This window comes from Haloarcula sp. DT43 (genome assembly GCF_037078405.1).
Taxonomy (GTDB): domain Archaea; phylum Halobacteriota; class Halobacteria; order Halobacteriales; family Haloarculaceae; genus Haloarcula; species Haloarcula brevis.
The window spans coordinates 1-57,671 of record NZ_JAYMGZ010000002.1 but is presented as its reverse complement, the minus strand read 5'-3'; the positions used below and the strand labels follow the sequence as shown (position 1 = coordinate 57,671).

Sequence of the window (57,671 nt, the reverse complement as noted above, 5' to 3'; positions counted from 1 at the left end):
TCCGTGTGTCCAGACGACGTGTGACCACCGGTTCTTCGAGACTGTGACGCCGGTGAGTCTATACTCGTTCGTGGTTTCGACGAGGAGTTCCCTGTCGTCAGAGCCGTTCCAGCCGCCGCCGAAGCCGAACTGGTAGCTGTCGTCACCGCGGGAGTTCCACTTGCTGAACAGTCGTGTGAGCCCTTTCTGTTTTTTCGGCGCTACCCAGACGGAAAGCGAAAACGCCCCGGTGAGGTCGAGTGTCGGGTCGTGGGGGACCCATACGACATCGTCACGGCGGAACTCGAACACGTCGCCCCGGTCCGGACGAGATTTCCGTTTCGTGAAGGTGTGATAGCCATTGTTCGCGGCCGGCCACGAGTCCGGGACGAAGATGTCGCCCGCGTCCTCGAAGTGCCACCACGACACTCGAGGGTCACGGCACTCAACGTCGACCGGCTGTCGCACTTCGATGCGGTGGCTGGGTCCGGTTGCGGTGATAGCGAGGTCGACAGTCGTGTCTACCGGCGAGTCACAGGCGAGCGTCGCCTCGATAGCGCCGCTCTCCCCGGGTCGGAGCCGGTTCGGTGCCTGGAGGTTCTCAAGCGGTGCATCGAACGGGGGGTCGACGCGAACCCTCGTGAGCGACTCGTCGAAGTTGTTCGTGAGCGTCGCCAGCGTCACCCGCTGGCCGTCGACCCCGACGACGGGGTCGGCACTGATGCCGAGCAACGCGTCGCCAGCGTCGTCGGCGGTGTCGAGGGTGCTGGACCGTTTCGCGTCGATGGTGGTGACGCCGGCGGTTTCGGCGGCGAGCAGCCCCGCACCGCTGGCGACGAACGCGAGCGCGCTACGTCGGGTCCACTTCCGGCTCATTCCGACAACTCCGGTGGCCTGTCGTCCGCACCGAGCCGGAGCCGTCGGGTCTCCATGACGTGGTACGCCGCAGAGACGAGAAACAGCAGCGTAATCACCGTCGGCCACACGAGCGACGGAACCGACGGCGGGAAGACGCCGACCCAGACGGCGACGACCAGCGCCAGGGAGACGGCGGCGAGCCCGAGGTAGTACTCGGCCCACGGAATCGAGTCCCCGGGAACGACGTCGAGATACACGTCAAGGCTGTCGGCGGTGTCCGTCAGCGTAATCGTGCCGTTGTCGTGCGTGATGACCCCCGCGCGTTCGAGCGTCGGGAGATGCGTCTGCTGCATCGACGTGTACACGCGGTGGCGCTCCGTGGACGTGATTTCCTGCACGCACTTGCCGTTTTCCCACGCAGCGACCTGCTCGGCGAGGTCGGCGAGTTCGGCGCACTCGTCCTCCTGTTTTATCGCGTGGAGAGCGTACCGACGCCGTTGGTTGCTGAGTATGTCGTACACGTCGTCACGCGATAGCGGTTGCTCCTCTGTTCGGCTAACCCCCACCTGTCCCATATTTATCCGTATTCTGTGCTACTTGATAGATTTTTTGCTTGTATACAGAGTTAAATGGTATGTAAGTGTAGTTCCGACCTCAGATAGTCGCAGTCACCGACGGCCGTCCGTCGACGGTAGAGTACAGTGGGACGGCAGCAGTCACCGGTTACGCCTCGGTGATGGTGATGGTGAGGTCTTCGGTTTCCTGTGCGCTGTCACCGGTTTCGAGGGTCGCGGAGAGGTCAGAAACCGTGCCGGCGGCGACGTCCTCGCTATAGGAGTCAGTGCTCCCGCCGATGTCGGAGAGAAGGCCGCTCCCGGTACTCAGGTCGACGTTGAACGCTGTCGCGTTGCCGTCGTCGTTGTTGACCAGTTTGAAGAATCCCTCGTCGTATCCGTACGTGCTGTTGGGCATCAGTCGTTCGTCGGCATCGTCGTCCTCGTAGCCGAAGACGATAGACACGTCGTTCGCGATGAGGCTCACGTACTCGGTCCCGACAGCCGAGCCGCTGTCCGGCGTGAGAGAGTCGGAACTCGACGGGAACAACCCCGAGGTATCGGTGACGAGGGAGTCTCCGTCCCGAACTGCAACCTCGTCGGCGGACGTGTCGACGAGCACGTCGGTGAACTGGGTCGCTATCTCGGCGCCGTTCCCCTCGGCGCCGACGACGTTGACTTCGACTTCGCGCGTTGCACTGACGGTGCTGAACGCACCGGAGCCAAACGCCGCCCCGGAACCGATGCCGACCGTCCCGATGAGACCGAGTACGCTTCTGCGGTTCAGTTTCATGTTCGACCTGCTTATCGAAAGGTTACCACTTACTATTTTGTTGCATTAGACCGTCTAAAGCAGTCATTGAAGCCGCTAACGCTGTTCAGTACTAAGAGACTACGTCGTGAATCGGGTAGTAATGAATCGGCGTGGGTTTCTCCTCGGTATCGGTGCGGCTAGCGTGGGGACGGGTGCGGTGTTTGGTTCCGGTGCGTTCACCTCTATCGAGGCGGACCGGAACGTCGACCTCAACGTCACCGGCGACGCGGGCTCGGCACAGGTCGGGTTTGACGCCGGAAGCGGTGCCACAGGTATCGTCGGAACGGATTCGAACGAGTCCGTCGACATCATCGAGTTCGAGGAGACCGACCTCAACGAGCGAGCGGAGACGACCTTCGAGAACGCCCTCGAAGTCGACAACAACAGTGCCTCGAAGGTCGCTCTCTACGTCGACGACAGCACCACCGGCATCGGGGACGACCCGACGAACAGCGAGGTGCTAGATTTCCGGGAAGGGGCCGCCGGCGTGTCCATCGTCGGGGCAGCGCAGGCTATCACGCTCGACCCCGACGGCGGTAGCTCAGACGACGGTTACAGCGACGCCGTAGAGATAGACATCGTCGTCGACCTCCGGGACGACGGCGTCGACGGGAGCACCCTCAGCAGTATCACCGACGTGACCTTCGTCGTCGAGGCGGTACAGGAGTAGACCCCTGGGCCAGTCGTCGACCGACAGAGGGAGACAGACACGAAGACCAACGCAGTCCACCGACAGATTATGAACCGTACCCTCGTCGCCGTCGTCGCAGCGGCCGTCCTCCTCGCGGGGACCGCTATGGCGACGGGGGCGTTCACCGACGGCGACGAAGTGGCTCCCGACCGGGACTCCGGTGTCTACCTGGCTCCGGCCGACACGGCAAACGGCGACCAGTACGTCGACTACGACGAGCGGGGGCGGCTACACATCCGTCTGTCGCCGGTGCTTCCGAACGGACAGACCCGCGTCGACAACCTGTTCGTCGTCGGCTTCGCGGGCTACGACGGGAACGATAGCGCCGTTGCCATCGAACTAGACAGCGAGCCGGAGACGCTTCGCATGTACCGGATGGACACTGGTGCGCAGGTCGCTGGCGACGCCGTCTCGTTGCAGCCCGGCGAGTCGGTCCGCTTCGGGCTGTCGGTGACGCCGGCGGAGCGCAACTTCACTGGAACGATATCGCTCACCGTGCCCGTTCCCGAGCAACAGTCGACCGAAGCGAGCGAGGACGGTGGGTCGACCGGCGGAGGCAGCGGGATACCGCCCGGGAGCGACACGCGAAATCGGGGCGATTCCGCGACGCCGACGCCAACACCGACGACTACCCCCGAAAGCGACGACCCGTCGGGTGGGGCCGCAGTCGGTCCCGGGAACGTGACCGAAGCGCCCCCTGGCGGAGGCGGTACCGCAGTCGGGACGGCGGCCGCCGAGCCGACGGAGCCGGCTACCGGCACCGAACCAGCGGCCGGCGGCGGGGCCGAACCCGTGGTGACGACGCCCGAGAACCAGCAGTCGGCCGAGCAGAGCGCGAACCCACTCGGCTTCCAGCCGCCGTTCGGCATCGGCTGGGGGCCGTGGGCGCTCGTCGTCGGCCTGCTCGCCGTCGCGACGAACTACCTCGTGCAGACGCGGTACCACGACGTTCTGCCGGTTCTCCGGACGCATCCGAACGCTCGAAGTCGTCGGGTTCGCAGCGTCGCCGTCCGCGAGGCGGCAGTCGGCCTCGCCGGTATCGCGCTCACAGTGTTCGTCGTGGCCGCGGTGTCGAGCACCGGGGCCGGCCCGGTCGCACAGTTGGCTACGGGACTCGGGGCCTCCACCCTGGTCGGTACGGTAACCGGGCACCAACTGGTCCCGAAACTCGATGGTGAAGGCGAGGTGTAAGCCGCTGACCGCAGAGTCGACGAGCGATAACCCGGTCAGCTCGGCGTCTCGGCGTCGCTGTGGACTTCCGCGGAGTCACCAGCACCGGGTTCCGGCGGCGGACGATACCGGTACAGTCGGTCCCCGGTGTAGACGATGAGTTCCGAGCCGTTCTCGGTCTCGATGATGCGTTCGTCGGTGTCGATTGCAATATCGACGAGTCCGACGAGGGAGTCGACAGTCGTCGCCCAGACGTCGTCGTCGACCGGGTCGGCCCGGCCGACGGTTATCCACTCGTCGAACTCCGCACGAGCGGACTCGTACGCGAGCCATCGGCGCTCCGTCTCGGTGAGTCCAAACCGGCCGGTCACGCGTCCGTAGACGAGAGCGACAGCACCGACGAGGCCACCGAACGAGAGCACTGGGCCGCCGGAGGTCCAGAGCGGTCCGTAAGTCCGTTCTACCCGCGTTTCGACGGTTCGGTCGTCGCTGTGGGTCACTGGGCCGGAGTTTCCGACGCGGTAGCTGCTCTGGCTCGGCGTAATCGGGAGCCGGTACGTGCGGGTCGTGTCGACCCGTTGCCCGTTGCGCGTCCCCGAGAGTTCGACCCGCGAAACGACCGCCACTTCGAGTCGGCCGGCCGTCCGACCGTGTTCCGAGTCGATACGTCGGACAGTTTCAGCAGCACGGCTGACGTTCACCGAGAACGGCGCTGTCAGACGCTCGCCCGCGGCCAGCGACTGCACACCGTTCCGAGTCAGTGACTGCTCGACCGCCCAGTATACGATATCACCGTTCTGAGTCGCCTCCACCGAGCGATACTGGACGGCCACGTCGGCAACAGCGGTGAGGTCGCCTTCGTCGCTGGCACTGTACGTGTACGTGAACGCGCCATCCAGCACAGGAGCGACCTGACGCAAGTACACGGACCGTTCGTCGAGCACTTCGCCCTCCCGGAACGCGGCGGTCCCGTTGCGTACTGTGGCATTGTGCGTGAACGACCCGGACGATTGCCACGACGACACCTGTCGCGTGGTCGTCTCTGTGCCGGGGGCAACGTGGCTCGTGTACGTGAGATAGCCGCCGACGGCGGCGACCGCGACCAGGCAAATCAGTAGCAGTCTGTAGTTGTCAGCGACTGTCCGTCGTGTCTCCCGCCCCAACAGCCCCATTGTAACCGTAATACCGGTGCCGACAGATAAGATTTGATACCAGGTTCGCAGCGGTCTGTATGACCGATTGCGTGTTCGGCTACTGCTCGATGAACACGTTGGTTGCGGTGCCCCCGCCCCGCTCACGTCAGAATGGGTAGTACCGATCGTTGAAGCGACGCAAAAAGCCAAGGGCCGGCTTTAACACTGAACGTTAAAGCCCTGCACTTCAAAGTAATAAATGAGGATGGGAACGAAAGACCAAATCGAGAACCTCAAACAAAGGGTCAAGAAACGTTCAAGTCTGTCTGACGAGGAGCCAGATGACGATGATCAAGATGACGACGATGTACCGTCTATCTCCGAGGACGATGCAGAGGCGCTCCTAGAGTTTAGTCGGCAGCTCAATCTACTCAATTCGAAGTACACGGACTACAGGCATCTCAAACTCCTCCGCCACTGCGTCATCATGGCGGAACAGGTTGGCGGACTCGCAGATGCACTCGAAAGCCGAGAGGCCGCCGAGGATGTCGTCGTGTGGATCAACCAGGAACGTGATACTCCGGAGTTCAGCGAGGAGACGAATCAGGACTACCGGGTTGCGCTTCGGGTGTTCGGGAAGCGAGTCCTCAAGATGGCTGACGACGAGGTGCCGGACTCGCTGGCCTGGGTTCCAACGGGGACGAGCAACTCCTACGACCCCTCACCCAGCCGGTCGGACATGCTGGACTGGGAAGAGGCCAAACGGATGGCCGTCGAAGGAACGACTAATCCACGGGACAAGGCGCTGATCGCCGTCTCCCACGAACTCGGACCACGTGGAGAAGAGAGCCACAACATCCTGATTGGGCAGGTAACCGATGCCGACCACGGGATTCAGATTAGCCTCGACGGGAAACAAGGGGAACACTCGGTCACACTAATTAACAGCGTTCCCTACCTACAACAATGGCTCAGGGAGCACCCTGCGCCCGACGATGACGAGGCGTACCTCTGGTGCAACCTCGACGACGCGTACGACAACGCGAGCTACCAGACGTTCCTCAAGCGGTTCAAAAAAGCGGGGCGGCGGGCTGACATCGACAAGCCCGTCACGCCAACGAACTTCCGGAAGTCGAACACGTACTGGCTCGCCAAACAAGGAGCGAATGAGTCGTTCATCAACGAGCGCCAAGGACGAACAGCGACCTCTGATCACGCGAGACGGTACATCGCAGCGTTTGGCCCCGAGAACGAGAACAACCAGTACGCGGAACTTCAAGGACTGGACGTCCAAACCGAGAAAACAGAAGACAGGACACCGCTCACGTGCCCTCGGTGTGATAAACAGACCCCGCGCGACGAGCCGTTCTGCGTCTGGTGTCACCAGGCCATGGAGCCCGATGCTGTCGACAAACTCGAAAAGGAGGAATCCCAGAAACGGCGAGAGTTACTCCGGCTTGCGAAAGAGAACCCGGAGCTCTTGGACGCAGTTGAGGAGATCGAACCCCTCATCGAGAGCTTGGGCGGCGACGCAAAGGTCATCGATACTGCTCGGAAGTTCGTCGAAGCTACCGAGTGATCGCAAATGCTGCCCTGCGCTTCAGAGCAGGTGAGTATAGTGTGTACCGTCTCTGGTTTCAGAAAACAGCTCTGTTGAAGTCCTCAGAGTTTGATAGATATGGCGTGCTGAATACAGATGATGAGTCCAGCAGTCAATGGGATGTAGACATCGCTCGTGAATGGATACGGCGAACTGAATCCGACGTAGTCCAGTTGCCGTACGTCGTCAACGGTGAGGGGTCAATCACTCGGTTACCCAGCTTCGGCCTAACACCAGATCTTTAAATATCGAATGCACTCGGGTTATAAGAACCTGCCATCGACGTCGCAGCGGATGACCCCAGCCTCGGCCACACCGAGACATCAAAACTAATCGATTCGCTTTCCTTCATCAGATCGTGGCCAGTGAGCGACCCGCTATTCGAGTATTTCGGCCTCATATTTCCTCATGATAACCTCGGACGACATCTCACCAGCCTCCGAGATAGTGATGGGAATCTCAAATTGCCCCACCCTCGTATATTCTTGCTCTACCGAAGGAGACGTGGGGTTGGCATCTACAGTTACTTCCAATATGTCGTCTTGGGCCCCACCAGTCCCAACTTTATCGAGATCAATGACGAGTTCGGTTTCGTCAAAACCCTCTCCCGGCCTTGCCATCTGAGGAGGAATGACCCAATTGTGATCATCTCCCCTGGCGGAGATCATTCCCGATTGGGACTGGACACCAATCCTAAAATCAACACTCATTGCTCTGTAATTTTTTATCAGGATGTGTAGGCCTGCATCTTTCACCTCCGCCCGCAAGCTCATACCCCGGCCCTCAATCTGATCGTCTCCCTGAGGTCTCGTGGAGATGTGCCAAACAACTGTTCGAGCTACGATTGAAAAGCTAACTAGTATGACCACTCCCCTCAATACAATCACGGCACCACCAATCAATATCGGGAACTCGGCACCTAAGATATCTGTAAAAAATAGGCCCGTAGAAATCAAATATAGTATAATTCCGGCAACCTCAAGGATATCTTTTGTATTGAGCAGTCTTCGTGCGTGACTCTCGGGTAGACAAATTACCGGACGGAGCCCTCTTCGTGCAACCCCCCACCGTCCAATCCGCCAAAGTTCATCATCTGTTATGATGCTGTCGGTCATAAGCCATTTCGATTGTTATGACGGGCAGATGAGATTGAGCTCCTGGATTTGGGACATCCTCTTAGATTTTTATATAGTGCCTAATAAATACTGCTTCGCACGGGGGATCGATAATATCGAAACCCACGAGCGACATCGACATCTATTCTCCATCTGATTTCTTAGTGATGACGCTCCCTCCAGCGATATCACCATGCTTGACGTCATTTCAGCTTCCGTAGTCTCCACCCGTGTGATAGACACAAATGGGGGTAGGATAGAATAGACCCCACACTACCGGTTCGAACACTGTGATGAATATGCGCGCTGTATTCAGCACGGCCTGAAAAAGCTATCAGCGGCTGAGGATCTCGACAGAGCGAAAAGCAAATCAGAAATCACTTCGCCAAAGCCGCAGCCAAAGACGATTTATGAGCGACCGGCATCACACCAGAGGCACGGTTGATGTCGTGGTCTCCACGCACCACAGTCCGAACACTGGATGGGTGGGCGCGGCTTGATGTCTTCGTCGGAACTGTTGTCTATGAACGATTCGATGTCCTCCATGCGCACGTGGCGTATCCATCCGAACCTCTCTCGAAGAATACGATTGTCCAAGGCGAGTTTGGCAGCCAGTTGTTTCGCTCGTGACTTTCGGAGCTTCTCCAGCGTGACTTCTGCCGTGACATTAGCGCGCTTGCGGGCTCGCTCCGTAATGCTCAGAAACTCGGCCGAGGAGAGGTAGTGGTTCCGTTCCGTTCCGGTCCAGACCAGCGTTCCTGGTGCGGCATCTTTTAGCGGTTCGGCATCGTCTGCGAGCAATTCGACGACCGGGTGTTCCGCTTGAATCCACTTTCTCAGGTAGGGTGCCGATCCGACGATCATGAGTTTTCGGTCACGTCCCTGCGGGCCGGTGAGTAGGATCGTCATGTGGTCGCCTTTGTCTTCCACGTCGCTGAAGCTCAGCTGTTGAACTTCAACTGGTCGTGGATGTGCTTCCCACCCGACTGCGACGAGGGCTTTGTCTCGAATGTGGATGGCTGGATGTTCTAGAATCGGTACGATGTGGTCTTCCCAGCGGAGTATCGTCCCTGGGTCGTCATTCGGTTCTTGCATGACGCAACCCATCGTTCGGCCGGAGGGGTAATCGCCGACTCGTGGGAGAAGTCACTTCACCAGCGGAATGTTTATACGACCGAACGGCTGGCCGTCCTCTTGGCTATAGCTGACAGCGCGTTGCCGAAGCAGACTATTCAGTCATCAGACTGTTTATTGGAACACGGACTCTGTGTGGCGTTTCTGGTATAAGTCAACGCTTGAGGTGTCCGTGTGGCTCCTGCTCTGGTGGGTTCTGGCCTTGATTTCGTTTATTTGAGATCGGGACAATTCCGAGGGGCGTAGTCGCCAGCGGATCTGGCCGTCATCAGTAAGATACTGATCCGCGATGCCTGCGTCCTTTGCCGCCGAAAGCAACGAGCTCAAGGAAGCAGGAGAGTACTCGCTTCCCTGAATCGTTTCTTTAGCACCACGTGAGTCATCTGTTGTAATCGCGTTGACTTCCTCTCGAAGCGCACTAAACGCACAACTGTAGCCGTCAGCCTCCAGTAATTCTTTCAGCACCACCTGTGCGTATTTCTGTTTGAGTAGTTGGTCGAACTCGTTCTCATTCATTACAAGGCGACTTCCCCGGTCCAGAGGTAAATATGATAGCCAGGGTAGAACTGTTAATTCCGAAGTTAATTCTGCCATTGTTCCCTGGTGGTGAGTCGCTCGACTTGCGTGTTTTCTAAGTTCGGATACCCAGTTAGGGCACGTCTCCGTGGCGTTCAGAATGAGCAGTTAATAGTTTTCGGCGGTGAAGTTACTTTATTCTCGGCACGTAGAGTACCATCCTTCTTCTAATTCAGGTATGGTCGGATACGACGATGACAGCCTTCCGCCGAGTGAGTACGTGCGGGAAAACAAGCAGCAGTTAGAGCGACTGATCAAACACAGTAACAACGACTTCGTTCGGGCCTTAGCGATTGCTGCCTTCGTTGAATATGGCGAAGACGCCTCTGTAGAATCAATCACAGATGATCTTGAACGGATCAAGGAACTGAAAGATACACAGTGAGACACGCGGCACGATTCTGACTCTCGAACGCTAGCTATTCGACTCAGCGCTTTCTCCCCGTTCCTGAATCGTCCAGAGACGGAATAGCCACGCAAAATATGATACTTCAAAGTATCGTACTCTGAAGTACGATAAGAGAAGGTATTATAAATCGAGGGAGAGTAGGAGTAGCTATGCCGGGCTTCGTAAACCGGAGTGAGGAACTCTCACGGCTCAGGGATCTCTACGAATCAGACGATGCCGAACTCGCGGTGATATACGGTCGACGGCGGCTCGGTAAGACCGCCCTCGTCAAGCAGTCCCTCAATCAATATGATGACGCCGTCGTTTATCAAGCGAAGCAGAAAACGAGTGCTCTCCAGCTCCAGCAGTTCATCGACGCGGCCGCGGACTCCTACCCAGGCGTGACTCGGATACGGGAAGACTGGGAAGAGATCCTCGGATATCTCGCCGAACAGGACGCGATTATCGTTCTCGACGAGTTCCTGTACCTCGTCGAACAGGATGAGAGCCTTCCCTCGGTGTTACAGGCAATGTTCGACCACGAGCTTGACGAGTCGGCTGCGACGTTCGTTCTCGTCGGGTCGTCAATCAGCATGATGGAAGAGGCAGCTCTCCTCGGCAACAGCCCCCTGTACGGCCGATCCTCACTCAAACTCGACATCAGACAACTACCATTCGAAGCCGCAATGGAGTTCTTCGACGATGCATACACTCCCGACGAGCAAGTCCTCACGTGGGGCGTCTTCGGCGGCGTCCCGTACTACCTCGAAGAGGTCTCACCCGACGCGACGCTCGCAGAGAACATCCAGCAGACGATACTCTCACGCCACGGAACTCTCCATAATGAACCGGACTACGTGCTCCGGATGGAACTGACAGAACCGACACGGTACTTTTCGATCATAGAGGCCATCGCCGGTGGAAGCACCAGCCGGAACGAGATTGCAGGGACGACGGGCATCGACTACAATCAGCTCTCGAAATACCTCAATCGACTCTCTCGACTCAGGCTCGTCGATCAGCACGTCCCGGTAACTGAGCAAAAAGAGCGGAGCAAACGCAGCAGATATCGGATTCGGGACCCATTCTTCCGCTTCTGGTTCCACTTCGTCTACGGGACCGGCGAACAGTACGACGAACTCGGGGAAGATGCGTACGAGGTGCTGATCCAACCAGAATTGGCTGACTTCGTGAGCCACTCGTTTGAGGACCTCTGCTGCTCGGCACTTCGGTCACTGTACCCGGAGTACACGATTACACAGACCGGGCAATGGTGGTACGGTGAACACGAAGTTGACGTCGTGGGACTCACCGCGGGAGGCACCCTGATCGTTGGCGAGTGTAAATTCCAGCAGTCGCCACTGGGGTATGACGCACTCTCGAAGCTGGAACGGCACGTCGAGGAGCTTCGATGGACACCCAAGGACGGTAGCAGTCGAGTCGAAAAGTACGCCCTATTCTCGCGGAGTGGGTTCAAACAGTCCGTAGAGGAAGCGGCTTCGGAGCGGGAAAATCTTCGGCTCTTCACAGTTGACGACGTCGTTACTACGTTGGGTACATAACCAGCTCAGACACTCATTCGCGTATCCTCATCAAGGGAAAGAGACTGAAAGGTGGGAGAACCGGCACTTGGCGTTTCCCAACCGTCAACAAAGACCTCCGGTATGGACTGCAGCTCTTGCCGCAGAGAATCAAAACGACCATCGCGTTATTCTTATAAAGAATCTGTACTCACAGCACGAATCTCCGACTCACAGTACGACCATTTTAGCAACATATCAGATTAATAGATTCACTTCGGGTTTCTCTCTCTGAAGAACAAACCCGAACCACAAATCAGGAAAATCAGCAGACTGCGACGGACTTCGGATTTTTTCTCTTTTCAGAACACGCCGTACGTGACGGGGGTGGTTACCCGAAGTTTACTACGTATTCAGCGTTTAGATGCTGATAGATCGAAATGAGGATGGAAGTATAATGAGATTGAAACCAATGGAAAAAGAAGTGCGGGTCTACCTAGCCCCGTACGAATACGAGACATTCCTCGACCACTGCGACCGCCGAGAGCGAATCGCATCTCGGATCATCGCTGAGTCCTCACCACGGATTGGAAAGACGGCAAACCTGGTCCGGAACGACTTCTTCGTTCCTGACGACCCACGCGTTGAGTTGGCGTTCGTAAGACTCCGAGAGACGAAAGACACTACTGAAGGCGAAAACACGCTCGGAGGAAAGGCGCGGGTTTCGTGGGTACCCTGGGATCTGTACGAGGAGGTACAGCAGTACTGTGATGACGAGGGTATAGAAGGGGACGACGAGATCTTCGACATCACGGCAAAATGGTTGGGTGATCAAATAAGAGAGACCGCTGAAGCAACCGCAATAGCGACGGGCAACAGCGACTACGAGCACGTTCGATCCCATGACTTGCGAGCTTACTACGCGACGAACATGGTCCGTCGTCTTGGCGTCGATATGGAAGTCGTGATGGAAATGGGGAGCTGGGATAGCAGGAAAGCCATCGAACCCTACCTTGCGAGTCCACTACCCCGCGACTTGCAAGACGAACTCGCACGCGCGGGAGTAGTGGAAAAAGACGTTCCGGCCCCGCCGCGGCAGGACGAGTTCGGCAAGATACTGGCACGGCTAGAACAGATCGAGCGCGCACTCGATCTCCGGGGAATCGTTGACGTGGCTGATCTAACGAAAAGCGATGTGCAAACCCTAAAGAAACGGTTAGATGCCGAAGAGACCGCAGCCGAAAAGGAAGAGTTCGAATCAACGAAGCCACTGAGTGACTTCTTGAACGCTGCGACGCCATCCACTGCAATCGCCCTAGGGACGATGGTCACAGTAAGAGAGTCCCTTACTCGCGTACGGTATGAGCGAGAATCAATGAAAGCGACTACAACAGAACCCGCCCCGGTAGCAGGCGCAGCAGCGTACGCATTGGGCCTGTTGCTGGTTCTCGCCCCTATTGTCATCTCGACGGGCGGGGTCATCTCTCCGGACATCGCCGCTGCGACACTCGGAGGAGTAGTTGGTTCCACCAGATTCGATTTCGACGAACCGAGAAGCGATTAAACGGCCACCGGAAAACACGACAAAATCGAAGTGGTGATTCGAACAGTCACCGCGACAGAGTCGTCCTCAACTTTGTAAGCTGGGAGTCAGAAGACCATCGAAACATCTCCTACCCGTCGGGTCACGGACCGAACGGGGGGACTGGAAACTAAGTGCACTCCTCGATTCTCTTCTCTATGGATTCTCACGTCGGCGTGGACTGGGCAAGCGGATCCTGGGTCGTTGTCGAAGCGACCACCGAGACCACCGACATCAGTACAGAACCCTCACTGCTCAACGTCTGGCACGAATACAGGGATCGGGCAACCGAGATCCTCGTAGACATCCCAGTTCACCTTGAAAGTGAGGGAAATCGGAAGTGTGACCAGGAAGCCAAGGACTTCCTCGGCTCCCGGGGTAGTACCGTCTTCTGGACACCGAACAGCGACGCAGTGACAGCACATGACTACGACGACGCAGTAGCGAAGAATACGCGCGGGTTGGGAAGCCACAGCTGGGGCCTCATCCCACGTATCCGGGAAGTGAACGCCTTGCTGGATGAATTCGACACCGCACGTGCGACGGTCTACGAGAGTCACCCAGAGGTGTGCTTCAAAGCATACCACGGCGACGACCTCCCGTCGAAAAAAAGCGACACAGGCCTCGAAGCCCGGAAAGAGTGTCTCATCAAGCACGGCGGAGACACCTTCCAACCAGTACTCGACCTTGCTGACGAGCGCCAAACAAACAGCCAGTGGCATCACCGCATCCAGTCAGGCCGCGTCGACGACGTCCTCGACGCCGCCATCCTCGCACTCACCGCCCGCGAATCTAACGGAACCTACTCGACCCTCCCAGCCGATGCTGACCCCACCTGTGATCCATCTATTGTCTACCCAAGCGTCTGATCCTCTTCCAAGAGAGCAGGCGGTTGGAAAGTAGATTTGGCTTGATCCGTCCGTCTCGACAACGTACAGAATTATGGCTTGAACGTGTATTCAACGGTGTCATACTCATTCAGATCAATCCCGTATTCACTGAGATCTATCTCCGGATAAGAATCCTCCAAGGATACAAAGCACGTTGAACAGATAGCGTTCCCGAGTTTATACGCCACTCCTTCTTGTAATAGTTCTACAGATGTACGAGCAGTCTCGTAATCACTGATGTGGTCGGTGAGCCGCGTCATTTCCCAGGGAAGGTGATACGTATCACGGAGATTGTCATCTTCACAGAAAGAGCAAGGTGCTGTTCCTGGATGGTGATGGTGTCCCTCGTAATCACCGTCTGTTACCGTACTCCAAATGTCTTCTTTGAACTCGTTTGCATTGCGATCATACCTCTTTTTGACAGCCCCTTCGCAAGTTTCTATGTTACATCCCTGGAGGAAGCGCTGCTTATCGGTTAGATCGATTTTCGCTTGGATAGGACAATTATCCCCCGTGATTTTGCAATGCCACCTATCGATAGGTACTTCAATACGTCCAAATTGACAAGTTACCCAGTTATTCCCACCAGCAAAGTCGTCCACATAGTGTATTCCTGTGTTCGCAATATACTGTTCTATGGTGTTCTCGATTTCTCTATCCAATGTACTGATGTCGTCGATATCGAGAATCAATTTTGGTCCGGCTCGCTCTAGCCAGTGCGTTTGGACCTCAGTATCAGCATACTCGATAAGAATGTTCCCGCTGAATTTCATAAGTTGTTAGTTGCGAGTTGTGACGTACAATCTTACCGGTCACAGAATTGTGTGGATAATTCTACAGTCTGCTAAGCATCCCATAGTTCTGATGCGGTTCAAGGCTTCTCATACTATTACTTCACTTGGCCCGTATCCGGAATGTGTCGTCAGTCTCGTGTATCTGTCTCAGACTATTCACACAGTAATAGTTGATAGCAGGGAATGGTGCACTTCTGGGGAAGTAGGGTTTTAATTGATCCAACTGTGTAATTTCTAAGTGGTAAAGCAGCCCCAAGCACGATGAAGCCAGACGAGTTTCGAGAGTGGTCTGAAGCGATTACTGATCGACAGTTCGAACAGGTGGTCGGCCACATCTATGATGAGTTGGGATGGGACGCCCGGGTAACGCAGAGTAAGAAGGATGGCGGGATGGACGTCAAGCTGTATAAAAATGAGAAGCTGCAAGTGGTTTCAGTAAAGCAGCAGGTTGAGGATAAGTCAGGGATCGCACCCATTCATCTTCGGGAAATCGTTGGAGTCGCGGTCAGAGTAAACGCGACAAAAGCGATCTTGGTTACAAACGGACAAGGAAGCAATCGGACCCAAGAAGAAGAGAAGATTTACCGGAACCACTCAGATATGGATGTTGAGCTTGTAGAGTTCATGGATCTCTACAAAATGGTCGTACAGAACAATCTCTTCGAAGTTACAGAGAAGTACAACACAAGCCTCCGCGACAAAGTGAATAGCCTACTTGACGACCCCTCTTAACCTGTATCGTAGACTGCTTTCGCTTCCTGCCACTCTTCTTTCTTTGCCTCAGACGCTCCTCGTTCGATAATCACTGGTTCACCATCACCCGGAATCATGTGAAGAGATCCATCTTGGATTCTAATATCTACGACGTCTGTGTCAACCGGATCAATTCCCAATTGAAGAAGATCGGTGGCGGTGAGATGAATGCCCGTCCCAACCGGCGTTCCGTCACGGTGTCGAGTGATTCTTGCAGACCGTACGACCTCCTCTTCACCCTCATCCTCAAACATTCTTTGCGCTCCTATTCAGTACTTGTTTCGTAGTCCCCATACAACTCACGTCTTCTACGTAGTATCGACAAATATGACTGGGCACGATTTTTCTCTAATGAACTTTGGAGTCTACTTGTGGACTCCAAAGTTCAAGTGGCTGTAGCCCACTATCATTTATAAAGAGGTTTACTTAGGATGGGCGAATATGCAAATTCCCAAGTTCGGGCGAAAGTATGGGTGACACCTGATCAAGTCGAATCGCTCCGGTCGGCATGTTACTCCGCTGGTGCAGACTATCTCCAACAGCGAAACGAAGCAATCGTTACGACGATGTACGATACGGGGCTCCGGGTAGGCGAACTCGTCCAGGTCGATGTCGAACTACTCCGGAACAACAACTCGGAGCTCTACCTCCCCACGGAACTGCAGAAAGACTACCCCAACCAAAACTCGCCACCACCAGTGACCCTCGAACTCGCCGACGACACAACACGGCTGCTCTCAGCGTACCTCACCAACCGATGGAAAGACACGCCAGCACTCTTCCCCTCTCGCTCCTCCGAGCGCATCAGCGAACAAGGTGTACGGAACATGCTTCACAAGATCGCCGAGGAGGCCGGGATTCGACCCTACAAACTCGACGGGAGTAGAGGCGACTCAAGTGACGTCACACCCCACGCCCTGAGGCACGGCGTTGCTTATCGAATGATGAACGAAGAAGATGGAAACACGCTGTACGATGTCCGGAACAGACTCCGTCACCGAAGTATTCAGACGACCGAGAGAGTCTACGACCACCTACTCAAGGTCTAACCGTTTTGTCTTTTCACCCGGTTAGCCAGCACTCATCACAGAACCTCTCCAAACGTTTCAGTCAAAGAATAGAGCCGAAAGTCACAGCTATGACTGGCCGAATCACTCACGTTTCCACCGTCACGTCTTCCGCAACTGTCATTTTATACAGGCGGTCAATAATTTCGACCAGCTCAGAGTTTTCGGTGACGATCTCCTGGATGGCTTCTGATAGGGCTGCAACGTACGCGTCGAAGAAGTCAGCGTGGGCATCAACGTTGATGTTGTACTCAGCACGGAGGAGATTCGACTTGTTCCCCGTAATCGTGAAATTCGTCTCTTCAATCGCCTCTGCGACCTCCGTATTGGCGTCACTGAATCGCGCTGCGAAATTATTGTAGAAGCTATCGTGGCCTGACGGTGCATTTCGAAGGTAGACAACCAAGGTATGATCGCGGACTGCCTCCGTTCGATGCCGGTCAAGTCGGTGGACCAGCCCAACCCGTGCATTCGGTTTGGTCGCATCCGAAACTGGGCGATCCTCATCTAGCTTCGTCCACCACTCCCGAGGGAATAGCCACGACCAATCTGACTTCCCCTGCCGGAACGTCCACTGTCGGCGGTCACCCGTCCCCATCGGCACCCGAACCGCAGCGTACTCCTCCGGCACATCCGCATCTTCAATAAGCTCCGCACCCGTCAGCGTCTGCGCCACCCGTCTTCCCCACGTCGCTTCAAACTCCGACCACTCTTCCTCAAACGCTGTCTCTAACTCCGAGATCACGCCGTAGTTCTCGACGTACAATTCCACCTTCTCTTGCTGATTCTCTTGATAATCTGTCATCGTGAGTTCACTCCGAATCGTGTCGACGAAGTCCTTCAACTGCGCCGTAGTTCGTGCCGGGTACTCGTCGTAGCTCTCGATCAAGAACGACTGAAGTTCTGCAGCCAGCCACTCCCACGAAACATGCACAAATTCCTCAGCGGCTGGTGATGACGCGGATTCCGGGGCCAAGAAGACGTAGTGCTGGCCGTCGGATGGTACCTCGGACTTGTCAACCCCAATCCCGTCGAACGAATCAACGCCGACGTACCGTTCTGTCTGGTCTTGCCCTTCTGATGCGTGAACCTTCAGCTCCCAGCAAATGAACCACTCGTCGGACGCCCACAACACCACATCTGGGATCCCGTCCGACGTAGACACCTCCTGGGCGACCTGGATATCGTCGATATCGAACCGAGAAAACCCGAACTCCAGATCATCTCGATCAGACAACGCCGCCAATACGTGTTCTAACACGGCGTGTTCGAGACCATGCGGTGCATCCGGCGTCAAGAAATGAACGAGAAACTGCTGCCAGTCCCGCTCCTGCGAACTTCGGCCAAGCACCTGCAGCGAAGTCGGTGGGGGTTGCTCCGCCTCCGGAAGTGCAGCAAGCTGCTGCCGTACCGTCGCTAATTCTGTCTCGATACTTCGAGTCATACGATACAGTCACCCACGGTGGAAATCAAAGTGACGCCGCCATCACTTTCCTCTATCCCTCCTTCTTAGAGAACATCATTCACTCAGATACCCAATCTTCGAATTCATCAGGCCCATCGTATACCGTCGTCGGAGGATTATACGCACCACTATGAGCATCCTGATGGCACTCCTCACAGAGTGTCACCAGGTTCTCAGACTCTGATTCTCCTCCAAGCGCAATCGGAACGATATGATGAACGCGGAGTTCCTCTGAGCACCCACAGCGGCGACACTCTCCGTCCCGTTCGATGATCCGATCTCGCTTCGCTGGAGATACCTTTTCTGACTCAGCAGCTTTCGACCAGTCCTTACGAAAAGCTGTCTCCGTTGAGGGATCGTACGTGAATCGGCGCGCGTGCCCCACTGAGCACCCAACCACTTCTGCAATATCAGATGAACGCGCTCCCTCAGCAGCTTCTAACAGGGCGATAATCTCATCTTGGTAGGTGTCTGTGTCCTCAACCTCCTCCTCCTCGTATATGCGCTCTAGCTCAGCCCGGGAGGCGACCTCCCGCGTAGAGTGAGCGGAGTCAGACTCATCATAGGTCGCAAACGTGGTCGGAATGTATTCCGGATTCCGGCGATAGTATTCCACGACTTTCGAAGTCACGAACGAACTCGTTTCTGCGACGAACGGGAATTTCTCCTCAACAGTCCCACGTACATCTGTAAGTGAATCGAATCCCTCCTTGCCGACTCGTTCAAAGAACTCGCCGCGCAGATCCACTGCGACACTCTCCCTTGTCTCTTCACTCATAAACCGATGTGCGTCAAGAATGCAGGGAACCCCGCTAACCAGATTGTATTCGGGCTCGTTCCGGTGCATACGTCTATACGGATCATGTTGCCAATTTGCCGCATCCCACGCGAGTTGTTCATACCCGTCTGAGTACACAGCAGCAAGAGAAGTACTATGAATCTCTTCGATATACGGCCCAAACGCGGACTCTAGGAACTGAGTACGAAGGACACCCGCGTCATCAACTGTCTGAGTAAAGACCACAACGCCTTCAGCAGGATTCGTCTCGAAGAGGACATCGAGCTTGATCGAGAGCGTATCTGAGAGCGCCTCCCTCATCATCGGAACAGATTTGTCCAGGACACGAGGTTCGATATCGTCATATTCCATCGCAATTGAGGGGCCTTCCAAGTAGCACGAAAAGCACCGCAGTACATCTATACGGCCAATGGAAACCATTTCAGCCATGAAATCACTCAAGGCTGCTCCGCAGTCCGTACACTCCATATCCTATATCACATAATAAGAAGATAATTATCTATTCGTTCATCAGAGTGCCGTGTTGATGTCCTGTAAGGACTCGATAGCTTGCTGTAGGTTTGTCCGCAGTTCGTCACTCATCCCGTCGTCTCCTGCTCGCCCATTTCGCTGATCACTATCCCGCGGTGCTTCCCCCGCCGAGTTCGACTCAGGTGTGCCCCACGTCTCAGTCCGGCCCAGGTCAGGACTCTCTGGCTCAGCGACGTCATCAAGCCGTTGCTGTTGATCAGACTCGCTTTCAGCCGCAGCTGAACTCTGTTCCGGCCGAGAGTCCGTGGGACGCCCGCCGCGACTGAACGCGTCGAGCGGGAAATCATACGCGTACGCTCGCTTGACCTTATTGAACGTTGAGCGCCGCGAAATCCCGAGGACGTCCATCACGGCGTGCCGGTCGCAGCCACGGTCGAGTGCGCGTCGCACCTGCTCGTCTTCCATCCGTTGCAGCAGCAATTGCTGGTCGTCAGGGATATGCCCGCGAGCTGAGTTCTCGATCTGATCGAGAAGCCCCCACTCCCCGGTCTCGATGTCCTTATCGACGATCTGCCGGTCACGCGACTCGATACGATTGTCCAGTCCCATCAGCACCCAGAGTCGTTCCCGGACCGACGAGACAGACAGATCTGCAGTCATCCCGGATGCAACCTCCCCAGTCCGGCTCGGCCCATGCGCCGCGAGGAATTGCAGTACCTCAATGTCTTGTGGCAACAGGACGCTCCGGTCCGCGTCCGTAATTGTCACTGGCGATTCACCCGGCGTTGCCTGCTGATGGAGCCAACTGTGGCACGGCCGGCACATCAGCGTCAAGTTCTCCATCGCGTGCTCATCCATCTCGTCCGGATTCCGCTCAATATGATGGACATGCAATGTCGCCAACCCGCCTTCCTCGGGCCCGCAACGCCCACACGACTGGCACCGATGCTTGTACTCCTCCAAGACATCTTCCCGCGTATCCGGGTCAACCGTCTCGTGACACTCACAGTGTCCAATCCGGTCAGACCCGCCGCTATCTGTTCGTTCACCGCTCGATTCCCCGTTCAGTTGTGCCGTCGTCTCTGTCATGCTTCGTACTCTCGTTGATCGGTTGCTCGTCGACGCTCCCGGGAAGTGAGTGATGTATCGCTTCAATCCGCAGGCACCCAGCCAGCGCTCCCACCGAAACCAAGAGTCACCGATCATCCCGGACTCCACGAGGAGCTGAACCCACCTCTCCGCTCGCTTGGCCTCGCGGCTGAATGAATACGACTCATGTTATACCTCCCTGGTCGGCGTGAGTGACTTCACTTGGAACTCTGACTTGCTACAGTACCGTTCAGCGACCCGGCCTAAGGCCCGCGTCCGCAGCACATCCGCGACGTTGTGCTGCACCAGTTCCTCAAACCAACCGTTCTCGAACGCCGGCACTGCATCACTACTCTCATCGAATGGGTCTACGTCGGCGTACTCACCGTCGCACAACAGGCCGTACACGCCCTCCAAGTCTTGCTGGTCGTCGCCGTCGACGCACGTATTGAATCGGTCAGTGACGACCGGAAGCACGTCCGCGTACGGCACATCCACGAACGGCCACGCCAGGTCGCGCTCGGCGTATCGCGTACGGAGGAACGGTAGATCGAATCCGCCGTTCCACCGCTCACCATTATACGCGACGAGTAACACGTCCGAGCCGCTGAGTCGCTCCTTAACGAACCCCGTCACAGCCCGGAGCAGTTCTTCCTCAGACATGTGCGTCGAGACATCCACGTGCACCGGCACCTGCTCTTGCACCGTCGCCTGAAGATCCTCGACTGGGCGATTCCCAGTCTGGACGAACACCTGCACCCCCATCGAGAGCGCGAACCCGACCACCGTCACCTCATCGGTGACATCAAACCCAGTCGTCTCGATATCAAACGCCACCTGCTCCAACACTACGCCTCACCACCCGTTCGAACAGCACGACGCTCCGGCACACGATCCTCACCCGGGGGGCGAACCCTGAACTCGCCGAAACCGAGCCGGGAATGCGTCCCGACCCGCAAGATACCGTTTCGTGCCGTCGCCACCGGATCATCACCAGCATACGCGACGACCTGCCCGTGATCCACCGCCCTCACCGTATACGACTCCGCCCCGTCAACGAAACGCGTCTCACGGCGACGTAACCCGCTCATCGAACCAGGAGTCCTCCCGTCCGTGTCGACACGCCACCACCACGGGACCTCTTGCGCGTCGCCACTCGGATGCTCCGTATCGAGGACGTACGGCGTCACGAGTTCAAGCCGACACGCCTCACCGTCCGCTTGCGCCCCCTGCAGCCGGGAGAAGTCCAGCGCATCCAGCTCAACGATTTGCGTGTCAACGAGCGATAACTCGCCAAACCCGTAGTTCCGCGCACCGCCGACTCGCAACTCGTCAAGCACACCCTCATCAACCGGAACCACACCATCGTCGCCCGGCCCCGTGTGTAGGTAGCACTGGACGTACCACGACACCGACCGCTTCGACTTCTGCGTGTGCGACGGCCGCCCGAACCAACACGTCGGCGCGAACGCCACTCGATCACCGTGCAGCTGAATATCGAACGCATTATGCGCATCTCGCGGCCGTGAATCAAGCAACCAGCGCTGCGCCGCATCCCGATACACGAACAAGTCCGCGTACCGTTCAACATCCGGCAATGACTGGCCGAGCTTCCCCCCATACCCGTCCTGTGACGCTTCGTCAGGGTACTCACCATATTCGCCGGGCACGAACACCCCGTGACTCACCTGGAGGGCTTGACGCGTCTCCGCATCAACACGACGCGCCAAGGCGTTGAACAACGCGTTTCCGGAGACGAAATACGGGTGTCCAAGATACTGCTCCTCAAGTTCGAACAGTACCTGCTGAATCGCCGTCATGCACAACCCCCCGCATTTCCAGTCCATCTAATGACACGACACAAGACCGCCCCGCCACCACACCGTGAGAGACACACCCTATTTCCAGTGTCCACACACCACCGAGCCCCACCCAGACACACCCCATTTCCAGTGTCCTGACCGGAAGCGACCCCCTGCCTCACGAAGCCAACACCGACATCACGTATCACGCGACTCACCTCCAGACGCCCCGTCAGTCCCGTCGCTGACTGCTGGTCCGAGCGCGGCAACGTACTCCTCGACGTACTGCAACGCCACCGACCACGACCGGACGCGGCGAAGCTGCGCATCCAACACCCGCCACCGGCGCTCCCGGTTCACATCAAACGGGAGTTCCGGAAGTCGCGCCCAGACGTCCCCGAACGACCGCGCCGGCACAGCACCGAGTCCCGCTGCCGGCCGCCCATCCGGCTCACTCGTCACGTGCAGAGCGACCCCCGGCAGCGACAACACCGTCCGATGCGGAACGACCTCAGCCTCATCACCGCAACCCACCGCGAGGTACAAGTCCTCGAACCCAGCCCCTGCCCGGTAGTTATCGAGCAACGCCGCCGTCAGCAACGTATGGTACTTCAGGCTCGTGTACGGGTAATACGGCGACTCCGAGAACAACGCCGGCACCGCCGCACCCAACCACGCCGCGTGCAGCTCCTCTGAGTCCTCAATGCTGATCACGTCGTACAGGGCCGCGCCGATCTCCCCGACCGGCCCAACCGACGCTCCAGTACTCCCAGTCAGCAGCGACACACGCAACCACGACTCGTGATTCGCTACCGTCTGCTCCGGCGACCCTCGCGGCCGACTCAACAGCGCAGCATCCGCATCCGCACCCAACGGCACCTCTCGATTGACCGGAATACCACGAAACATCCCCTCAGCATGCTCGTGCGACCGCATCCGCGCCTTATGCACATCGTGACGATACACCTCAGTCATCAAACCCACACCATCCCCATCAGTCTGCGACTCAGTCGATGCTTCACCGACTCCGTCCCCTTTCGAAACAGCTGGACGAATCGACTCAGACGGCGGCTGCAACGACTCGTCACCCCGGTCAGTCACGCCGACCCACCCCCGTTGATCGCATCCGGTGCTTCGAAGTCGCTGTCCCGTTCAGCGAGCCGCGCCTGCAACGCCCGCACAAACTCAGGCCGACACTCAGACGCCCACACCTCGTCTTTCCGCTCCATCTCACTCGTCACCGCCTTCGACCGGTCGAACACACGCTTCACCTCCGACTCGGAGTACAACGGATTCACCACCCACGCATCCGCAATCCCCGCACCGAAATTCCGCGCCCCACCAATCTGGAACGCCATCTCGTCACTGTGCGCATCCAGAAACGACACCGCTTCCAGCAGGAGCCCGACGAACTCCGGCTTCACCTCCCGAAGCGTGAGCTTCCACGTCCCCTCAACATTCCCAAGTAGATCCCGGTCCGACTGGCGAAGCGTCTGCCCGCCATCCGCCTCATTCCGCGACCGGAGCTGATTACTCACCCGCCGGTAATGTGCCTCCGCATCACCATCCAGCACATCCACGTGCGTCCGAATCGGCGAGAACGACACCGGCCGACGCAACAACTTCCCGGGCTGATCACCAAACCCGCCGAACAAGTCATACACCACGCACCCGGGATCGTGTTCCTCGGTACAGCTGCCCTTCTCGTGATACCCTGAATCGAGATCACGCTCGTACACGTCCCCACGCCGGTAATTCCCATCCGGCTCCCCCGGATGACACGCCGTCGCACCAGCAACCTGCAACACCTCCTCGCACCCGTGCCGCAACCACCCCGACAACGTGAACGGCGAGATCTGCCCCTCAATCTGATTCATCGGATCACCCGGCTCATATCGATCCGACGACGCATGATGCCGATCAGTCACCACGCCATCACCGGGCGCAAGCAGATCAACCTCCAGGCCGACGTACACGTCCGGGAACAGCAGATCAGCCTCCGCAACCGGCAGGTCAGCGAACTCGAATCCGTCTGCCATCGTTACGCCACCTCCGCTCGACGACGCACCGTTCGATGCTCCAACGCCGACTCAGTAACCGGGCACTCAGTCAAATCTTCAATCTTCACGCCTGGCACATCAACCGTCGCTGTCGTCTCACGCGGCGACACGCCCTCAACAGCAGGGTCAAGCAACACCGGCCATTTACGCTGATACGCCTGATCAACACACCACCCAACACGACCCGACAAAACCGCTTCACAAACGCCCAGCGTCGCCATCGACTCAAGGGACAGCGGATGGTCCACACATCGCACCTGCCCGGCCACCCACACCGCACGCGGACACGGCCGAAACCCATACGCAACCACCCGCTCACCCGACCGCAAACGCGCCCCACAAACCTGACAAAGTTTTTGTGTTTTATTTATGTCTTCAACTAGGGCTCTGTCGATACGTTCTTGATTCGTCGTCGTGGATCCTTTCATGGGTTCTCTCATAGTCGGTGGGAACCCAGCTCAGGTGTCCTAAGCACCTGGGCGGTTTCTACGAACGTGCCACCCTGTAGAGCTGGGCTTCCACACGAACAGTTACTATAGCCAGTCACTTAAGATTACTGTATACAGTCATAGTTACTATTTGCAGTAATTAGATGACTGTGCCCAGTAAGAGGTACTATGTTCGTGGGCCGACCAACCCGAGAATATGGTTGATGACCAATATCGTGGACTTCTCACTGAACGTGAACGCGAAATACTGAGAGGAGACGCAGATGTTTCCGACAACTACAGATATAGAGTCGTCAGCCGGATACGCACAAAGATTGAAAATGTAGATGAAGATATCGAAATCTTGGCGGAGAATAAAGAAGATCTTTTACAAGAATTGCGTGAAGTCGTATGTGAAAGCGCTGATTGAATTTCAACAGATATAGTGGAATTATATCCGGTATTATCCAACTCGTCAAATCGAATCGTTTGAACTCTTTGCAAGTATGCATTTACGACGACTACCTTTCTGGGGAATAGCCTCGCAATTATTCAGCGGGCCCACCATACCGCCTTCCTTGTGTTTCACTTTCACTTCGTTTAGCTGAGCTATTAGAGTGTACACGTTCAAGATAGGAAAGACGACAGTCACGCATCCAACTATGCCCACTTTCGATGTCGAACAGGACGAGATCATTGCATTTGAGTTCGATCAGACATATCTGTTCAAACAATACTTCGACAAGGATGATCTCTTCCAACAGCTCCAAGAATACTACTATTCTGATAAATACCGATTTGAAGTACCGGAAGAGAAGCTTCCAGAAGTGAGACAATTCTTGGATAATTACTTCTACGGTTTGAAGATAGATGAGGAACCAGAGGATTACTGCGTCGTCAAAGACGAGCAGGTGAATTCATCAGACATACTGAGAAACTCAGTAGCAAATCAGCGTAAAGGAAGCTACGAAATCTACCTTATGAAGGACGAAATCTCAGTCAGGCAAGCAGTCGAGAAGGGCGCTACCCGACTCGAAAAAACCGACCTCAGAAAGGAGAATATACAATGGAAAATCGACGGATCGTAGCGGAACCGGCGGTGGTGGCAACGGTAGATACAAGTACCTTCCACAAGGCTACCCTAAATAAGAGTCTAAGTAATGAGTACTGACAATCTCGACGTTTCAAATACGGGTCAGGAGAAAGGAGAATCCGTATTCGACAATCGCTCTCTTGAGGATATCTATGAGGAAATCCGCGACACCTATCTTGCAGATGAGCGGCCTTGGGTTATCGGATACAGCGGCGGAAAAGACTCTACTACGGCCCTTCAACTCATTTGGTACGCTATCAAAGATCTCCCAGATGAGCAGCAAACAAAGTCTATTTACGTCATTTCCTCTGACACACTCGTCGAAACTCCTAAGATTGTAAACCATATCACCAGTACTCTTGAAAACATCAACGAATACTCTGAGAAAGAGGATCTCCCGTTCGAAGCCCACAAAGTCACTCCGAAAGTCGACGACTCTTTCTGGGTCAATCTCATCGGACGTGGCTACCCAGCACCCAACCAGACCTTCCGCTGGTGTACCGAACGCCTGAAAATCGACCCGGCAGACCGCTTCATCCAAGAGAAAGTCTCCGAACACGGCGAAGTCGTGGTCATCCTCGGAGCACGCAAAGCCGAATCCGCCACCCGGAAACAGGTGATGGAGATGCACAGCATCGAGGGTAGCGTCCTCTCCCGCCACAACAAATTCGCCAACGCCTTCGTCTACACCCCCATCGAAGACTGGATTGTCGACGACGTCTGGTCCTACCTCCTCCAAGTTGAATGTCCTTGGGGCAAAGAAAACCGAGACCTCGCAGCCCTCTACCAAGAAGCCGACGACGAGTGCCCGATGGTCATTGACACGAAAACACCTTCCTGCGGTAACAGCCGGTTCGGATGCTGGACCTGCACCGTCGTATCCGAGGACAAGGCGATGCAGAACATGATCGACGAAGGCGACGAGTGGATGGAACCGCTTCTTGAGTTCCGTGACTTCCTAAAGTCCACTCAGGACCCCGATGAAAAACCCAAATACAGGCAGGTCAAAGGCCGGCAACACGGCTACGTCAAAACCAAGACCAACGGCGACAACGGGATCATTCCCCGAGCCCACAAATTCGAGTTCTGCAAAGACCTGCTGAGAAAGCTGCTGAAAACCCAGAAAAAGGTGAACGAACAGCTCCCAGACGATGAGGAAATGGATCTTATCCGGGACGAGGAGCTGCGAGAAATCCGCCGTATCTGGCGGGAAGAAAGAGCGGACTGGGAAGACTCCGTCCCTAAGATTTACAGAGAAGTCATGGGGGAAGACATCGGCTGGGTGCAGGACGACTACGGTGCCTTCGGAGAAACCGAAGCCAAGTTGCTCAAGAAGATTGCAGACAAGCACGACGTTCCCCCAGAACTAGTCCAGAGACTGCTCGACACCGAACTCCAGCACCACGGCATGAAGCGCCGGGCCTCGATCTACAACGAGATCGACAAGGTCATGCGAGAGGACTGGCGGCCTATGGAAGAAATCGTAGCAGATATCGAAGGCGAAGAGAACGTTGAAAAGTGGCAGTACACGCCAGAGTCGCAGACCTGAACCATCTCTCTAATCAATGAAACTGACAAAGCTGGTCATCAATGATTTCGGACCATATCGCGGCAGAAACGAGTTTACGCTAACCACTTCACAGGACTCTCCTATCATCCTGTTCGGTGGATCAAACGGAGCTGGGAAAACCACGCTGTTCCGAGGCGTCCAAATCTGTCTTCACGGGCGAAGTGCGTTAGGTCGACGGGTCAGCGAAGCAGATTACAAGGAGCATATCAGAGGGAAGCTCCACGAGTATCCCGAAGACACCGCTGACGAAGCGTCGATTCGCCTCGAATTTGAGTACGCCTATATGGGCGAGGTAGACCACTACAGCGTCGAGCGATCCTGGCGTGACCGTGGTAAAAGCATCGTCGAGAACCTCGAAGTACGTCGTAACGGAAAGCTGCCATCCGACCTGGACAAAGACCAGTGGGAAGACTTCCTGAAGGAGCTGATCCCGCCAGGAGTCTCACAGCTCTTCTTCTTCGACGGAGAGAAAGTCCAAGAACTTGCTACCGCAATCGAAGACGACGAAAGCTTCGAAGACTCCCTGTTCTCACTACTCGGTCTCGACCTCGTCGACCGACTTGACGCAGACCTCTCTATCTACCGCTCCAGAAAACTCGACGAAAGCGGTCTCGAAGGCATCACCGAGGAAATCAAAGAACTCCGGGAAGAGAAAGAAGAACTGGAGCAACGTGAACAGGAGCTCAAGGACAGAAAGGACGACAAGGAAAAACGGCTTGCTGAACTCGAAACTGAGATCGACAGTAAGGAATCCGATATCGCTCAAGAGGGAGGTGCCTACGCCGACAAACGCGAAGAACTCAAAGAACGCCGGGCAGAACTCAATGCGAAGATAGAGAATGTCGAAGAAGATATCCGAGACATCGTCACCGACGCATACCCCTTCGCACTTGCACCCAACCTCTGCCAAAGCGTCGTCAACCGGCTGAAAGACGAAAGCGAGAAGCAGGAAACCGCTGCTGCCAGAGAACGGCTTGATAGCGAACTCGACGACGCCCTGAATGGCGACGTCTTCAGTGACCTGGATGTCCCTGACGATCAAGCCGAAGAAATCAAGAGCCGGCTCCAGTCAGAGATCCGAAACAGGTTCCAGGTCGATGACGAGAACACTCAGCTCCTCCACCAGTTCTCAGAAGCACAGCGCCGTGAGATGTACGGCGTCGTCGACAAAGCACTGAACGAGGTGCCCGAAACCCTCGGTGGGAAATCCAGCGAGCTGGAGAGCATGGTCCGAGAACTGCAGGACATCGAAGAGAAGCTTGGACGTGCCCCCGAAGAAGAGGATATCTCGCCACTCATCGAAGACCTGAACGAACTGATCGAGGAAAAGGAATCCCTCAAATCCGATATCGAAGACATCGAGGAAGAACTGAGCAAACTCGACACACGGACCTCCAGACTCGGAAACCAGATCGACAACAAGCTCGACCGGAAGGACGACAAAGAAACCGTCTCAGAGAGGGCAGAACTCGCCTCCAATGTACAGAACGTGCTGAGTGAATACCGGGAAGATCTGGCCAAGGAAAAGCTTCGGAACCTCGAAGACGCACTCACAGAACGGTACCTGGCTCTATCGAACAAGAGCGACTTCTACGAAGGAATTGAGGTTGACGAAGACGCTCTCAACATCAAAGTCAGAACGAAACATGGGAACCACAAACCACAGTCCGAACTCTCTGCCGGCGAACGCCAGATCTTCGCAACCGCCCTACTCTGGGCACTTGCAGAGATCTCCGGCAGACCACTTCCCTTCATCGTCGACACACCGCTCGGACGCCTCGACAAGGCACACCGGGAAAACCTCGTAGAGAACTTCTTCCCGGAAGCATCACACCAAGTTTTGGTCTTCTCTACTGACACCGAAATCGATGACGAGTACTACGACAAGCTGAACGACGACGTTACTCAGGCCTATCACCTGGACTACAACCAGGAAGAAGGTTACACCTCGGTCTCTCGGGGTTACTTCTGGTCCAGTCCTGACCAAGGAGAGGAAATCGACCTGGAGGTGACGCAATGAGCAAAGAGTTCAACCGGATACAGATCGGGACGGATGCCACGAACAGGCTACGAATGGTGAAAGGGAATACTGGGCTTACACCGAACTACCTCTGCAGAATCGGCCTGTGCTATTCCCTGAATGAGCCACGGCCACCAACCCCTGAAGAATACGATAACGACGGTCAAACCTTCAACCGGTACACCCTGCTTGGAGAACACGACGCCCTCTACATGGCACTGTTGAAAGAACGGCTAATCCAAGAGGGGAAAGACCCAGAGGAAGATCTCTACGACGAGTTCGTCGCTCACCTGAACCGGGGTGTAATCCGAGTCCACGGCAACATCAGGGACCTCAGTGACTTCCAAGCCCTGATCCCCAATAGCTTGAAAGAAGATTCTGACGTGGAACCGGATGGTGAGCTACCTTGAGTCCAAGTCTTGAGGACGCGGTCTACCTCGATCATCACGCCACCACTCCTGTAGATGAGCGGGTAGCTGAAGAGATGACCCCGTACCTCACCGAGAACTTCGGAAACCCAGCCAGCGACGACCACCTCTACGGAGCCAAAGCCAAGGAAGGCGTGGAACAAGCACGGAAACAGATCTCCGAGGTTCTCAACTGCCGTAAGGAAGAGATCATCTTCACCAGTGGCGCAACAGAGTCCGACAACTTAGCCGTCAAGGGCATCGCTGACTACGCCGAAAGGAAAGACAAGGGAAACCACATAATCACCGGAGAAACCGAACACGAAGCCGTGCTCGAAGCCTGTGAAGCCCTGGAAGAACGTGGCTTCGACGTCACCTACCTTCATGTCGATGAAAAAGGGTTGATCAATCCCGACGACGTGGAAGACGCCATCCGAGACGACACACTCCTCATCTCGATCATGGCCGCCAACAACGAGGTAGGAACCATCGCACCTCTCAAGGAAATCGGGGAAATAGCGAAAGACAACGAGGTCTTCTTTCACACCGACGCAGTCCAGGCAGTCGGCTATCTCCCAATCGACGTCGAAGAAATGGGAATAGACCTGATGTCGATCTCCGCCCACAAGATCTACGGGCCGAAAGGCATCGGAGCTCTCTACGTCCGTCGACGAAACCCGAAGGTCAAACTCGACCCGCTCATCCACGGAGGCGGCCACGAACGAGGCTGGCGCTCCGGCACCCTCAACGTACCTTCCATAATCGGACTCGGCAAGGCAGTACAACTAGCCGACCAAGAGATGGAAGAACGCCGAGAACACGTCGACGAACTCACGTCCTACATGTGGGAACGCTTCCAGAGCGAACTCGACGACGTGGTCCTCAACGGCCACCCCGTAAAGAGGATTCCAAACAATCTGAATGTCAGCTTCCTCGGCGTCGAAAACAAAGCTCTCGTACAAAACCTGCAACCAGAGATAGCTGTTTCAGCCGGATCAGCCTGTACAACTGGCAAGGTTGAAGCCTCACACGTACTCCAAGCATTAGGCGGCGACGAAGAACGTTGGCACTCGGCAGTCCGGTTCGGCCTTGGGAAAGACAACACCCAGGAAGAAATTGAATACGCCACGGATCAGGTTATTCAGAGCGTCTCCCGCCTGCGGAAGCTACAAATAAGCTGACAAACATCCCTCCAAACATCCAAGAATGGCTGACGGAACAACACCTGAGCAAACCGAGGATGAGGAAGAACAAGGCCTCAGAACCCTCTCCCTCCAAAACAGTTATCGCTCAGGTAACGACGATATCCTGAACGATTTCTACATACCCTGTCTCAAAAACGCAACCCAGTACGACCGGGCAGCCGGTTACTTCGACAGCAAATCGCTGGTCCTCGCCGCTCAGGGAATCTCCAAACTAGTTCTGAACGACGGCAAAATGCGGCTGATCGTCAGCCCCCGGCTCAAACCGGAAGACATCGAAGTCCTGGAACAAGCCTCCGAACCCGAAACCGACCTCGATGAAGAAGAAGTCATAGAGAACGCTCTTCACCGAGGACTCTCCACCGAACAATTCGAGGACTATCTGAAGCGAGACCGTTTCAAATGCCTCGCCTGGATGCTCGAAGAAGAGATGCTGGAAATCCGTATCGCCTACATGACTGATGCGGAAGACCTGAACCCCTTCAGCCACTACCACGAAAAACTCGGAATCTTCTCAGACGACCACGGTAACCAAGTAGCCTTCTTCGGCTCAATAAACGAGACCGAGTTAGCTTGGACAGACAACTTCGAATCTTTCGACGTCTACACCAACTGGTGGCCCGGCCTCGATATGCGGACCTCCGAGAAACAGGAATCCTTCAACAACCTCTGGAACAACGAAGAGGCCCGCGTAACGGTAAAAGAGCTACCGGATGCAGTCGAATCCGGGCTGAAAGAACACAGTCCAGAAACCGTCGATGGCCGTCCAGACCTCGAACTGTTCAACAAGGAGGACACCGGGGAAAGCGAAGAAGAGGAGATCCCACTCTGGGAACACCAAGAACAATCCATAGACGAGTGGATCGCAAACGACTATCACGGCATCTTCGCATTGGCCACCGGCACCGGAAAGACCAGATCTGCAATCGCAGCTGCAAACCTCGATGCCAACAACAGAGTCACCCTCGTTATCGTCCCAACCACTACTCTACTCAACCAATGGAAAGAGGACATCGAAGAGCTGATCGAAGATGCCGAAATCCTCGTCTGCAGCGGAGAAACAGACTGGCGACAAGAAATGCTGGGCCTTGTCAACCCCTACCGGACCGAAAGCACAGATGTAATCCACGACCGTCCTAAGCAGTTCATCCTCACAACAATCCATACAGCGGTCGGAGACGCATTCCGAAGCTTCCTCCGAGGAGTACCTCCCAACCGGCTTCAAATAATCGCTGACGAAGTCCACCGGTACGGAGCCGACACCTTCAGCCAGCTTTTTGAGATAGACGCAGGCCGACGTATCGGGCTCTCCGCAACCCCTGAACGCAGGTTCGATGACACCGGCAACCGGAAGATTATGAACTACTTCGACGACATCATCTTCCGCTTCGAAACCGCCGAAGCCATCGAGAACAACTACCTATCCAACTACGACTACTACCCTATCATCTGCGACCTTAACGAGGAAGAATACGAGAAATACAAAAGCTACAGCCAGCGAATCGGTCAAGTCACCAGCGAACTAAACAGCGACAACCCCAGCAAGTCAGTCCAAAAACTGAGAGAAAAGCAGGAAAGGCTCTCCAGAGACAGAGCCAAGATTCTAAAGAAAGCAGAGAACAAGCCTCACCGATTCGGTCGCTTCCTTGAGACATACCACCCGACACCTGCCATTATCTTCTGCGAGGACAATCAGCAGGTTGACCAAATCAAAGACCAGCTGAACCGGAAGAAGGGAGAAGACTCCTACGCAGTGTTCGTCTCTGATATGGACGAAGATAAGAAGGCCAGTGCCTTCTACCAGTTTAACAACGGGATGGTAGACTACCTACTGGCAATCAACTGTCTGGACGAGGGGGTAGACGTACCTGATTGTCCGACGGCTATCATCATCGCCAGTTCAAGTAATGAGAGACAATTCATTCAGCGAAGGGGGCGCGTTCTTCGAAAAAGTGAAGATAAAGCGAAGGCATCTGTTTATGACATGATCACGTTGCCTGGCCTCATCGCTGAGCAGGGTAACAACACGGCCAGGGAATTTGTGAAGAAGGAACTCCATCGAAGTCGGGTTCTCATGGACTCTGCCGACAACCAAGAAGAAATCAGGCAGGAACTTCGAGAACAGCTTGAACCGTACGGACTGGGGCATCTAGCACTAATATGAGTACTGAAGAAGAGGAAATCGATCCGGAGATTGAGAAATTAATCGCTGAACAGGCTGATGAGCGGAATATCCCAGAGGATCTACTGAAAGAGATCTATGTCCTCGAAAAAGAGATGGTCACAATGGACCGGAGGGCGGGGCTTCCCTCGGAATTAAGACAGATACTGGAGAACTACGTCGATAACGGATGGAGCATGGAGGATTAGCACTATGAAGGTTCAAAAAGCGATCATAAAGAATTTCATGCCCTTCTACAAGGAGGTTCCCGTTGACCTCCAAACCAGTAGTGACTCTCCTCTAATCCTTATGGGCGGCAAAAACGACCGAGGGAAGACCGCGTTTTTTACTGCGATGCGTTTCTGCCTCTACGGATTTGAAGGCGGAAACGCGGAGAAATCAAAGAAACGCCGGCAAGCAATCAACCGGAAAGCCGCAAAAGAAGGATTAGGCGAAGCCAGCGTCACTCTCGAATTTACGCACAATCAGAACGTCTACGAAATCGAACGGGTTATCGAGTTCGACCAAGTCGATGACCCTGATGAACGGGATTGGAACTCCTGCTACGTCAACGTCAAAAAGCCCAGCGTTAGCGAAGGTAAAGAAACCGTAATCGACCAGGCACCGAACGAAGACCCTGCCAAGAAATACAACCGGTTCATCAACGGCATTCTCCCAGAAAGCGCCTCAGATTTCTTCTTCTTCGACGGCGAAGAACTTGACCGATACGCCGGATCCTACAACGACTCCGAAGCAGATGTCCGAGAAGCAATCGAAACTGTTCTCGGAATCCGGGAGATTCAAAACGCGATTCACGACTTAAAGGATGAGGGAAAGGACTACTACCAGGATGAATGGAAGAACAAGGCCGAGGACGTAGAGGAACTCCAAGGTCTTTCAGAGGACATCAGTAGCGTCCAAAGCGATATCGAGGCGAAAAAGACGGAGAAGAACTCGGCTAAAACAAAACTTCGGAAGAAGGAGAAGCGCCGTAGTCAGATAGAAGATGATCTGGCAGAAGCCTCCGGTGTAGCCGGCAAGCAGGACCGAGTTAACGAAATCAAAGAGGAAATCGAAGGCAAGGGCCAAGACGACGGTTTGAAGCACGATCTGGATGAGAAACGTGGAGAGCGCCGCGAACTCCACTCCCGTCTCGGTCCGTTGATGATCGGTATCGGTGCAAAACACGCCATCGACAACTACGACGTTTCCATCGTCTCCGGGATGGAAGACACCATCGAGTACCTCCTTGACCGAGATGACTGTCTCTGCGGAGCCGACATCGATGAAGACGCCGAGGAAACCTTAGAAAACACCCTTGAGCAGCTACGGAACGACGAGATGAGCACCATCTCGGAACTGCAAGGATTTGCCTCAGACCACCTTGACTGCCTCACCTCCGGCGACTATCCAGAGAACCTGAACGTCAACCAGGCCAAGAGCGAGTACGTCTCTATACAAGAGGATATTGAGGGTCTGGAAGAAGATATCAACGACCTCGAAGACGAAAAAGAGACTCTCGAAGGAGAGATCGAGGAAGCAACAGTCACTGCCGAAGAAGCTGAATCTCTGCGAGACACCAAAGAGACTCTCGACGAAGAGATTGGCGGTCTGAAGACCACAATCAAAGACTTGGACGAAAAGATAGACGAGCTCGAAGAACAGAAACGAGAGCTGGAGCAGACAGTCAACTCAATGGAAGCCGCGGACGAAGAGGAACAGCGCTACCGCACACTGATGAAACTCTCCGACGAGTGCGCTGACGCCTGGGAAGAAATCCGCGACAGATATGTCGAAACCCAGCGTGAAAGTGTGGAAAAACACGCCTCCAAAATCTTCCAAGAACTCACCAACAAGAACGACGTCTACGAAGGTCTCACCATCAGCAAAGACTACGAACTCGACGTCAAGACAATCTCCGGAGACCGGGACATAGAAGAACAGAACCCCAGCAAAGGCGCTCGACAGATCATCGCCTACTCCTTCATCGCTGGACTGAACAAATTCACCGCCCGAGAAGCACCCGTCGTCATCGACACACCAATCGGCAGGCTCGACCCAGAACACAAAGAAAATCTGATCGACTACTTCCCCAACTTCCGTGACCAGGTCATCATTCTCTACCAGCCCGGAGAGATCGATGAAGAAGACATCGAACAAATGGGCGACAACATCTCCAGCCACCTGGAGATCCATCAGCGAGATGACGATCCCGAATCCTCTGAAGTCAGCCCCATTGAATCAGAAACCGAGCTCAGACGGGTGCTTGCCAAATGAGCACTACAACCTCCAGACGGCTCAAGACAGCCCGCTTCGATATCTACCGAAACATGGTGCTGCGGACCGCCCGCAAAGACGACAATGTCGAAGTAAACGATAAAAACGACTACCCCTTCGACACCAACTACGAACTATTCACTGCTGGTCTGGTTCTCGGATTTCTCAGAGATGATCCCCGTACAGAGTCCGAAGGCAGCTACTCCCAAGACTTCATCCAGGTAAACCGAGTCGGTGGCTCCTCCGAAAATGAATACCGAGAGGGAATCGAGTTCATCTACAAACTTATCGAACTGGAACACAGCGACGAAGATCCAGAGGACAGCGAACTCTGGGAACTTGCCCTCCAATATGCTGATGCCGGCGTAGAAGCAATCGACCAAGACATCAGCCTGAAAGACGAGTTTGACCTCCTCGCTTTCATCGACGAAGCTGATCAAAAGTGGGAAGAGCGTCTAGAAGATGTTCTCGTAGACCAGCAAGAGAGCTAACCCAGAATATCGTCCAGCCGGTCGTTGACCATGTTGTCGAACTCTTTAGCTGGTTCTTCTTCCTGTTCCTGTTCCTTTCTCCACTCCTGAAACCTTTCCTTGGCTCCAGTCCAGCTTCCGAAATACCGGGCTGCCATCGTTGAACTGTAACGTCCGTACTCGTTCATCTCTTCTTGGGTTATGTCATCCCCGACCTCGTCAGCTACCCGGTGCATATCCTCTAACAGCAGTTCCCCTTTGTCGATGCCTGCAGCATCAAGCGCATCATCCCAAGAGCCGAACTCCTCCTGGTAAGTGTGGGCAGTGAAAGCACCTGACTCGTTCATATCCGCTGGATACGGTATCCCCTCAACTTCTTCATCAACCCACTGCAGCTCCTCAATCAGCTCTGCTTCCGAAGGGCCACTCGGCTCAGACTTCTGCTCCTCTTCCTCAGCTTGTGATTCCTCCTGCTCTTTCTTCGCCTCTGTCGCCGCCGTGTAGTCGTCCTTCGTAATTGAATCAGGGACTATCCCTGCCTCCTGGAAAGCCTCAAACAACCCACCGAACTCCTCACGGAACCGGTCGGGAGCATAGTTAGAATGCGTCTCAATTTCCCCTTCGTCCGGCAGATGGCCGATACTTTGCGCTACCGAAACCAAGTCCATCAACAGGTCTCGGTTCCGGATGTTCTCCGACACATCCTCGGAGTTGCTTGAATCCCCTGTCACGTACTGGTTCAGACCACTATTTTCACGGACAAAATCTTTCGCCTCCTCTGTCACACAGATGTAGCTATCATCGTTCCTGTAATAGTACGGTTTCAGCTCCGACTCCAGATACTGGTGAACCTCGCTGCCCGAAGCCATGTCCCACTGATTCTTCAGCTTAGAATTACTGGTCGGCTCAAGACGGACAAGATCTAACAGCCGATCATGCGCTTCATCGGGGAGATCGCTGAGCTTCTCCTTGATATTGGCCTTCAGTTCTGGCCCGAACTCGAATCTTCCCGTGTCTTCGTCATAATTGACGGAGTTCCTGTTATTCGATGGCGGCATACTGTCTCGTTACCTTCCATTTTACAGTGAGGTGTATCGTGTTTTGCGGTAAGAGAATGGGGGGACTGACCGACCAACTGCTCTATCGGATCTACTGGTTTCTCTTCGAGTGGAACCTGAACGCGATCACATGGAAGGCTATAATCACCGTCGCCGCGATCTGGATTGTTGACACCCTGTTCCTCACAGGGTTAATCGGAAATATCATCGTAGTTTGTTTTCTCGGATTCATCGCGTTGGTAGCGCTCATTCCCTACGCCCCGACTGTCGTCGGAGCTGCTGACAAAGCCAACTTCATCGATCTCACGGAAGAGCAGTCGATGGTACGGCGCGTCTTCTCAGTGATCTTCAGCGATGTCACCGAATACGTGGAAACTCTGGTCGACTACCTCTTCGGAGACTAATCCTCCCCAAGGTCCTTCAACAAGCTCGTCAGTAATTCTAACTAAGATGCAAGAAGATCTCTGCGGTACGGGCCGAAGCTACAATATGGAAACTGATAGATGCGAACTTGATGTCTCTGCCTGCTTCAAGCAAGCAGTTGGCACCGGTATCACGACGGGCATCACTACCGGCCCACAGAATGGCTTGATCGCTGGAACTGCTGGCTATCTCGTCTGCAAAGGCTTCCGGAGTATGGAGAGCTCATATGATGTCCCCCGACAATTCGATTCCTCCAGGTGGAAACGGGACAACTTCGACTCACATCAACCGTTCCCTGTCGACAACCCAGAACCGTACTACCAGGAACCGGATCCTATCTTGGACAACAATTTCGATACCTGGCGTGCTGTGGAAGACATCTGGGCTGTCGACGGCCTCGAAAAAGATTTGATCCGCGACTCAGATTCCAACCCAGCTAATCAAGGATCGCTGTCCTCTGACTCGTCTAAGAACTATTAGATTCCTTAGGAGACTCCACCATACACTAGTTTGAGGTGGTGTTGTTTTCGACTGAGCGTTCCAACTGCCATGAATTGTTTAGGACCTCGTCTTTGTCGTCGGTGCCGCCGGTGGTGAGGAGTCCGACGTGGTAGAGTTGGTATTTGTATTGGAAGTGGAGGCCGGATTTGTAGATGGTGGGGTCGTGAAGCGTCGGTTCGTTGATGTCGCCGTCGGCGGTGAGGACATCGTTGCGGCGGGTTTGGGTGAAGAAGACTTCGACGGCGAGTGGTTGGTTGATTCGGCAGGCTTCGGTGGCGACGTCAGCGATGGTTGCGTTGTGAGTGCCGGTGTGGTGGAGGTGTTCGAGGGCTTCGATGATGAGTTGTGTTGGGTCGTACTGGATGGCGATTGAGCGGGCGAGTTGTGCCCATCGCGGGGCGAGTTCGGTGAATCGGGTTGATCGGCCGGTCCAGGCGTCGAATTGGTCAAGTGCTGCGGAGAGGCTTCCATGCCGGGTGCGGGCGAAGCGGACGACTTCCGCACCGAGGTGTGTCAGCGTCTCTCCGGCGGGACGGTCATCTACTAAGCCGAGGAGGATTGCGCCGCGGCGGCCGCCTGACACGCTGTTGATTACCTTATCGGCGTAGATGTCTCGTGTGTTACCGTCTGCGGTGAGGGCGAGGACGTAGCCGAGGTAGTTTTTCGGGTGGTTGACTGGGAAGCTGCCTTCGGTGAGGTGGTGCGTGGTTGCTTGGAACCGGATGGCGTCGATGGTGGTTGAGAAGTCACCGGCTCCGGTGACGCGAGCGGGTTCGACGAGTGTGGCGTCGTGAGCGGTTTCGACACCGATGATGCCGACGTTGAGTTCGCGGGCGAGTGCGCGTGCTGTGTCAGTGACGCTCTGGATCGGGGCAGCGACGTACCCGAGATTAACTTCGGAGAGATGAGCGTGTGCTTGGTTGATGCCGCGAGTCACGTCCGCTGCACCTGGGTCTGAGTTGTGGCCTTTCGCTTCGATGACTGCGACGGGGGTGGTCGCGGCGTCGCCGTTCAGCACTTCGGCAGCTGGCATGCCAACGCCGAGCAGATCGGGCTCTCCTTCTGCGAGACGGATCGTATTGTACGGTGCGAGGCGGTCACGGAGTTCTTCCGGGATCGTCCACCCGCCCCAGGTCGGTTGTGTGAACTGCGTTTCCGTGACAGCGTAATGATTTGCGCTATCATGGAGAGTCGGGTAGAGCGTGTCCTTCGCGGCAGCTAGAACAGTTGGTTCGGTGAGTGTGGCTGCCATTGCTGTTCTTGTTTTTATCCGAGGAATATAAAACAGATTATGGGCAGTTCTCGGCCAGATGAATTGAAGCACGGCATTCTGGCAGAATCGGTCTGAGGTGGAGATATAACTACATACCAGTTACTCTTTTTAGGATACTCTTTCAGGGTAGGATATGTTCGATTCTCAGGGCGAGTCGTATTACCGTTCTCAGTTTCTTGTTGATCGGTTCAAAGAGCGTGAAGAGCCGTCGTGGGAAGCGCTCAAGGAATCTGCTGAGCAAACGACTCGGGTCGTCCGAGGGACTGTCGAGAGCTTGGTTGAAGAGCGAGAGCGGATTGGGGATCAGGAACTGAAGACGCTGTATCATTTGTGTCAGAATAGCAGTGATGGGCGGTCGGCTGAGGACAAACGGGAGCTTGTCCGTCAACTTGGCTTATCTGATGGCAAGACAGAGCAGATCGTCGATGATATCGATGCGTCTGTTGGAAGCGTTGGTCAGAGTATGACGAATCCCCCGATACATGTGGGGGGAAAAGAAGACGAGTTTCCTGAGTTGGAACGGGATTTGCACGAGTGTTTTGCTCGGATTGTTGAGGACTATGAGGGTGAATCGGAGTTAGTCGATACAGTGCGTGAGATCTTGACGATTGACTTTTATGGGGTTCAGTCCGGCCGTATTTCGCCGATATTTCATTACCTGGCTCCTGATCTTTTTCCAGTTATCAACGGACGGTCTTGTGATGGAATGGAGTTGATGACCGGTGAGCAGGTGAGTCAGGAACTGAGTGATTACCTGGATGAGCGTGAGAGATTCCTTGAAGTTCGAGAAGAATTCTCGTTCGAGAGCCATTTCCGTGATTTAGATTACTTCCTTCACTGGGTACAATCGGCCGACAACGTATGGTCTGAGGCGCTCAGGGAAGGAATTTCTCGGAACGCGTGGCAGGTACAACCTGGGACGAACAAGCATTCGTACCCAGAAGAGCTCTGGCCGATCTGGATAGAACGAAATGTGATTTCAGTGGGGTGGGATATCGGACCATTAAGCCAGGTCTCTACTGATGAGTTGAATTCGCAGAGCAAAACGCTCGTAGAGCGGATGTCGCCCGGAGATATCGTGGTCGCCAAAGGAGGACATCACGATCTGTTGGGGCTCGGTGTCGTAGCGCCTGATGGGTACGAGTATGTGGGCGGTACGGTTCGTGAGATCGCGTTTTCTAATGAGGGTGAATCAGACACGCATCCGTGTATCAGACACGTTGAGTGGGTCTTTACGCGAAGCGTTTCTGACGCGGTCAATATCCAGGACTGGGGAGTTTCAAAACAGTTTGACAATCGGACAGTCGTCGCGTACGATTGTTTTGAGGAACTTCGAGGACTTCTGGCGAGGAATCTTCCAGCGGAAACACTCGCTCCACTGCAGCGTCTTGAGCATGCTAGTGTAGATTTTGCTACGCAGAGTTTCTTCATCCTGCAAACGGGGAGTGACGAGTGGGAGGATAAACCTGCTGAGCAGTACCATTTCAAGATGGGAATCCCTGGTTCACGGAAGTTGGGGGATGCTGAGACTGCCCGTGTGTTATACTTGGAAGACGGAGACATCTATGCGAGGGCACGGATTGTTGAGATTCACGAAGAAGAGCGAGGTGATGAGACGCACTGCTTCGCGGATATTGAGGAGTACGAGGAGTTGGATCCGGTTGACGTGAATTCAGTGCGTGGGGAGTTTGAGACATCTATTTCTCTCCAACACCCGATTATCGAGATTACGGGCCGTGATTATCGGACCGTTGTGGAGTTGGGGACGTCCACGCGGTACTTCTGGGTGAATGCAGAAGCCACTGACTGGCAGGAGGAAGGGGGTGAGGCCTTCTATACGGTTACAGGTCCATCTGGTGGGAAACGTCGAAATCAGGAGGCGTATCAAAAGGCGCAGCGGGGCGATGAGGTGCTCGTCTATCAGATTTCGCCTGAAAAACGTGTTGTCGGGCGAGCCCACGTGGCTCGCGGGTTACACGAGGAATCTGTAGAGGATAGCGAGGAACCGGTAGCCGGGATTACCCTCCGCTGGGATGAATCTGTGGATGGGGTAGGTTGGAACGACATAACGTCGGATTCAGAACTGGAAGCCAGTAGGCTCGTCGAGTCGGGAAACAGCTTTGTTGTTACTGAACTCACCAAACAGGAGTACGATAGGATTCTGGAGTTGACCCGGAAAACGACGTTTGGTGATTTCGTTGAAGAGCTGGAGGTACCGAATTCAGAGATCACTGTGGATCGGAAGAATCTGCACTTCCCAGATGGGGCGGAGGATGAGCAAGGGGAGTGGGGCCGAATCCAGTCTCGGATAGAGCGAGCGCTTGCGAATGGGAAGCACGTGTTGCTGTTTGGGCCGCCGGGGACGGGGAAGACGAAGCTTGCTCGTCAGGTGTGTGAAGACACAGTCGGGGAAGACGATTTTGAGCTTGTGACGGCGTCAGCTGATTGGTCTACGTTTGATACCGTTGGTGGGTATCAGACGACCTCGAAGAATACGCTCGAATTCGAACCGGGAATTGTGCTGGATCGGTTTCAGGACGATGCTGATGGGTCGCCGACGAACGAGTGGCTCATCATCGACGAACTCAACCGAGCTGATATCGACAAAGCGTTTGGATCGCTGTTTTCTGCATTGACGGGTGAGAGTGTCACGTTGCCGTTTGATGGATCGAATGGGGATCCGATCCAGATTCTCGATGCGTCACAGACGGGCGTGGAGGTGGACACGAATCGGTTCTATATCCCGGAGGATTGGCAGATGATTGCGACGATGAACACGCTCGACAAGACCTCGCTGTATGAGATGAGTTATGCGTTTATGCGACGATGGGCGTTCATTCCAGTCGGGATTCCTGAGCTTCCTGAGCGGGTGGACGAGGATGATTCTGAGTTAGAAGAGTTGGTTGAGGAGTACGTGAAGGTGTGGGCGGCTGATGGGAGCGTACCTGAAGCTGAACAGCATTACGAGCCGGTGGGTCGGATCTGGCGGGCTGTGAACGAGGAGCGGTCAATTGGACCGGCTATTGTGGAGGATATCTACGAGTACGTTGCAGCGGCACCAACTCGTGAGGACGCAGATTACGTGTCGCCGCTGATTATGTATGTGTTCCCGCAGTTGGAGGGGCTGCGTCGGAACGAGTTAGAGGCCCTGATCGAGCAGCTTGATTCGATTGTGGATGATAGGGCTGGAGAGTTGTGGACGGTTGCGCGGGACTTTTTCCAGGTTGACCTGCAGCCTAGTGACGAGGAGTGATTTGGGATGGCGAAGACGAGTGAGGAGGCGTTACTCGATGCGATTGCGGATGATTTCCACACGTACCTTCGGAAGGGGGTTCGGTTTGACCGAGTTATCGGTTCAGCGCACTCGGATCTTGAGATAGACGATATCGAGACTCTGCTTCGGATTCACTTTGTGTTGACTGATGCTGAAACGGATGACCAGGACGTCGGGGTGTTGGACTTTATGCGGGAATTGGAAGCACGTATCCGCCGGATGAAGACGACGACCTCGCCGGAGGCACATGAGTATCATGGCGAGGTGCGCGGGCAGATCGATTGGCAAGGGACAGTGAAGACTCGGGCAAGGGCGGGGCGACTTAGTGAGCCGATCTTCGTGTGTAACCAATCAGAGGAACATTACAATATCGACGAGAATCTCGTGTTAAAGCGGTTACTAACCGTCATTCACGAGATTCTGACGGAAGATCTGGAGTACGCAGTGGACAATCCAGATGGGTATGGATGGCTCGGCCCATGGGTCGATTCAGACAGCGAGATCGCGGTAGAGGCTGAGTCTGCAGTGGAGATGCTTGATCGGATCTATGAACAGAACATCTATCTTCAACGCATCAATGTTGAGGAGGCAGATATCACGGACCGGACTGTTGAATCGGTCAAGCGATCTCGGTCAAGATTCTATCAGGAGGCTGCGATTCTACTGGATCGGTATCGGCAGCTGGTGAATCAAGAACTGGATAGTGATGAGGCACGCGAGATTCTGAATCACACGATTATTGCACCTGAGAAGACAGAAGTCCTGTTTGAACTGTACTGGGTATTCCGCGTATTAGATGCCTATGAGGGAGTCCAGTACCGGGTATTGACTGACAGTAGAGAAAGCCCGTCGACAATCGCTACGTGGGAACAAGACGGATTCCGGTATCGGTTGTCGCACGATTCAACAGGAGAGAAGCTCACGTTCAACGAGTCAGTGGGAGATGAGGACATCGATCCGGATGGGTATTTGTTCCGAATGAATGAGGTGCTGTCTCGGTGGCAATCATTGTCTGAGCGGATGTTGGATCGCAGTGGGAGTGGTTCGCTGTGGGGTGGCCGTCCAGACATTGTTTTGGAACGGTACCAGGCAGCGGAATCGGGTGACTGGGTATTGGACCAGGTGTTTATTGGAGAAGTGAAATACACTCAGAGTGTCGATTACGCTGCGACTGGGCTACGTGAATTACTGGAATATATGGCGTTTGTTAGGCAGGCTGCTACGGATGAGTATGTCGAAGCCCCAGAAAATATTCTTGATTCGGTTGACGTCAAAGGTCTACTGTTCGTGGACGATCTGGGCCGAGAGATCCCGTCGAATTCGGAGGAGAAGATCGAGATCGTACAGTACCCTGACTCGCCAGATGAGGTGTTTTAGATGATTTCAGCTGCTGTCCGGCGATACGCTTCGTCGAGGGTTGGGCCGCCGAGTGTGGTGTAGAGCTCAATCAGGTCGGCGACGTCGCTTGTGCAGTAGTCTTCGAGCAATCGTGTGAGTTCTCGGTGGACACTGGTCGCTTCGATGCCTGCTTCGACGTTGTCGATGTAGCGTTCGCCGAGGACTTGACCGATGTGTTTGCCTTGGACAGCGGCTCCATCGATGTCTGAAAGGTATGTGTCTGGGAAGTCGTAATCGTCGTACCAGACGCCCTCGTTGTTGATTTCTGTGAGATTGTATGCTTTCCAGTCTGGGAGAATGTGCTGTTCGTCCCAGAGTTCTTCGGAGTACTCGTCGGCGGCTGCGAGAGCGACGTCGATATGGTTCTCGAATAGCGTCTCGGTTTGTTCCTGGAAGGTTTGGTCTGCGGTGTCGTCGATGTCGCTGGCCCAGTTGAGGAGATGCTTTCCGTCGAACCAGGCACCGTTGTAGGTGAGCAGGCGCTCGACATCTCGTTGGTCGCACCACTCGAACATTCGCTGGTAGAGGTCGACGGTATAGGAGGCGTCCCAGCCGCCGCGGCGGAACATAACTTCGGTTTCTGGCGTGGTTTCTAACTCATCGGCGTATGCGAGGCTGACGGCAAACCATTCGTAGTATTTCGTGTCGTTGGAGTTCTCGGGTGGTTCTTCGAATGGACTCGCGGTTTCGATGTCAAGGACGAGTGTTCCCATGTTACGAAAGTGCCTCCACGCCGACTTCTCCGAGCAGTTCCGTAAGTACGCTTTCGAACTCGCGTGTTTGGTCGGGGAATGGGGTTCTGGTGTGTGCGAGTTCGTGGAGAAAGACGCCGATAAATTCTGCCTGGTCGCTTAACACGTTACGGTGGATGATGATTCGTTGTTCTCCGGGCTCGTGGAGCCCGCGGGTCTGGTCGTCGTCGGTGGCTCGGAACTGACTCGCTATGCGGTACTCGTAGTTTTGCGGCCGTCCCACGATTTCTAGGATTTCATCGCGGGAGTCCCACGCGGCCAGTTCCTTTGTCGTGAGTGCGGATTCATCGACCCAGTCGAATTCGAAGCTGTCGTTGTACTCGTTTTCGTAGACTGTGACGTCCCGGATTTGATTGCCGTCGACGTCGGATGTGTCTGAGAGTTCGGCTCGGATTCGGTCGGGTACGGTCACGACGGAGTGCCCGTCGTCTTTGGCGTGGTCGAGGAGGTCCCGGTGTTTCTGTTGTTCGTCGACGGTTGTGACGACGACGTCTTGTCTGGCGTTGAGAATCCGGACTGCGTGTAGTTGGATTGGTTTCCAGCCGAGTTCGTCATGGGTTTCACCGTCGGTGAATCGTTGCAGGTCATCGACGAGGCGCTTTGCGACAGCTTCGGAGTCACACGCCTGGAGGATCTTTTTGACGCGGGATGTGTACGCGGTTCGGCCGACGTTGGAGCGCTCGCGGTTCAGCGCGTCACGGATTTTCTTCGTCGTGTTCGTGATGTCGTACGAGAACAGGAAGTTCGGCTCTTCAGCGACTTTGAGGCCGGTGACGTACACGCCCGCGTCTTCCCCGTCTTGAACCTGATAGACATCACCGAACCCAGTCGATTCTAGAAGGTCCAGATCGGAGTACCGGATGAAGTTCGATTTGGCGTCTGCGATTGCGGTTTCAGAAATCCCGTCAAGAACGACGTCCGTGCCGTCGATATCTTCCTGTGGAGGGTGGATGGTTACGTGGAGGGTGGAAATCTCTTCGAACCCGTGTTTCGGCGCTTCTTCAATGGTGAACGTGTTGTGTGAAGAGTGGATGGTGACGTCGATACCGTGACGATGGTAGGTGGCGAGAGCGTCTTTCAGTCCGACACCGAACTTCCCGATGACAGTATCGGGGTTGGCCAGTTTTTCGTCGTCTTCTGATTGAGTGAGGTGCTCGTACCGGAGGCCGCGACCGTAGTCTCGGATGTGCCAACGCCCCTTATTGTCTCGTGAAACTTCAGGGTCGGAGCCGCTAGTGAGTGCTTGTTCATCGAGTGCGTTCGCAAGGATCTCGCGGGTAGCATCGGCTGGCCCCCATGCCTCAAGCACTTCCTCCATATTCAGATCGAACTTTCCAGTTTGAGTCGCCATGATGCCACATATCAGGCGGCCAGAATAAGCGTTCTCACGAGGCTGAAATTAGGCCAATTGCCGAACCAATATCGTTTACAGCAGAACTTGGATTACACCAACGCAAGAACTTGATCAATGACTTCGTCAAGCTTCGGGACAGACCGGTCATCCTGCTTTGCAGTCTCGAATACAGTAGACATAACCGTCGGGTTCTTCGCCCCTCGTGACTGTTTGTGATATCCGTATTTGTCGCAGGCGTCCCGGAGTGCATCGTTGTAGAAGTCAGGGTCGAGCGAGTTTCTGATACATTGGGTTAGATTCTCTTGGAAACATGCATGGCGATCATAGACTCCCGAAGGCCAGTTTTCTTCTTCAGCGTCAACAAGACGGAGCAATCGCTTATTGATGACTGCTTCTGACTCATCATCATGGTCTGAGTCAAACATAACGTAGACAGATCTCCCTAATTCCTCGAAAATAATAGCGGGCCGACCGATTTTTGTTTTCCCGTTGCAGGGAAGGACAGCAACCCCTTCAGAGCTAAGATCGATACCCCTAGCACTCGCCCGTCCCAAAAGAGCTGACCGGTCTTCAAGCCCTTCGACCAGTAGAACAACGTCGGAAAAGAATCCCTCATTAACCCAGGGCGTCATCACCGGTTCCAAACGAGCGCGTGTCGATTCTCCGGAGAAGGTTCCTTCATCTGCTTCATGGACATTCTCCATCTGTCGAGCAAGCGTCTCCAATGAGCTCTGTTTAACCTGAGTGTGTTTGGGATAATCCTCCGCTGCTTCGATCTTTGATAAGCTCCGTATGTCGTCAAATCGCTTCATACTCACCATCAAAGGAGAATGAGTGGAATATACGACCTGAACGCTACTAGCTGTGCCTGCTATTCCCTGGTCGTCGAACGAAGACAGAATAGACATAAGATGACGCTGACGATTTGGATGTTGGTATAGTTCAGGTTCTTCGATACCTAAAATAAGGCTCGGATCGTGGTCGCTATCATCTTCGCCGGTCGAGCTCATATCCTCGCTATGGACTGCTAAGTTTTGCAGGAGAGAAATAATGAAGGCACGCTGAGAGCCGTGACCTGCGTGTTCAACTTCCGAGACAAAATCATCTACCTCCAGTTTGATATCTGCCTGGGGCATTTGAATATCGATGACATTCTCTGTATCCCAGGAAAGGTCTACACCGACACCAGGTGCGAAGGTTTCTAGCGTAGAGGAAAGGTCAGACTCCAACTGACCAAGTTCTGCTTCTGATGCATCCTCAATTAGCTCTGAATAGCGCCGCTGAGCGGCTTGTTGAAACTCCTCTAGCTCATCCCGTTCCGAGAGTGCTGCACGAACGACCAAGTCCATCAGCTCCGTAAGGGGACTACCTCGTTTATCATCAGCATCCTCACTCGCATCACGGACTGCCGGAATCAAGAGATATCGCGTATATTCCTCAAGAGCAGCTTGACCAACCGAATTAAAACCGAAGAATTGACCGTCATCTCGTCTACGTTCACATTGGTCGGGGTGTTCCTCTTCCCACTCTCGTAATACCGACTCTGCTTCTTCCTGGTTTTGGTACTCAGGAAATTCGCTGTAGCCGCTATCAAATAGAGCCTCATATTCTCTGCGGAGATCGTGGCCACTTGCATTACGGAACCCGTCAAAGTCCGGATTATACAAGCGATTCCCGTGGTATCGTTGATTGCCACGGTTATCCGGATACTCCATTACCTTTTCTACGGTTAATGTTTCACCGCCGGTATATGGACTGAATTTTTCTTTAGCATCTTCCCCCAAATCTGTGAACTCCACTTGAACACTGATCTCTTCGTTTGTGTTGCGATTGTAGAAGTCCTCTTCGGAGTACGAAGCGTTCGCTGTATAAAACAGTTGTAACGACCTTAGGAACGAAGATTTTCCAGCTCCATTTGATCCTATAAGAGCAGTCAGCTCATTAAAATTGATCTGCGCATCCCTAAGACTCCGAAAGTTTTGGACACGGACTGAACTAATGCGCATTATTTGACCTGGTCGTAGCTATAGTTGTCTTTTATATTCCGATGAAAGTATTTTCCATGTGAAGAAGCACTCATGAGCTCTTGGTGGATTCGCTGGGGGACATTGAAATACTGGTAGACTCTTCCACCGTTGAACTCAATCTCCAATACTTGAGTTGATTCATCATATCCTACACTGCTGAGATTGCTTGATGAGACAGGAACCCGCTTCATGCTACATTATGTGCCACAATAGTCATTTAGTTCTATTCATCAAACAACGAGTTCCCTAGAATCTCAGTTGCTGTGTTGGGTGAGGCAGTAGGGGAGGCCGGTGACTTCGACGGCTTCGACGTCGGGGGCTTTGATGGCGGCTTGGCCTTTCCCGTATTTTTGGAGGTCTTGTTCGTAGCCGCGGGGGATGGAGGGGACTTTGGTGATGACTTCTTCGCGGAGGCCGAGGAAGATGTTGGTGTTGGTTTGTTTGAGGATGTCGCCGTCGATGTCTTCGGGGTTTTGGGTGATCATAAAGAGGCCGAGTTTGTCTTTGCGGCCTTGTTTGACGGCGTCGCGGGCGCGGTTGACGATGTATTGTTCGCGGAGGGTGCTCGGGTCGGAGACGTAGTTGTGGGCTTCGTCGACGGCGACGAGGAGTGGGGTGTCTTTGACGTTGGGATCGACGTTGTAGTCGTCGATTTTGTTGTCGATGATGTAGGAGAGGATAGAGAGGACGGTGAGTTCTTCTTTTGCGCCGTGGAGGTGGCTGGTTGGGATGACGGTGACTTGGCCTTCGCGGAACACGGCGTTTGACACGTCGGGGAGGGGGTTGGTGCCGTGGTCGAAGACGTCGCGGTAGGCGGCGTCGGTGACGCGACGCATGATTGCGCCCCATGTGCCGTCTTCGATGTTGTACCGCTGGCGGAGCGGGCTGTCCGAGTCTTCGTTGGTGCGGAGGTACTGGAGGAACCCGTCGTACGTCGGCGTGTCAGTGTCAGTGAAGTACGCGTCGATGCAGTTTTCGAGGGCACCGCGTGTGACTTCCGTCGGGGAGTACGGCATGAGGAGCTGTGGACGGTGCTCGACGAGCGAGAAGGGGATCGTGAGGTTTCGACTCTCGCCGGTACTCGGGGCGTTGGTGTTTCCGATGTCCGGGATGAATGTCTCGAAGTTGTCGATGCCGCCGACTTCGATGCCTTGGCGTTCAAGCCGCTGAATGAGTTCGTCCTCGTTGCGGAGTTCGGGGTTGTCGTTCCGCATTTCGGAGTATTCGTTTTCGGGGTCGAGGATGACAAGGTTGAGGCGGCTGTGTTCGGTGTCGCCGGTCTGGTGGTTCTCTATCGGGTAGCGCTTGTCCGTGGCGAACTGGCGGAGCAGGTTCTTCGTGAAGTGTGTTTTCCCTTTCCCGGTGGAGCCGGCGACGAGGGTGTGCCGGAAGATCGCGGGTTCACCAGATTCGATTTCATTAGTTACGGGGTCGATGCCGGGGTTGTTGATGTAGTAGGGGAGTGGGTCGCCGTCAACAGTCATGCGGTCGCCGCCGACGGAAAGGTACCCGGCGAACACGCCGTCGTGCGGGATGTTGAGGCCGGTGCGGAGGTACTCTTCATTGAGGGAGAGCGCCACGGGCGTGTTGGGTTTCGGGATTTTGTTGACGATGCTGCGTTCGAGCCCGCCGTCGGTGGCGGAGATGATGGCGATTGGTTCGAGTTCGGCGACGAGAACGAACTCTGTCTCGTCGAGGGTGTGGGCTGCCGTAATCCGGTTGTGCGTGTCAGATTTGTCGTCGAGTTCCGTGTAGGGTTCGTATCGGAGGCCATCGACGATAGCGAAGAGTTCGTCGGGTTGCTCGGTCGGATCTGACTGTGGATATGGGATTTGGACGTAGTCACCGACGCGAACGTCGTCACGGCAGTCGGTTTTCACGAACGCGTTGACTTTGTAGTCGCTGCGCGTAACGTGAATCTCTTCGCTGGCGACGATGTGACCGAGCTCGTCTTCGTCGGAATCGGTCAGCGCGTTCGGTACAGATGTCTCGGGAACGTTCGCTTCGGATTCGACGTCATCACTACTATCCGTGGCCTGTTCGTCTATGGCGGTGGATTCGGTTTCAGTCGATTCGTCGTCTGCGCCGGGGTCGTTTTCGAGGAGATCGTCTAAGTCGTCGCTCATTGTTGGAATTGAGTTTCTGGCGGTTGTTCGATATCGTTCCAGCGGCCGTCCCAGTTGTAGTCGTGGGCGTAGTCGGCGGTCGTGAGGAAGTCGCGTATCGTGTCGCGGTTCTCGGGGCTAACTCGGGCGATGCGGTCTGCGCGCTTGACGGCACGCGGCACGTCTTGCGTTTGTGCAATCTCTTTCAGTACCTTGTACTGGAGTTCGTCGCGTGTCGCCGCGTCGGCGATCATGAGCTGCGGCGTTTCGACGCGGAGGACACCGCCGGTCTTCGGGAGCCGGACGTAGAAGAACGCTCGGCGGTAGTCTGTCGGTGCGCCGTGCGATAGCTCGCTGCTGTAGGGTTCCAGGAGTTCGAACGCCTCGCCGTTGACCGGGGCTTGTTCGTGGACGAACCAGGATGTGTACGTGAGGTGTTCGAGGCTCTCGTCGCGGAGTACCTCCGCGATGAATTGGTGGTCGCGCGTCCACGGCACGTCCGGGGCTGTCCCGCGCTCACCTGTAATATCGTTCGCCCCGAGTTTCTCGTCGAGGGCGTCGAGGAGTTGGCTGATGGTGGAGGTCTTAACGACGCCGACGACGGGGAATCCCTGCTCGTACTGGGTGTCGATCACGTCGATGTAGTTGCGGACGATCTCGTCGGGTTTCTCCCACGTCCCAACGGGAGTCGTCCGGCCGACTTTGTCAAGAAGAACCCAGTAGAGCACGCCGAGCGGGTAGACCGCGCCGTCGATGAACAACACGCCATCGAACGCATCTACCTTCGCAGCGGCGTGCGAGCTTTCGGCGAGGCCTTGTGCGGCCGTGGCGACGGACTTCGAGAGCGTCGCCGAGCGTTGGGTCGACGGGAACTGGACAACTTCACCGGCGACGTGGTCCGTTTCGAACTGCTGGGGGTGGAGCGTGCTGTCGCTGTCGGCGAGGTAGACGACGGTTTCGATGGTGCCCGTGTCCTCGATGCGTTTGTCCGCGTTCGCGCCGGCGACGCCGATCTTGGCGTACGCCGTGTCCACGATGAGTCCATTGTTGAACTCTAAGGGTCGGGTGGTGCTCGCGTCGAGCCCGTATGTGGGACTGCCCCACGGGTCGCCAGTCCACGTCCCAAGTTCGTCGATCCGTGTCTTCTGGTATGACGGGTCGTCGAGCGCGCTCACGTGGCCGCCGTCGAGTGCGATGTGAGCGAACAGCTCGCGCGCGTACTCAGATTGTGACGTGACGTCACGCGGAATGTTCGTGTCGATGTGGTCGAACATCTCGCGGACAATGCCGAGTGCGTCCGCGTCCATTCAGTCGTCCCCCGCAGTCCGCATCGTGATCTGACTCGTGTTCGACGCCTCGTCGATAGTGACGTAGCACTCGTGGTCAGCGCCGTGGATGAGGCTCTCGTCGTGTGAAACGACGATGATCTGCGGGACGTTCCAGTTCTGAATGGTCGTCAGCATCTGTTCGAGCTGGCCGACGTGGCCTTCGTCGAGGAATGTCGTGGGCTCGTCGAGGATGAACGGCGGGAGCTGGCCCTGGTTGCCGCCGTGGAGTTCGGCGATGAGCTTATAGATGCCGGCGCGGAGCGCGAGATTCACGATGGCGCGCTCGCCGCCGCTGGCGTTGCTCGGATCCTCGGTCGTTCCGTCGTCGCGCAGCAGGCGAATGTCGTACTCGTAGCTCCCGCTGCGGTCGTTGTACGCTTCCTCGATGAGGACCTGCTGGTAGCTGCTGTTCTTGTAGATCTCTTTGAATATGTCGTTCGTGTACTCGTTGATGTACGCGAGGTACTGTTCGCGGAGGTCGGACTTTGTGCTCTCGTAGATGGCAATCGTCGAGTCCAGTTCGTCGTGGACTTCCTGCGCCCAGCGCTCTTTCCGCTCCGAGAGGTCGATCTGCGCCTTCGTTGCACGGAAGTTCTCAAGGTCTGCTTCCAGGCGTGTCCGCTCGTCACGGGTATCTTGGAGTTCCTCCTGCCGGTCGTCGCGCTGGTCCTGGCGCTTCTCGACGAGTTCCTCGACTTGTCCCAGGTCGTCCTGGAGGTCCTCGATATCCTTCTCGCCGAGGTCGTCCTCTATGTCCTCTTTCTCCTGGCGGAGACGGGCGATCTGGCTGTTGAGAGCCTCGATCCGGTCACGTGCGTGTTGGATAGACTGCTGTTCCTGGTGGATCGTGGTTCGGAGATCGGCGATGTCGTCGTAGCGTTCGACTGCGTCTTCGACCGTCTTCCGAGCGTCGTCGAGCTGTTCGACGCGCTCGTCCGCAGCTTCGAGGGCGGCTTCCGCGTCCTCGACAGCCGCTTCCTGGTCAGCAATGTCGCCGTTGAGGTCCGCGATTTCCTCGTCGAGCGTGTCGATGGTATCGGCCACGTCTTCGATCTCGCTCTGGAGGTCTTCGATCTCGGTTTCGAGCGTGTCGACCGCGTCACGCTGCTCACGGACCGCTTCGAACGTGCTGAGCACCTCGTCCCCGGTCTCGATGTCGGCGGTGACGGTTTCGATCTCGTCGTCAAGGTCCGCTACGCGTTCGTCGAACTCGTCGATTTCAGCCTCAAGTTCGGTGATCGTCGTCTCACGGGCCTCGATAGTATCTTCAAGATCATCGATGTGAGTCTCTACGTCGGCCGCCTCGTCTCGGAGCGACGTCACGTCCTCCCGTGCCTCGACGAGCGTGTTCTCGCGGAACTGAATGGCATCGATGACATCATCACGGAGGTCCTGTAGTGACGCTTTCTCCGACTGGAGCGCTGCCTCGGTCTCCCTCTCGTCTTCGAGGGCAGACTCCGCGTTATCGATCTGCGCTTCGAGGTCCGCAACCTCATCAGTCACGTGTGTTTCGTCGACCGACTGTCCGCATTTCGGGCACGTCCCTTCTTCTTCGAGGGCTTGGAGTTCAGTGATCTCCTCCTCGTAGCGCTCGATGTCGTTCTCGTGGCCGGCGATAGTGTTCCCGACGTCGTTCAACTCGGTGTTGACCTGTTCGAGCCGGGTCGGGAGGACCGTGTCGCGGAGCTCGCCAAGATTCTCCGAGGTAACGTCGATATCGAGGTCGGAGCCGAGCGAAGTGAGCTCGTCGAGACGGCGTTCGAACTCGTCCTCGGCTTCCGAGAGGTCGTCCTCGGCGTGCTCGATGTCGGCCTCTATGTCAGCGAGTTCGACCTCGGCATCGGCTAACTCGTCTTCGGCGTCGTCTCGCTCAGACCGCGCGTCTTCGAGATCCTCGCTGGTGTGCTCGCGTGTCGTTGTGACCTCGCGTTTCGTCCCGGTCAGGTCTTCGCGCTGCTCGCGGAGATCCTCGATACGGTCCGTGACGGCGCGCTCGTGCTCGTCAGTGACCTCGTCGAGGTCGTCGACCGAAGGGAGGAACGCCGCGACGTGCTCGTTCCGGTCGTCAAGCCGAGTATGGAGGTCCGATTCGGCGTCTTCGAGGTCTGCCTCTGCCTCTTCGAGGCGCGCTTCGAGTTCGTCGCGCTCGTTCACGCGTGCTTCGCGCTCGTCGCGGACCTCGGTGAGGCGCTCTTCGAGGCGTTCTAGCTCGGCTTGTGCGTTCTCGAAGTCGTTCTTCCGCTCCGTCCGCTCTGTGGACGCGGTCGTGTACTCACTCTGTGCCTCCTCACGGGCGTCACGAGCACTATCTGCCGTGGTGAGATCGTACTGGACCTCGTCGTCAAGGGCGGCGATCTCGTCTTCGAGGGCTTCGATGTCGTCCTGAGCGTCTTGGATTGTGGACTCGCTATCGTCGATGTCGGACTGCGCGTCTGTGCGGTCTTCCTGTGCGGACTCGATCTGTTCGACCTTGTCGTCGCGTCGTGCTTCGAGGTCTTCGTAATCCTCAATGTCGCCCTCGATGCGGTTGCGTTGCTCTTTGAGTTGGTCGATGAACTCGTCGTATTCCTCGATCTCCGCTTCCAGTTCCTGAATGCGGTCGGTGAGTGACTGGATTTCGTCCTCGTACTCCGGTTCGGTATACTCGAAGCCGTCGAGATCCTCTTGGTAGTTCTCACGGCTGTTCTTGTTTCGCTCTTGGACGCGCCCGGCTCCGCGGCGCGCGAGTTTCATCCGGTCGATGTATTCGTCGATCTCGTCGAGACCGAGCAAGCTGTCGATCATTTCGGCGCGGTTGCCGGCGTCGATCAGCCGGTCGATCTCGCCCTGTTTCACGTAGACCGAACTGGAGAAGTCGTCCTCATCCATGCCAAGGAGGCTGATGACTTCTTCGCGGACCGGACCGATCCCGGTGATCGGCTCGGAGAACGAAGGCGCGTCAAGCGTGGCGCTGTTCGGCGTACTCGTGGTGTACAGCTTCCACGTCGCGGTGTATTCGGTGCCGTCGATCTCGAAGACGAGCTCTACCGTTCCTTTGTCTTCGCCGCGTCGCACGAGGTCGTCAAGCCTGAAGTCATTCGTCCCGACGTTGCGGATCTTCGAGAGGAACAGCCCACCGAAGATCCCCATCAGGAGCGAGGTCTTCCCGGCCCCGTTCTCACCGTGGATGAGGATCGTTCCCTTGGGGAACTCGACGGTCTGATCCTCGTAGCTCCGGATGTTCTGGAGCGTGAGCGAGTTGATCTTCACTGCTCGCTCACCTCATCATCATCCACATCGTCCAGGTCCGCGAAGGCGTCCGTCTGGGCGTCTTGAATCATCCCTTCGATGACGTCGTCGATTTCGCTGGTCGCCAGATCGTCATCGCTCCGAATGCGTTCCTCGACGGCGGTCGTGATCTCGCTGAGGTTCTGCTCGGCGAGTTTCTCCTCGATGAGTTTGTCTGCGCTCTGAATCGCGCCCTGCGGGCCGTCCTCAGGATCGAACTGTGTTCGTCCACGACGGTCGTCAACCTTGCATACCGCCGCGCCGTTATCGACGACCATCTCGTAAACGTCGCTCGACGTGACGGGTGTCCGCTCACCGGCGAGCGTGACGATAGCAACCGTGTCATCGAGCTGGTGCCGTGCGATCTGGTCGCGCGCATACCCGTGACTGTCCTCCTCGTCGAACTCAATCCGGATCGAGACGAACTCCCGCGTGTCGAGTTCGATCTCTCGTCGGTCGAGTTCACCGTCTTCTATTTCGAGCAGGCTGACGGTCCGCGGCTCTACTTCGTCCGTCGCACAGCGTTCGGTCGAGCCAGCGTACCACGCAGGGACGCCGTCGATAATACCACTCTCAGTCTGGTGATAGTCACCGAGTGCGAGCGCATCGACATTGATGTTTACGCGTTCGAGAACCTTGCCGAGGTTGTGGTCAGCGTAGAATTCGGGGACGAGCGGCTCGAATAGCTGGTGGAGGCCGAGCAGGCAGAACGCGTCGCGGTTCTCAGGTTTGTCGAGTGTGAAGTCGGTCGCCTCCCACGCGGGTTTGGTGACGGCGTCAATCCCGTAGAGAGCGACGTCGTCGTTTACCGTTGTCGGCGTGCGGTCTAGGCGTTCGGCCGTGCCGGTCTCTCGGATGAGGTCCAGCCACTGTTTGTCCATCTTCCGGTCGTGGTTTCCGACGATCCCATAGAACGGGATGTCCGCGTCGGCGAGTTTCCGGAGGGTTTGGATGCAGTCCGTGACGACCGGAAGCGAGGGCGTACGACGGTGGAACAGATCGCCCGTGTGGATGACGGCATCCACGTCTTCACTGACCGCGCAGTCGATGGCCGCGTCGAAGGCATTCGTGAAGTCGTCTCGCCGGATATCGCTTCCGTACTGGCGATTCCCGAGATGTGTATCGCTTAGATGGAGGATTTTGGTCATTGGTCTTGGATGACTATAACCTGACAGCGGAGGGTACAATAACGTGTGGTGACCGAAGTGGAAGTAATAGCTATACAACTGGAATATACGAGTGTCAACAGTAATCTACAGCATTTTTCTGGCAAGTGAGTCGGAGAGGGTAGGCCGTCGGTATTTTGCGTACGTTTATTAATCACAGTGAGGGACCGCTCATATGACGAAAGAAAACTGGTTCCAGATGCACTTACTGGAACGTGAAAGAACCGCGTTTGAGGTGAGTCGGCGATGAGTTTTAGATCAACGGACCAGGACCAAGATCGATTTGACCAGATCGTCGATTTGAAACAGGACACGTTCTGCTATCGACCGTTGCGCGAGGCTATTGTTGAGGAACTGAGGAGCGATGAACAGTTCCGTGTCCTCTTAGTGTTGTCAGAACAATCTCGGCAGTTCGTAGCCGCCCGTGAGTCACAGGTGGGGCAGGGCGACTCAATGCGGAGTTCCATCGCAGACTACGGAGAAATTCTAGATGAGGCTCTCCATCGTCGAGCGGATGAGCTCATTACGGAACTCTGTGCGTCATACGTTCGTCAGGATGACCGATGGTTGGCTGAGGATCCAGACTCCGTCGACACGACCGAGATTCAGGCAGCTTTCGACGGAATCGATCAAGCGCTTCAGTGGCTAAACGATCACGAGGAAATCGTGGCACGGCTGGGAATCACGTATCCCGAGGACAAGTGGTGACAGACGTTACGTGGCAGATACGCCCTCCGAACCGAGTGTAGAGGGCTTTTTTGTCCATACTCGTTCACGTACCCACGAGCGTACACACAGACGTACATGAGTATGTACCCGGCAATAGAGGAGAGATGTCTACAGAGGTGGGACCTGCTCACGCTGGCCGCAGCGAGTGTCGCCCTCTCGATACCGGTTCCTCCTATCAACATCTATAGATATGACTGTGGAAATTCGAGAAGACCCAAGACAAGGTCGTCTTGGGCTTTAGCGTATCGTGCTAGAGCCAAGGGCCGGATTTGAACCGGCGATGGGCGGCTCTGCAGGCCGCTGCGTTAGGCCGGACTCTGCCACCTTGGCGCGAATAGGAGTAGTCAACTCGGTCGTTTAAGCGTAGCGGATTCGATTAGCCTTCCCCTTCCGACTGGCCCGGTTCACCGACTCCCTCGACCGGGATGGTACTGTAGATCGACGACTGTGCCTCATCCGGAGAACTGAACTGCTCGTCGTCGACCCGAGTCAGTAGCGCGGATAGTGGCTCGGAGCCGTCCGCGTACACGAGTCGTACGTCGTCGAACTCCGCTCGGGCCGCTTCGACCGATAACGGATACGTCGCCGCTTCGAGGAGTGCCGTGAGTTCGTTCAGTTTGACTTCACGAGTCATACGACACTCTCGGGACCCGGTCGCATAGTTACGCACTGGTTATAAATACAGGAAGCCCACGGGAGAGGGATGTTTCTCTCGGGTGGGCTGTGTAAGGTATGAATGGTGGCGGCGAACCGGATTTCCCAGAGGCTCGCGCACTCCAGTACTCGCCGGAACGCTGGCGGGCTTATCTTCCGTGTTCGGGATGGGTACGGGAGGCAACCCCGCCGCTGTGGCCGCCTAACGCCGAGTCGCGGAGTCGAACCGCGAGGGTACCGGTCTCGGTTGGTCTCCACCGTGTGTTCGTGCGATCCAGTTTGCGCCTGGACTCGTTCAGCGACGAGATAATTCGTCGGTGAATGAGTCACAGTGCGTATGAATGATGGCTTTGGTCTGTTAGTGCTCGTGGGCTTAACGTCTCGTTACCTCGACGCGCACACCCCGAGTCTATCGACCGCGTCTTGTACG

At 55.5% G+C, this 57,671-nt stretch carries 51 protein-coding genes, 1 tRNA gene and 2 rRNA genes (1 of these 54 running past the window's edge); 24 read left to right on the top strand and 30 right to left on the bottom strand.

Annotated elements, in window-relative coordinates; all coding sequences use genetic code 11:
* The 3 genes from tafC to tafA all read right to left on the bottom strand — a co-directional run.
* Positions 1-855: the 5' portion of a TafC family fimbrial protein gene (gene tafC / locus VI123_RS07500; protein WP_336337436.1), read on the bottom strand. 246 nt of this gene lie to the left of the window's left edge; only the first 855 of its 1,101 coding nucleotides appear in the window; its start codon is at positions 853-855; its stop codon lies beyond the left edge, outside the window.
* Positions 852-1,412, bottom strand: a complete 561-nt coding sequence (gene tafB, locus VI123_RS07495) for a protein TafB (RefSeq protein ID WP_336337435.1) — start codon at positions 1,410-1,412, stop codon at positions 852-854. The genes tafC and tafB overlap by 4 nt, the downstream gene beginning before the upstream one ends.
* 148 nt (positions 1,413-1,560) lie before the next feature.
* Entirely contained in the window at positions 1,561-2,184 is a 624-nt protein-coding gene (gene tafA / locus VI123_RS07490) for a fimbrial protein TafA (RefSeq protein WP_336337434.1), read from the bottom strand.
* 121 nt (positions 2,185-2,305) lie between these two features.
* On the opposite strand from tafA, the gene tafE reads away from it, so the two are divergent.
* Together tafE and tafF are read left to right on the top strand one after the other, a co-directional pair.
* Positions 2,306-2,875 carry a TafE family fimbrial adapter protein gene (gene tafE, locus VI123_RS07485; RefSeq protein WP_336337433.1) on the top strand — a complete coding sequence of 190 codons (570 nt, stop codon included), beginning with the start codon at positions 2,306-2,308 and terminating at the stop codon, positions 2,873-2,875.
* Positions 2,876-2,944: 69 nt separating this feature from the next.
* Positions 2,945-4,087, top strand: a complete 1,143-nt coding sequence (tafF, locus tag VI123_RS07480) for a TafF family fimbrial protein (protein WP_336337432.1) — start codon at positions 2,945-2,947, stop codon at positions 4,085-4,087.
* 35 nt (positions 4,088-4,122) lie between these two features.
* On the opposite strand, the gene VI123_RS07475 is transcribed toward tafF, so the two are convergent.
* Complete coding sequence (locus tag VI123_RS07475) at positions 4,123-5,238, bottom strand: DUF5305 domain-containing protein (protein WP_336337431.1); 1,116 nt, start codon at positions 5,236-5,238, stop codon at positions 4,123-4,125.
* Between the two features lie 226 nt (positions 5,239-5,464).
* Between VI123_RS07475 and VI123_RS07470 the strand changes: the two genes are divergently transcribed.
* Positions 5,465-6,778 (top strand): tyrosine-type recombinase/integrase, encoded by a 1,314-nt coding sequence (locus VI123_RS07470; RefSeq protein WP_336337430.1) that lies wholly within the window; start codon positions 5,465-5,467, stop codon positions 6,776-6,778.
* Positions 6,779-7,176: 398 nt separating this feature from the next.
* Here VI123_RS07470 and VI123_RS07465 read toward each other — a convergent pair whose 3' ends face one another.
* The 3 genes from VI123_RS07465 to VI123_RS07455 form a co-directional block, all read right to left on the bottom strand.
* Positions 7,177-7,914 carry a hypothetical protein gene (locus VI123_RS07465; RefSeq protein WP_336337429.1) on the bottom strand — a complete coding sequence of 246 codons (738 nt, stop codon included), beginning with the start codon at positions 7,912-7,914 and terminating at the stop codon, positions 7,177-7,179.
* 408 nt (positions 7,915-8,322) lie between these two features.
* The gene (locus tag VI123_RS07460) at positions 8,323-9,009 is read right to left on the bottom strand and encodes a tyrosine-type recombinase/integrase (protein WP_336337428.1); all 687 of its coding nucleotides are present in this window, start codon (positions 9,007-9,009) and stop codon (positions 8,323-8,325) included.
* Between the two features lie 153 nt (positions 9,010-9,162).
* Complete coding sequence (locus tag VI123_RS07455) at positions 9,163-9,564, bottom strand: hypothetical protein (RefSeq protein ID WP_336337427.1); 402 nt, start codon at positions 9,562-9,564, stop codon at positions 9,163-9,165.
* 238 nt (positions 9,565-9,802) lie between these two features.
* Between VI123_RS07455 and VI123_RS07450 the strand changes: the two genes are divergently transcribed.
* The 4 genes from VI123_RS07450 (at position 9,803) to VI123_RS07435 (ending at position 13,983) form a co-directional block, all read left to right on the top strand.
* The gene (locus VI123_RS07450; RefSeq protein ID WP_336337426.1) at positions 9,803-10,009 is read left to right on the top strand and encodes a hypothetical protein; all 207 of its coding nucleotides are present in this window, start codon (positions 9,803-9,805) and stop codon (positions 10,007-10,009) included.
* A 173-nt stretch (positions 10,010-10,182) separates the two neighbouring features.
* Complete coding sequence (locus tag VI123_RS07445; RefSeq protein ID WP_336337425.1) at positions 10,183-11,574, top strand: ATP-binding protein; 1,392 nt, start codon at positions 10,183-10,185, stop codon at positions 11,572-11,574.
* 430 nt (positions 11,575-12,004) lie between these two features.
* Entirely contained in the window at positions 12,005-13,096 is a 1,092-nt protein-coding gene (locus VI123_RS07440; RefSeq protein ID WP_336337424.1) for a site-specific integrase, read from the top strand.
* Between the two features lie 176 nt (positions 13,097-13,272).
* Positions 13,273-13,983, top strand: a complete 711-nt coding sequence (locus VI123_RS07435) for a DUF429 domain-containing protein (RefSeq protein ID WP_336337423.1) — start codon at positions 13,273-13,275, stop codon at positions 13,981-13,983.
* A gap of 71 nt (positions 13,984-14,054) precedes the next feature.
* On the opposite strand, the gene VI123_RS07430 is transcribed toward VI123_RS07435, so the two are convergent.
* Positions 14,055-14,777, bottom strand: coding sequence for a hypothetical protein (locus VI123_RS07430; RefSeq protein WP_336337422.1), 723 nt, complete (start codon positions 14,775-14,777; stop codon positions 14,055-14,057).
* 282 nt (positions 14,778-15,059) lie between these two features.
* Between VI123_RS07430 and VI123_RS07425 the strand changes: the two genes are divergently transcribed.
* On the top strand, positions 15,060-15,530 hold the full coding sequence (locus VI123_RS07425) for a restriction endonuclease (protein ID WP_336337421.1): 471 nt from the start codon (positions 15,060-15,062) through the stop codon (positions 15,528-15,530).
* Here VI123_RS07425 and VI123_RS07420 read toward each other — a convergent pair.
* Positions 15,527-15,805, bottom strand: a complete 279-nt coding sequence (locus VI123_RS07420) for a hypothetical protein (RefSeq protein WP_336337420.1) — start codon at positions 15,803-15,805, stop codon at positions 15,527-15,529. The genes VI123_RS07425 and VI123_RS07420 overlap by 4 nt on opposite strands.
* Positions 15,806-15,982: 177 nt before the next feature.
* On the opposite strand from VI123_RS07420, the gene VI123_RS07415 reads away from it, so the two are divergent.
* Entirely contained in the window at positions 15,983-16,600 is a 618-nt protein-coding gene (locus VI123_RS07415) for a tyrosine-type recombinase/integrase (RefSeq protein ID WP_336337419.1), read from the top strand.
* Positions 16,601-16,706: 106 nt separating this feature from the next.
* On the opposite strand, the gene VI123_RS07410 is transcribed toward VI123_RS07415, so the two are convergent.
* The 7 genes from VI123_RS07410 to VI123_RS07380 all read right to left on the bottom strand — a co-directional run bounded on the left by VI123_RS07410 (position 16,707) and on the right by VI123_RS07380 (position 24,283).
* Positions 16,707-18,062 (bottom strand): PD-(D/E)XK nuclease family protein, encoded by a 1,356-nt coding sequence (locus VI123_RS07410; protein ID WP_336337418.1) that lies wholly within the window; start codon positions 18,060-18,062, stop codon positions 16,707-16,709.
* A 79-nt stretch (positions 18,063-18,141) separates the two neighbouring features.
* Entirely contained in the window at positions 18,142-19,350 is a 1,209-nt protein-coding gene (locus VI123_RS07405) for an HNH endonuclease (RefSeq protein ID WP_336337417.1), read from the bottom strand.
* Between the two features lie 42 nt (positions 19,351-19,392).
* A complete protein-coding gene (locus tag VI123_RS07400) occupies positions 19,393-20,442 on the bottom strand; it encodes an HNH endonuclease (protein WP_336337416.1) in 1,050 nt (349 codons plus the stop codon).
* Between the two features lie 189 nt (positions 20,443-20,631).
* The gene (locus VI123_RS07395) at positions 20,632-21,291 is read right to left on the bottom strand and encodes a hypothetical protein (RefSeq protein WP_336337415.1); all 660 of its coding nucleotides are present in this window, start codon (positions 21,289-21,291) and stop codon (positions 20,632-20,634) included.
* Positions 21,291-22,262: a hypothetical protein gene (locus VI123_RS07390; protein ID WP_336337414.1), complete on the bottom strand. Its 972-nt coding sequence runs from the start codon at positions 22,260-22,262 to the stop codon at positions 21,291-21,293. Before VI123_RS07390 ends, VI123_RS07395 begins: the two co-directional genes overlap by 1 nt.
* Positions 22,263-22,442: 180 nt before the next feature.
* Complete coding sequence (locus VI123_RS07385; protein ID WP_336337413.1) at positions 22,443-23,030, bottom strand: hypothetical protein; 588 nt, start codon at positions 23,028-23,030, stop codon at positions 22,443-22,445.
* A gap of 311 nt (positions 23,031-23,341) precedes the next feature.
* Complete coding sequence (locus VI123_RS07380; RefSeq protein ID WP_336337412.1) at positions 23,342-24,283, bottom strand: hypothetical protein; 942 nt, start codon at positions 24,281-24,283, stop codon at positions 23,342-23,344.
* A gap of 666 nt (positions 24,284-24,949) precedes the next feature.
* Here VI123_RS07380 and VI123_RS07375 point away from each other — a divergent pair.
* The 10 genes from VI123_RS07375 to VI123_RS07330 all read left to right on the top strand — a co-directional run bounded on the left by VI123_RS07375 (position 24,950) and on the right by VI123_RS07330 (position 35,953).
* A complete protein-coding gene (locus VI123_RS07375) occupies positions 24,950-25,162 on the top strand; it encodes a hypothetical protein (RefSeq protein WP_336337411.1) in 213 nt (70 codons plus the stop codon).
* A 187-nt stretch (positions 25,163-25,349) separates the two neighbouring features.
* Complete coding sequence (locus VI123_RS07370) at positions 25,350-25,820, top strand: hypothetical protein (RefSeq protein ID WP_336337410.1); 471 nt, start codon at positions 25,350-25,352, stop codon at positions 25,818-25,820.
* Between the two features lie 72 nt (positions 25,821-25,892).
* Entirely contained in the window at positions 25,893-27,374 is a 1,482-nt protein-coding gene (gene dndC, locus VI123_RS07365; RefSeq protein WP_336337409.1) for a DNA phosphorothioation system sulfurtransferase DndC, read from the top strand.
* 16 nt (positions 27,375-27,390) lie between these two features.
* A complete protein-coding gene (gene dndD / locus VI123_RS07360; RefSeq protein ID WP_336337408.1) occupies positions 27,391-29,415 on the top strand; it encodes a DNA sulfur modification protein DndD in 2,025 nt (674 codons plus the stop codon).
* Positions 29,412-29,825: a DNA sulfur modification protein DndE gene (gene dndE / locus VI123_RS07355; RefSeq protein WP_336337407.1), complete on the top strand. Its 414-nt coding sequence runs from the start codon at positions 29,412-29,414 to the stop codon at positions 29,823-29,825. The genes dndD and dndE overlap by 4 nt, the downstream gene beginning before the upstream one ends.
* Positions 29,822-31,003: a cysteine desulfurase family protein gene (locus VI123_RS07350; protein ID WP_336337406.1), complete on the top strand. Its 1,182-nt coding sequence runs from the start codon at positions 29,822-29,824 to the stop codon at positions 31,001-31,003. The genes dndE and VI123_RS07350 overlap by 4 nt, the downstream gene beginning before the upstream one ends.
* A gap of 25 nt (positions 31,004-31,028) precedes the next feature.
* Positions 31,029-33,188 (top strand): DEAD/DEAH box helicase family protein, encoded by a 2,160-nt coding sequence (locus VI123_RS07345; protein WP_336337405.1) that lies wholly within the window; start codon positions 31,029-31,031, stop codon positions 33,186-33,188.
* Positions 33,185-33,394: a DNA modification system-associated small protein gene (locus tag VI123_RS07340; protein ID WP_336337404.1), complete on the top strand. Its 210-nt coding sequence runs from the start codon at positions 33,185-33,187 to the stop codon at positions 33,392-33,394. The genes VI123_RS07345 and VI123_RS07340 overlap by 4 nt, the downstream gene beginning before the upstream one ends.
* A 4-nt stretch (positions 33,395-33,398) precedes the next feature.
* Complete coding sequence (locus VI123_RS07335; RefSeq protein WP_336337403.1) at positions 33,399-35,462, top strand: AAA family ATPase; 2,064 nt, start codon at positions 33,399-33,401, stop codon at positions 35,460-35,462.
* Entirely contained in the window at positions 35,459-35,953 is a 495-nt protein-coding gene (locus VI123_RS07330; RefSeq protein ID WP_336337402.1) for a hypothetical protein, read from the top strand. The genes VI123_RS07335 and VI123_RS07330 overlap by 4 nt, the downstream gene beginning before the upstream one ends.
* On the opposite strand, the gene VI123_RS07325 is transcribed toward VI123_RS07330, so the two are convergent.
* Positions 35,950-36,990, bottom strand: coding sequence for a DUF5797 family protein (locus VI123_RS07325; RefSeq protein ID WP_336337401.1), 1,041 nt, complete (start codon positions 36,988-36,990; stop codon positions 35,950-35,952). The genes VI123_RS07330 and VI123_RS07325 overlap by 4 nt on opposite strands.
* A gap of 56 nt (positions 36,991-37,046) precedes the next feature.
* On the opposite strand from VI123_RS07325, the gene VI123_RS07320 reads away from it, so the two are divergent.
* Together VI123_RS07320 and VI123_RS07315 are read left to right on the top strand one after the other, a co-directional pair.
* Complete coding sequence (locus VI123_RS07320; protein WP_336337400.1) at positions 37,047-37,394, top strand: hypothetical protein; 348 nt, start codon at positions 37,047-37,049, stop codon at positions 37,392-37,394.
* 46 nt (positions 37,395-37,440) lie between these two features.
* The gene (locus VI123_RS07315; RefSeq protein ID WP_336337399.1) at positions 37,441-37,893 is read left to right on the top strand and encodes a hypothetical protein; all 453 of its coding nucleotides are present in this window, start codon (positions 37,441-37,443) and stop codon (positions 37,891-37,893) included.
* 25 nt (positions 37,894-37,918) lie between these two features.
* On the opposite strand, the gene VI123_RS07310 is transcribed toward VI123_RS07315, so the two are convergent.
* The gene (locus VI123_RS07310) at positions 37,919-39,166 is read right to left on the bottom strand and encodes a hypothetical protein (RefSeq protein ID WP_336337398.1); all 1,248 of its coding nucleotides are present in this window, start codon (positions 39,164-39,166) and stop codon (positions 37,919-37,921) included.
* 154 nt (positions 39,167-39,320) lie between these two features.
* On the opposite strand from VI123_RS07310, the gene VI123_RS07305 reads away from it, so the two are divergent.
* Complete coding sequence (locus tag VI123_RS07305; RefSeq protein WP_336337397.1) at positions 39,321-42,440, top strand: AAA family ATPase; 3,120 nt, start codon at positions 39,321-39,323, stop codon at positions 42,438-42,440.
* Between the two features lie 6 nt (positions 42,441-42,446).
* A complete protein-coding gene (locus VI123_RS07300) occupies positions 42,447-43,838 on the top strand; it encodes a hypothetical protein (RefSeq protein WP_336337396.1) in 1,392 nt (463 codons plus the stop codon).
* Here VI123_RS07300 and VI123_RS07295 read toward each other — a convergent pair.
* From VI123_RS07295 to VI123_RS07265, 8 genes are all read right to left on the bottom strand, one after another.
* The gene (locus VI123_RS07295) at positions 43,835-44,572 is read right to left on the bottom strand and encodes a hypothetical protein (RefSeq protein WP_336337395.1); all 738 of its coding nucleotides are present in this window, start codon (positions 44,570-44,572) and stop codon (positions 43,835-43,837) included. The genes VI123_RS07300 and VI123_RS07295 overlap by 4 nt on opposite strands.
* Before the next feature lies 1 nt (position 44,573).
* Positions 44,574-45,962, bottom strand: coding sequence for an ATP-binding protein (locus VI123_RS07290; protein WP_336337394.1), 1,389 nt, complete (start codon positions 45,960-45,962; stop codon positions 44,574-44,576).
* Positions 45,963-46,054: 92 nt separating this feature from the next.
* Complete coding sequence (locus VI123_RS07285) at positions 46,055-47,971, bottom strand: AAA family ATPase (protein WP_336337393.1); 1,917 nt, start codon at positions 47,969-47,971, stop codon at positions 46,055-46,057.
* Entirely contained in the window at positions 47,971-48,183 is a 213-nt protein-coding gene (locus VI123_RS19295; RefSeq protein ID WP_407066991.1) for a KTSC domain-containing protein, read from the bottom strand. The genes VI123_RS07285 and VI123_RS19295 overlap by 1 nt, the downstream gene beginning before the upstream one ends.
* Before the next feature lie 63 nt (positions 48,184-48,246).
* Entirely contained in the window at positions 48,247-50,118 is a 1,872-nt protein-coding gene (locus VI123_RS07280) for an ATP-binding protein (RefSeq protein ID WP_336337392.1), read from the bottom strand.
* A complete protein-coding gene (locus VI123_RS07275; RefSeq protein WP_336337391.1) occupies positions 50,115-51,404 on the bottom strand; it encodes a DNA double-strand break repair nuclease NurA in 1,290 nt (429 codons plus the stop codon). Before VI123_RS07275 ends, VI123_RS07280 begins: the two co-directional genes overlap by 4 nt.
* Positions 51,405-54,674, bottom strand: a complete 3,270-nt coding sequence (locus VI123_RS07270) for an AAA family ATPase (protein WP_336337390.1) — start codon at positions 54,672-54,674, stop codon at positions 51,405-51,407.
* On the bottom strand, positions 54,671-55,840 hold the full coding sequence (locus VI123_RS07265; protein WP_336337389.1) for a DNA repair exonuclease: 1,170 nt from the start codon (positions 55,838-55,840) through the stop codon (positions 54,671-54,673). Before VI123_RS07265 ends, VI123_RS07270 begins: the two co-directional genes overlap by 4 nt.
* A gap of 264 nt (positions 55,841-56,104) precedes the next feature.
* On the opposite strand from VI123_RS07265, the gene VI123_RS07260 reads away from it, so the two are divergent.
* A complete protein-coding gene (locus VI123_RS07260) occupies positions 56,105-56,566 on the top strand; it encodes a hypothetical protein (RefSeq protein ID WP_336337388.1) in 462 nt (153 codons plus the stop codon).
* A gap of 275 nt (positions 56,567-56,841) precedes the next feature.
* Here the strand turns inward: VI123_RS07260 and VI123_RS07255 are convergent.
* The 4 genes from VI123_RS07255 to VI123_RS07240 all read right to left on the bottom strand — a co-directional run.
* Positions 56,842-56,917: transfer RNA gene (locus VI123_RS07255), tRNA-Cys, on the bottom strand.
* Positions 56,918-56,963: 46 nt separating this feature from the next.
* Positions 56,964-57,221 carry a DUF5789 family protein gene (locus tag VI123_RS07250; protein WP_336337387.1) on the bottom strand — a complete coding sequence of 86 codons (258 nt, stop codon included), beginning with the start codon at positions 57,219-57,221 and terminating at the stop codon, positions 56,964-56,966.
* Between the two features lie 103 nt (positions 57,222-57,324).
* Positions 57,325-57,447: ribosomal RNA gene (gene rrf, locus VI123_RS07245) — 5S ribosomal RNA — on the bottom strand.
* A 132-nt stretch (positions 57,448-57,579) separates the two neighbouring features.
* A 23S ribosomal RNA gene (locus tag VI123_RS07240) occupies positions 57,580-57,671 on the bottom strand; the annotation flags it as partial.

Bases quoted from the DNA above. Each gene is read 5' to 3' on its own strand.
- tafB (WP_336337435.1), bottom strand. From the start codon at position 1,412: ATGGGACAGGTGGGGGTTAGCCGAACAGAGGAGCAACCGCTATCGCGT.
- tafA (WP_336337434.1), bottom strand. From the start codon at position 2,184: ATGAAACTGAACCGCAGAAGCGTACTCGGTCTCATCGGGACGGTCGGC.
- tafE (WP_336337433.1), top strand. From the start codon at position 2,306: ATGAATCGGCGTGGGTTTCTCCTCGGTATCGGTGCGGCTAGCGTGGGG.
- tafF (WP_336337432.1), top strand. From the start codon at position 2,945: ATGAACCGTACCCTCGTCGCCGTCGTCGCAGCGGCCGTCCTCCTCGCG.
- VI123_RS07475 (WP_336337431.1), bottom strand. From the start codon at position 5,238: ATGGGGCTGTTGGGGCGGGAGACACGACGGACAGTCGCTGACAACTAC.
- VI123_RS07470 (WP_336337430.1), top strand. From the start codon at position 5,465: ATGGGAACGAAAGACCAAATCGAGAACCTCAAACAAAGGGTCAAGAAA.
- VI123_RS07465 (WP_336337429.1), bottom strand. From the start codon at position 7,914: ATGACCGACAGCATCATAACAGATGATGAACTTTGGCGGATTGGACGG.
- VI123_RS07460 (WP_336337428.1), bottom strand. From the start codon at position 9,009: ATGCAAGAACCGAATGACGACCCAGGGACGATACTCCGCTGGGAAGAC.
- VI123_RS07455 (WP_336337427.1), bottom strand. From the start codon at position 9,564: ATGAATGAGAACGAGTTCGACCAACTACTCAAACAGAAATACGCACAG.
- VI123_RS07450 (WP_336337426.1), top strand. From the start codon at position 9,803: ATGGTCGGATACGACGATGACAGCCTTCCGCCGAGTGAGTACGTGCGG.
- VI123_RS07445 (WP_336337425.1), top strand. From the start codon at position 10,183: ATGCCGGGCTTCGTAAACCGGAGTGAGGAACTCTCACGGCTCAGGGAT.
- VI123_RS07440 (WP_336337424.1), top strand. From the start codon at position 12,005: ATGGAAAAAGAAGTGCGGGTCTACCTAGCCCCGTACGAATACGAGACA.
- VI123_RS07435 (WP_336337423.1), top strand. From the start codon at position 13,273: ATGGATTCTCACGTCGGCGTGGACTGGGCAAGCGGATCCTGGGTCGTT.
- VI123_RS07430 (WP_336337422.1), bottom strand. From the start codon at position 14,777: ATGAAATTCAGCGGGAACATTCTTATCGAGTATGCTGATACTGAGGTC.
- VI123_RS07425 (WP_336337421.1), top strand. From the start codon at position 15,060: ATGAAGCCAGACGAGTTTCGAGAGTGGTCTGAAGCGATTACTGATCGA.
- VI123_RS07420 (WP_336337420.1), bottom strand. From the start codon at position 15,805: ATGTTTGAGGATGAGGGTGAAGAGGAGGTCGTACGGTCTGCAAGAATC.
- VI123_RS07415 (WP_336337419.1), top strand. From the start codon at position 15,983: ATGGGCGAATATGCAAATTCCCAAGTTCGGGCGAAAGTATGGGTGACA.
- VI123_RS07410 (WP_336337418.1), bottom strand. From the start codon at position 18,062: ATGACTCGAAGTATCGAGACAGAATTAGCGACGGTACGGCAGCAGCTT.
- VI123_RS07405 (WP_336337417.1), bottom strand. From the start codon at position 19,350: ATGGAGTGTACGGACTGCGGAGCAGCCTTGAGTGATTTCATGGCTGAA.
- VI123_RS07400 (WP_336337416.1), bottom strand. From the start codon at position 20,442: ATGACAGAGACGACGGCACAACTGAACGGGGAATCGAGCGGTGAACGA.
- VI123_RS07390 (WP_336337414.1), bottom strand. From the start codon at position 22,262: ATGACGGCGATTCAGCAGGTACTGTTCGAACTTGAGGAGCAGTATCTT.
- VI123_RS07380 (WP_336337412.1), bottom strand. From the start codon at position 24,283: ATGGCAGACGGATTCGAGTTCGCTGACCTGCCGGTTGCGGAGGCTGAT.
- VI123_RS07375 (WP_336337411.1), top strand. From the start codon at position 24,950: ATGGTTGATGACCAATATCGTGGACTTCTCACTGAACGTGAACGCGAA.
- dndC (WP_336337409.1), top strand. From the start codon at position 25,893: ATGAGTACTGACAATCTCGACGTTTCAAATACGGGTCAGGAGAAAGGA.
- dndD (WP_336337408.1), top strand. From the start codon at position 27,391: ATGAAACTGACAAAGCTGGTCATCAATGATTTCGGACCATATCGCGGC.
- dndE (WP_336337407.1), top strand. From the start codon at position 29,412: ATGAGCAAAGAGTTCAACCGGATACAGATCGGGACGGATGCCACGAAC.
- VI123_RS07345 (WP_336337405.1), top strand. From the start codon at position 31,029: ATGGCTGACGGAACAACACCTGAGCAAACCGAGGATGAGGAAGAACAA.
- VI123_RS07340 (WP_336337404.1), top strand. From the start codon at position 33,185: ATGAGTACTGAAGAAGAGGAAATCGATCCGGAGATTGAGAAATTAATC.
- VI123_RS07335 (WP_336337403.1), top strand. From the start codon at position 33,399: ATGAAGGTTCAAAAAGCGATCATAAAGAATTTCATGCCCTTCTACAAG.
- VI123_RS07330 (WP_336337402.1), top strand. From the start codon at position 35,459: ATGAGCACTACAACCTCCAGACGGCTCAAGACAGCCCGCTTCGATATC.
- VI123_RS07325 (WP_336337401.1), bottom strand. From the start codon at position 36,990: ATGCCGCCATCGAATAACAGGAACTCCGTCAATTATGACGAAGACACG.
- VI123_RS07320 (WP_336337400.1), top strand. From the start codon at position 37,047: ATGGGGGGACTGACCGACCAACTGCTCTATCGGATCTACTGGTTTCTC.
- VI123_RS07315 (WP_336337399.1), top strand. From the start codon at position 37,441: ATGCAAGAAGATCTCTGCGGTACGGGCCGAAGCTACAATATGGAAACT.
- VI123_RS07310 (WP_336337398.1), bottom strand. From the start codon at position 39,166: ATGGCAGCCACACTCACCGAACCAACTGTTCTAGCTGCCGCGAAGGAC.
- VI123_RS07305 (WP_336337397.1), top strand. From the start codon at position 39,321: ATGTTCGATTCTCAGGGCGAGTCGTATTACCGTTCTCAGTTTCTTGTT.
- VI123_RS07300 (WP_336337396.1), top strand. From the start codon at position 42,447: ATGGCGAAGACGAGTGAGGAGGCGTTACTCGATGCGATTGCGGATGAT.
- VI123_RS07295 (WP_336337395.1), bottom strand. From the start codon at position 44,572: ATGGGAACACTCGTCCTTGACATCGAAACCGCGAGTCCATTCGAAGAA.
- VI123_RS07290 (WP_336337394.1), bottom strand. From the start codon at position 45,962: ATGGCGACTCAAACTGGAAAGTTCGATCTGAATATGGAGGAAGTGCTT.
- VI123_RS07285 (WP_336337393.1), bottom strand. From the start codon at position 47,971: ATGCGCATTAGTTCAGTCCGTGTCCAAAACTTTCGGAGTCTTAGGGAT.
- VI123_RS19295 (WP_407066991.1), bottom strand. From the start codon at position 48,183: ATGAAGCGGGTTCCTGTCTCATCAAGCAATCTCAGCAGTGTAGGATAT.
- VI123_RS07280 (WP_336337392.1), bottom strand. From the start codon at position 50,118: ATGAGCGACGACTTAGACGATCTCCTCGAAAACGACCCCGGCGCAGAC.
- VI123_RS07275 (WP_336337391.1), bottom strand. From the start codon at position 51,404: ATGGACGCGGACGCACTCGGCATTGTCCGCGAGATGTTCGACCACATC.
- VI123_RS07265 (WP_336337389.1), bottom strand. From the start codon at position 55,840: ATGACCAAAATCCTCCATCTAAGCGATACACATCTCGGGAATCGCCAG.
- VI123_RS07260 (WP_336337388.1), top strand. From the start codon at position 56,105: ATGAGTTTTAGATCAACGGACCAGGACCAAGATCGATTTGACCAGATC.
- VI123_RS07250 (WP_336337387.1), bottom strand. From the start codon at position 57,221: ATGACTCGTGAAGTCAAACTGAACGAACTCACGGCACTCCTCGAAGCG.